This window comes from Luteibacter sp. 621 (assembly GCF_050435445.1).
In the GTDB taxonomy this organism is placed as follows: Bacteria; Pseudomonadota; Gammaproteobacteria; order Xanthomonadales; family Rhodanobacteraceae; genus Luteibacter.
This window is the reverse complement of sequence record NZ_JBNDKI010000021.1, coordinates 57,423-102,160: the sequence shown is the minus strand read 5'-3', so window position 1 is coordinate 102,160 and position 44,738 is coordinate 57,423. Positions and strand designations below refer to the sequence as shown.

Below are 44,738 nucleotides of genomic sequence, written 5' to 3'. Positions count from 1 at the left end.
CACCGCCCGCCCCCCCCCCCCCCCCCCGCCCGCCCCCCCCCCCCCGCCCGCCCGCCCCCCCCCCCCCCCCCCCCCCCCCCCCCCCCCCCCGCTCCTACAAAAAGAAGGGCGGCCAACGGCCGCCCTTTTTTGTTACGCCGCCTGGCGGCTACCTTCCACGCGGCGGTTCAACTCCTGCCAATCCACGATCAACTCGCAGCCGCGCTTGGAGGCATTCCGGCCCCACTCGCGTAGCAGCTCCAGCGATGCCTGGTCCACGTGCAGCAGCTGGTCCATCGACACCTGCAGGCGCGTGTTCGGCGGGACGCCTTCCAGCGTCCGGGCCATGGTCGGCACTTTCAGGAACGTGGCGGAACCTTCCAGGTGCAGCGTGGCGTGGCCCGGCTCGTCGTGGTGCTTCACGTCCATCTTCAGCTTGGACGACAGCAGCGCCAGGCGGAACAGCGAGAGGCCGAAACCAACGATCACACCGGTGAGCAGATCGGTGGCGACGATCGCCACGGTCGTGGCGACGTACACCGCAGCCGTGCCCTTGCCGTATGCCGCGAGCTCCTTGATCTGCTTCGGGTTCACCATCTTCACGCCAGTGAACACCAGGATGCCCGCCAGGCACGAGACCGGGGTCATGCGCATCAGCCACGGCAGCAGCATCACAAAGCCCAGCAGCCAGGCGCCGTGCATGATCGCAGCCATGCGCGTGGCCGAACCGGCCTGCACATTGGCGGCGCTGCGCACGATCACGCCAGTCATCGGCAGCGCGCCAAGGAAGCCGCAAATCATGTTGCCGACGCCCTGCGCCGTAAGCTCGCGGTCGTACTTGGTGCGCGCACCGTCGTGCATGCGATCGACCGCCGCCGCGGAGAGCAAGGTTTCCGCACTGGCGATGAAGGCGAAGGTCACAGCGGCCACCAGCAGGCTGCTATCGAACAGACCGAACAGGCTGCCCATGCTCGGCAGGCTTACCGCCGAGAACAGATTCGCCGGCACGTCCACGCGCTTCACATCAAGCGCTCCCAGCTGGGCAGTCAGGGTCATGGCGATCACGGCCAGCAACGCGCCGGGCACGAAGCGCAGCTTCGCCGGGCGCAGCTTCTCCCAGCCCAACATGATGCCGATGGTGCCGAGGCCGATCAGCAGTGCCGTCATGCCCTGCCCTTCACCCGCACCGGTGACGGCTTCAAACGCCGCACCCGGCAACGCCGCGAAGTTCTCCAGGCCACGGGCCATGGGGATGGCATCCATCAGCACGTGCGACTGCGATGCCACGATGAGGATGCCGATACCGGACAACATACCGGCCACGACGGCCGGCGAGGTCATGCGGAACCATACGCCCACCTTGCACAGGCCGGCCACCACCTGGATCAGGCCGGCAAGGAGCACGACGGGGCCAAGAGCGGCCACGCCGTGCTCGCGCACCAGTTCAAAGACCAGGACCGCGAGGCCCGCCGCCGGGCCGCTGACCTGCAGCGGCGATCCGGCAATGGCGCCTACAACGATACCGCCCACGATGCCTGTGATGAGGCCGGCGCTGGGCGGCATGCCCGATGCGATGGCGATACCCATGCACAACGGCAGAGCGACAAGAAAAACGACCACCGAACCAAGGAGGTCGCGGCCAAACAGGCCCTGGGAGAAATACGTGCGCATATGAAGCTTCCTTTAAGCGGCGGACGCCACCGCCACCGGCACGGAGAACCGTGCGTGCGGCGTGGCATCGCGGACATCGGCCGGATCCGTCGCGAGCGGACGGAACTGGCCTTCCAGCGGATCGAAGGCGGTGATCTCCGTCTTCGCGATGTCGTAGATCCAGCCGTGGATACGCAGGCTGCCGTTCGCCATGGCGGCCGCCACGGCAGGCAGCGTGCGCAGGTGCTCCAGCTGGCCCACGACGTTTTCTTCAGTGAGGTACCGCAGGCCTTCTTCGCCCTGGATGGTGGGGCGGTTCTCGGCGACGACATAGCGCGCGACATCGGCGTGCTTCAGCCACTGCTCTACCGACGGCTTGCCCTTGAGCGCCGCCGGGTTCTGCAGCGCCTTCATGGCGCCGCAATCGGAGTGGCCGCAGATAACGATGTGCTGCACCTTCAACGCGGTGACCGCGTACTCGATGGCGGCGACGACGCCGCTCACATGCTGCGCGTACGGCGGCACGATATTGCCCACGTTGCGGTAGACGAACAGATCGCCCGGCTGCGCATTGAAAATCAGCTCCGGCATCACGCGCGAATCCGCGCAGGTGATGAACATGGTGTGCGGGGTCTGGCTGGAGGCCAGGCGCGCGAAGGTCTCGCGCTGCTCGCTGGTCATTTCGCGACGGAACTGTTCAAAGCCCTGGATGAGACGGTCCATGGTGTTTCTCTCTCTTTTGCTGAGGGATGGGGGCGCAGGCGCAGAAGCCCGCTGGCGTGCCGCCAAACGGCGCGCCGGTATATTCGATGAGGAGGTGATGCAGCTTCTGTAGGAGCGCACTTGCGCGCGATCACCGGCCGCGAAAGAGCCTGGGGATCAACGACGTCCGGCGAAGAAATATCGCGCGCGAGCGCGCTCCTACAGGGGGTGCGTCATGCGCACCGGGGAGTTACGCGATAGGAGGGCGCAGCTCGAAACTGTGGTGGTGCGCGTGGGGATCCGGCGTCAGGGCCGGCGGGCGCGCAGCGATGGAGCGCGCGAGGGGTAGCGCATGCTCGGGTGGTACGTCGAAGGTGTCGTCGAGGCTAACGGTGTTGTCCTCGAGCGACGGAGTCGGGTCGATGTCGTCGCCGGCAGCGGTGTCGTCCAGGGCCAGCGATGCGTGGACGGCGTGCTCCATCCCGGTATCACATGGGGTGGCCTGCACCGACACACATGCGACGAACAACGCAAACAGCACGAAGGACGTGCAGGCTGCGCGGCGCATGAGGTTGGTGAGGAAGTTGCCCATGTGGGCGAACCTAGCCAGCGGTTATGACAGTTGCAAGTGGCGCGGCGCAGCAGATTCAGGGTTCAGCCGATCAAATGGCGAAAACCAAGACATGGCGCACACTTACAGCCGGTGAACCACGAATCATCCCGGCATTTCGTTCAGCATTTGGCCGTCTGTACGCCGCAGCGCGGAGTGAGATGATTCGGAGCAAGATCCAAAAAAAACGGCGGGCCAGGGGCCCGCCGTTGGTTCATCCTTGAGTAGAACTCCGTTCCGATAGCGCTTAGAAGCTCAGCATGCCCCAGACGCCCACTTCGTTCGTCTTGTAGCCATAGGGGGCGATGCTCGGGCCGTCCAGCTTGTTGTGCTTGTAGACGAGCGCCAGCTTCAGGTTCTTCAGGATGTCGTAGGAGACACCGGCGTTGTAGTACTTGTCCTTGATCTTTTCCTGGATGTCCGACAGGTTCGTGTACTTGTAGTCCACGTTGTCGTAACGAGCGAACACCGCCCACTGGTCAACGAACTTCCAGTCAGCCCACAGCGAGTAGCCGTCGGCCTTGTCCTTCTTGGTGTTGTTCGCCGCACCCGGGCCCGTCGTGCCGCCGACATACTTCAGGATGTCGTCCCAGTTCTCGGTGTGGAAGTATTCCACGCCCGCGCCCCAGGTCTTGTCACGCCACGCGACGAGCGCGTCGCCGCGGGTCGCGGTGCGGGTATCGGCGCCGTTCTCGACGTCGTTGCCGCGCTTGCCGGTGTAGCCACCGACGGCGATGACCATCTGCTCGATCGGCGAGTAGCCGAAGCGGCCTTCCGTATCCACCGACTTCGAGCGGCTCAGGTTGCGGTAGCCGCGGCCGTTGACGACCGACAGCTGGTAGTTGACGGAGTTGTCACCCGTCGTCGCGCCGAGGGCGTGGATACCCCAGTCGGACGAGTTGCCGAACGCGCCCACGCCGCCAGCCGTTGCGGTGCCGCCCGAGCGGCCGCCTTCAAACGAACGGTCGGTGATGGTGTTCTCGACGTAGCGGTAGCCGTACCACTTCTCGACGAACGGGATCCAGGGCATGTCGGCCGCACCGAAGCGCACCGTGAAGAGCGGATCGAACTTGCCCTGCACGTAAGCCTTCTTGACGAACAGGCTGGTGGACGACAGCGACGACTGGTAGCTGAAGTCGGTGGTCAGGTTGGCGGACCACACGTCATCGAACTTGTGATCGACGGTCAGGTAGAAGCGCTTGACGTCGAAGCCGGTGCCGTTGGTGGAACCGTGGCCGTCCTTCTTGGTGCTCGGACCGGTCACGCCCTTCTCGGTGTGATCCTGGTTGGTCACGTCGAAGAACATCGTGCCGCCGATCTTGGTGTTGTCGACCAGCTTGTTCAGCGCGTCGAGCTTCTTGGCCAGTTCGTCAGCCGGCTTGGCCGAGGCGACCTGCACATCGTTGACAGCCTTGGCGGTCTCGACCTGCGCATCAGCCTGGGCTTCCTGCTTGGCCTGCAGGTCGGCGACCTGGGCCTGGAGCGCGGCCAGCTGAGCCTGGAGCTGCTGAAGGGTGGCGGCGTCGACCGTGACGCGAGCCGGCTGCTGCTGCTTGGTGGCAGCCATGGCCGAGAGGCTCGTCACGCCCAGACCGGCAGCGATAGCCACCGTGAGCAACTTGGAACGCATGGGATTTCTCCGCTAGGTATGGAAAGTGTGTGTGGACCCCTGTGCCCCCGGCTGAGTAATTTCTGTCCGAAACTTCTCAAGCGGGGCCAACGGCGCGAAGGATGGGCCCCGGGTTTTACGGTTCGATGGTTTTTTTGTTACAAGATGACGACATCAGCACATTGGCTTAACGTCTGGTGCCGGGTTGGCCGGGGGCTGGTATCCTTCACGGCATGGATACGACGAGTAACAGCACCGCTCTGGCCATGGCCGGACGGTTCCGGGGGTTCCTGCCCGTTATCGTGGATGTGGAAACGGGCGGCTTTGATGCCGAACGGGACGCCCTGCTGGAAATCGCCGTGGTCGCGATCCGCATGGAGCCATCCGGGTTCCTGGTGCCGGAACCGGCCGTCTCGGCCAATGTCGAGCCGTTCCCCGGCGCCAATATCGACCCGCGCTCGCTGGAAGTGACCGGCATCGACCCGGATCACCCGTTCCGCGGCGCCCTGCCTGAGCGCCAGGCGCTGGATCACGTATTCAATGCGGTGCGCGACGCGGTAAAGGCCGCGGAGTGCCAGCGGGCCGTGCTGGTGGGCCATAACGCCGCCTTCGACCTGGCCTTCCTTAATGCGGCCGTTCGCCGCGTGGGCCACAAGCGCAACCCGTTCCACCCCTTCAGCTGCTTCGATACCGCCACCCTGGGCGGCCTTGCCTATGGGCAGACCGTGCTTAGCAAAGCTGTCATCGCCGCCGGCCTATCCTTCGATACGCGCGAGGCTCATTCGGCGGTTTACGACGCGGAACGTACGGCCGAGCTGTTTTGCGAAATCGTGAACCGCTGGCGTCGCCTGGAGCTCGCGGAGGCCGATCGCGTGACCTCCGTCGCAGTTTGAGCCATTTCGTAAGCTTTTGAATATGACAGCAAATTGTCTGCTGTCATACCTTTGAAACATTCGACACATTTCATTGCAACACGGCAGGGCTGGAATACGGCCCCGGGCGGGCCTCGCCCGACACTCATTCAACCGAGGAATCCTCCGTGTTCACACGCAAACTTCGCATCGCCGCCATGGTGGCCGCTTCGCTGTTCGGCATCGGCGCCGCCCAGGCGACCGACATCACCGGCGCTGGCTCGAGCTTCGTCTATCCCGTCCTCTCCAAGTGGTCGGCGAGCTACAGCGAAACGACCGGTAACAAGATCAATTACCAGTCCGTCGGTTCGGGTGCGGGTATCGCCCAGATCAAGGAAGGCACCATCGACTTCGGCGCGTCCGACGCCCCGATGAGCGGTGAAGACCTCACCAAGTTCGGCCTCGGCCAGTTCCCCAGCGTCGTCGGCGGCATCGTGCCGGTGGTGAACCTGCAGGGCGTCCAGGCTGGCCAGCTCAAGCTGACCGGCGCCGTCCTCGCTGACATCTACCTGGGCAAGATCGCTCGCTGGAGCGATCCGGCCATCGCCGCCCTGAACCCGGGCCTGAAGATTCCCGACAACAAGATCACCGTCGTGCACCGTTCGGACGGTTCGGGCACCTCGTTCAACTTCACCAACTACCTCTCGAAGGTGAGCCCGGAGTGGGCTTCGAAGGTGAAGTTCGGCACGGCCGTCGAGTGGCCGGCCGGCGTGGGTGGCAAGGGTAACGAAGGCGTGTCGCAGTACGTGCGCCAGATCCCGGGCTCGATCGGCTACGTGGAATACGCCTACGCGAAGAAGAACAGCATCTCGTTCGCGCAGCTGCAGAATGCCTCGGGCAAGTGGGTCCAGCCGAACGCTGAAACCTTCGGCGCCGCCGCTGCCACGGCCGACTGGGCCTCGGCCAAGGACTTCAACGTGATCATGACCAACGCCCCGGGCGACCAGGCATGGCCGATCACCGCGACGACCTGGATCATCATGTACAAGAAGTCGAAGAACGCAGCGCACACCAAGGTGGCGTTCGATTTCTTCAAGTACTCGCTCGAGAAGGGCCAGACGGCCGCCGCGTCGCTCGACTATGTCGCGCTGCCGACCACGCTGGTGCAGAAGATCGAAGCCTACTGGGCATCGGACTTCGGCAACAAGTAATAGGCCGCTGCCATCCGGCTGACATGTAAGCCGGTCACGGTAACGTCCAACCGGGGTCGCCGCCTCTATACGGGGCGGCGGCCCTCAAGTTTGCACAGGCCCCAGGAAACCGCATTCACATGCACGCCACCGTCAGCAACGACGTTCCGAGCGCCGAGCGCACCGCCGAAGCGGGGCGCAACGCCAAGGACACGCGCGACGACCGCATCTTCGGATGGGTCCTCAAGGCCTGCGCCCTGCTCGTCCTGCTCGCCCTCGTAGGCGCCGCCGGCTCCACGCTGTGGCTGGGCTGGGACGCGTTCCATACCTTCGGCTTCGGCTTCCTCACCAGCGCCACGTGGGACCCGAGCAACGACCAGTACGGTGCCCTCGTACCCATCATGGGTACCATCGGTACCGCGTTCATCGCACTGCTGTTCGCCGTGCCGGTGAGCTTCGGCATCGCCCTCTTTCTCACCGAGATCGCGCCGCAATGGCTGCGCGGCCCGGTCAGCTCCGCCATCGAACTGCTCGCCGGCATCCCGTCGATCATCTACGGCATGTGGGGCCTCTTCATCTTCGCCCCGTTCGTGGCCGAGCACGTCAAGCCCTGGCTGATGAACAACTTCAGCGCCGATCCGCCGGATGGCAAAGTGTCGTGGCTGGTGCAGCACGTACCGTGGATCGCGAAGTTCTTCTCCAGCGAGTACCCCTTCTTCGGCGCGGGCGTCTTCACCGCCGGCCTCGTGCTCGCGGTGATGATCATCCCGTTCATCTCCTCGGTGATGCGCGAAGTGTTCCAGACCGTTCCCACCCGCCTGAAGGAATCCGCTTACGCGCTGGGCTCCAGCACGTGGGAAGTGGTGTGGGACATCGTGGTGCCCTATACCCGCACGGCCGTCATCGGTGGCATCTTCCTCGGCCTGGGCCGCGCCCTGGGCGAGACCATGGCCGTCGCCTTCGTGCTGGGCAACACGTTCAAGTTCTCCTGGTCGTTCCTGGAAACGGGCAGCTCCATCGCCTCGACCATCGCCAACCAGTTCGGTGAAGCCCAGGGCCTGCAGCGCTCGGCGCTTATGGCCATCGCCTTCCTGCTCTTCGTGGTCACCTTCATCGTGCTGCTGATCGCCCGCCTCATGCTGCGCCGCCTGAAGACGAAGGAGGGCAAGTAATGTCCACGTCCCTCTACACCAAGCGCCGCGTCAAGAACATCGTGGCGATGACGCTGAGCATGCTGGCCACGGCCGTCGGCCTGCTGTTTCTCGCCTGGATCCTGTGGGAAACCCTGAGCCAGGGCATCTCCGGGCTCAAGCCGCAGCTGTTCACCAAGATCACCGCGTACCGCGAAGAAGGCGGCCTGGCCAACGCCATGGTCGGCAGTCTCATCCTCAACGTGCTGGGCATCCTGATCGCCACCCCGATCGGTGTAGCCGCCGGTACGTGGCTGGCCGAATACTCGCTGCGCTCCAAGCTCGGCCCCACCATCCGCTTCCTCAACGACATCCTGCTGTCGGCGCCGTCTATCGTGCTGGGCCTGTTCGTCTACACGATCGTGGTGCTGCCCTCGAAGTACATCACCGATGGTGAAGTGACCTTCTCGGGCCTGGCCGGCGGTATCGCGCTTGCCCTGATCGCCCTGCCCGTCATCGTCCGCACCACCGACGAAATGCTGCGCCTGGTGCCTGGCACGCTGCGCGAGGCTGCCCTTTCGCTGGGCGTACCGCAGTGGAAGCTGACCATGCAGATCCTGGTGCGCTCGGCGCGCTCGGGTATCGTCACCGGCATCCTGCTGGCCCTGGCCCGCATCAGCGGCGAAACCGCCCCGCTGCTGTTCACGGCCTTCGGCAACAACTTCATGACCTTCAACCCGCTCGACAAGATGCCGAGCCTGCCGCAGGTGATCTACGAATACACCAAGGATCCCAGCCCGGATATCAACGTCCTGGCCTGGGCCGGTGCCTTCGTCCTGACCATGTTCGTGCTGGCGCTCAGCCTCATCGCCCGCTTCGCCTTCCGCTCCAAGGTGTCCCATGACTAACATGAACCAAGTCGCTTCCCAGCCGGGCTTCGGTACGTCCCCGCACCACGGCGGCATGGACCTGGGCCAGGTTCCGCCGAAGATGACCGTGCGCGACCTGAACTTCTATTACGGCGAGTTCCACGCGCTGAAGAAGATCGAACTGGACGTGCCCGAGAAGAAGGTCACCGCCATCATCGGCCCGTCGGGCTGCGGCAAGTCCACCCTGCTGCGCATCTTCAACCGCATCTACGCGATTTACCCGGGCATGCGTGCCGAGGGCCAGATCGTGCTGGATGGCGAGAACATCCTGGACCCGAAGTACTCCATGAACCGCCTGCGCAGCAAGGTCGGCATGGTGTTCCAGAAGCCGGTCCCGTTCCCGATGACCATCTTCGAAAACGTGGCCTACGGCATCCGCCACCACGAGAAGCTCAACCGCTCGACCATGGAAGAGCGCGTGGAGCAGGCCCTGCGCGGTGCCGCGCTGTGGGATGAGGTGAAGGACAAGCTCAAGCAGAGCGCGCTGGGCCTCTCCGGCGGCCAGCAGCAGCGCCTGTGTATCGCCCGCGGTATCGCGCTCAAGCCCGAAGTGCTCCTGCTCGATGAACCGACCTCGGCACTCGACCCGATCGCCACGAGCCGCATTGAGCAGCTGGTGGAAGAGCTGAAGAAAGACTTTACGATCGTTATCGTTACCCACAACATGCAGCAGGCTGCGCGTTGTTCCGATATGACCGCCTTCATGTACATGGGCGAGCTGATCGAGTTCGACCGGACCGAAAAGATCTTCACGAAGCCGGACAAGAAGCAGACCGAAGACTACATTACCGGCCGTTTCGGCTAAGCCCACCCATTCGAGGCATGCGATGAACACCCCGCACCAGCACATCATCAAGAGCTACGACGACGAGCTGAAGCGCCTGACCGGCGAAATCGTGAAGATGGGCGAGCTTGCCGTGGCGCAGCTCGAAGCCGCCATCGACGTGGTCCAGCGCCGTGACGAGCGCGCTGCCCAGCGCGTGGTCGATAACGACGACGCGATCGACGGCCTGGAACATGACATCAGCCAGGACGTGGTTCGCCTGCTCGCCCTGCGCGCGCCCATCGCGGGCGACCTGCGCAACGTGTTCGCCGCCCTGCGTATCGCGGCGGACATCGAACGCATCGGCGACTACGCCGCCAACGTAGCCAAGCGCTCCATCCCGCTCAGCCGCGTAGCGCCGATCACTGCCGCCGGTGGCCTGGCCAACCTGGCCGAGCTCGCTGCCGAGCAGCTGCGCAATGTGCTCAAGGCCTACCACGACCAGGACGCCGAGGCGGCCTATGAAGTGTGGAAGTCGGATGCCGAGCTCGACGAAGCCTACACCGTCGTGTTCCGCGCCCTGCTCACCTACATGATGGAAGACCCGCGCAACATCACGCCCTGCACGCACCTGCTGTTCATGGCCAAGAACATCGAGCGCATCGGTGATCACGCGACGAACATCGCGGAAAACGTGTGGTTCGTGGTGCATGGCGAACCGCTGGTCGCACCCCGCACCAAACGCGATGACACCGCCAGCCCGGATTTCACCGCCAAGCAGCCGTAAGAGCTACGGCCGGCCTGTAGGAGCGCGCTTGCGCGCGAGCCCTCACCGGCGGCCATGACGAATGAGGCCGTGCACAACATCGAGCCTGATGTTATGCATGGCCTCGTTCGTTTTCAGGTGAGTCTGAGGATTCGCGCGCAAGCGCGCTCCTACAGGTGGTGTGGGACGCTGGAAAAGACGATCAGGCCGTGAGCTTCAGGCCCAGGATGCCGGCCACGATCAGGCCTACGCACAGCAGCCTTACGGGCTGCGCCGATTCGCCGAACAGCACGATGCCGAGCGTCACGGCACCCACGGCGCCAATACCTGTCCACACCGCGTAGGCGGTACCCAGCGGCAATTTCTTCGCGGCGAACGCGAGCAGCACGATGCTTACCGTCATCGCGCTCACCGTGAGCACGCTCGGCACCAGCTTCGTGAAGCCCTCGGTGTATTTCAGGCCAACGGCCCAGGCGATCTCGAAAAGACCGGCCAGTAGAAGCATCGTCCAGTACATGATCTGGCTCCGCCAAGGCGGGGTCGTCCCCGCGGAGTCGTGAGCGCCACCGGGTCGTCCCGGCGCGGGAACCCGCATTGCGCGAGTTCGCAGGCTATTTTACCAAGCCAAGCTGACCGGGGTGTAACCCCGCATAAGCCCATATCTGTAGGAGCGGGGGGGGGGGGGGGGGGGGGGGGGGGGGGGGGGGGGGGCGGGGGGGCGCCGCGCCCGCCCCCCCCCCCCCCCCCCCCCCCCCCCCCCCCCCGCTCCTACACGAGACGACCACGCGCATAGCCCAAGGTTATGCGCGTGGCAACGACCCGCGCTTACGGCAGGATCTGCGCGGCCTTGCGCGTGCGTACGCCGCGCACGATGCCGTACACGCTGATCAAAAACCAGGCCATCTCCTGCAGGAACGCGGAGAGGTTGAAGGTGCCGAAGATCAGCGACAGCAGGATGCCGAACGCGCCAATCAGGTTCATCACCTGGTACGGGTAGCCCTGCCCCGAGAGCTTGTGTGCCTGGAGCAGGAAGAATGCGATCAGCACCAGTGCGACGCCCACCAGCCCGCACCAGTCATGCCAAAGCAAGCTACTCATTTCACACCTCGCTGGCGCAGGGCTTCGAACAACACGATGCCGGTGGCCACGGAGACGTTGAGGCTCTCCATGCTGCCGGGCATCGGGATCTTTGCCACGAAATCGCAGGTTTCACGGGTGAGATGGCGCATGCCATCGCCCTCGCTACCCAGCACGAGCGCGACCGGCCCCTTGAAGTCCACCTGGTAGATCGACTGGTCCGTCTCACCGGCCAGGCCGGTGATCCACACGCCGGCATCCTTCAGCGTACGCAGGGCACGCGCGAGATTGGTCACAGCCACCAGCGGCACCAGATCGGCACCGCCCGCCGATGCACGGCGCACCGTGGGCGTAAGGCCCACGGCGCGGTCCTTGGGTACGACCACGGCCGTGACCTTCGCCGCCGCGGCGCTGCGCAGGCAGGCGCCGAGGTTGTGCGGATCGGTCACGCCATCGAGGACGAGCACGAGCGCATCGTGGCCCGCGGCCTCCACCAGCCCTTCCAGGTCGTTCTCGCCCAGCATGGGCGGTGTTTCATAACGCGCAACGACGCCCTGGTGGCGGGCTTCGCCACTCATCTTCTCGAGCTGATCCTTGCCCATGGTGCGCACCTGGATACCGCGCTTGCGCGCGATAGCCAGGATTTCGTTGATGCGCGCGTTCTTCGAGTTCTGCTCGACCAGCAATTCACGGACACGCTCCGGGTCGTTCGCGAGGGCGCCCTCGACCGGATTGATGCCAACGATCCACGTCTCTGTCATGGCTTACGACTTGCTCCTGGGGTTACGCGGCGCGGCTTTCTTGGCCGTCGCCTTCTTGGTGGATGCCTGGCGGACCGGTGCCGGCTTCGCAGGGGCCTGCTTGGCCTGCGCCTGCTTCGCAGGGGTCTGGCGGGCGGTGGCCTGCTTCGCGGCAGCGGGTTTCGCCGTCGCTTGCTTGCCGCCCGACGGCCTGCTCGCCTCCTGCTGGGCGTGGGCCTGCTTGCCAGGTGCCACCTTCGCGGCCGCCTTCTTGGTAACTGCCTTCGTTACCGGCTGCGCGGGTGCCGCCGACCTGGACGCCACCTTCCGCTCAGCAGGTTTCCGCGAAGGCTCCGGCCGGGCCGCAGCCTTCGTCGCGGGCGCTTTGCCAGGCGCAGCCTTCCTGCCCGCCGGTACCGCTGGCAACGCGGGGAGCGCGGGGAGCGCATGATCCGCGACCGGGACCGACGGAGCAACGTCGGCCTTCTTCTTGCCCCGGCCAGTGAGCTTATCGGCCACTTTTTTCACGGCACGGCCAAGGGCCTTGCCCACCTGGGCCACGGTACCCACCGGCATGATCGGCGGCGGCGCCACCGGCGGCGGCACAACAGCCTTGGGCAGCGACTGCAGGCGGGCCTTCAGGCGGAAATCGATCTTGCGGTCTTCCATGCTCGCGCGCAGCACCTGCACGCTTACATAGTCGCCCAGGCGGTAGGCCGCACCCGTGCGTTCGCCGGACAACAGGTGGCGGACCGGATCGAACTTGTAATAGTCGTTCGGCAGCTGCGACACGTGCACCAGGCCCGAGACGCGCGAGGCAGCCAGCTCCACGAACAAGCCGAACGAGGTGACGCCAGTGATGGTGCCCGCGAACTCTTCGCCCACGTGCTTTTCCATCCAGGCGCACTTGAAGCGCTCATCCACATCGCGCTCGGCTTCTTCCGCACGACGCTCGCGCTGCGAGCAATGCACGGCCATCTTTTCCATCTGGCCTTCGGTGTACTCGTAGTCCGCCGGCTTGCCCTTCGTCAGGGCGTAGCGGATGGCACGGTGGACCAGCAGATCCGGATAACGACGGATGGGCGAGGTGAAGTGGGCGTACGCGTCCAGGGCCAGGCCGAAGTGGCCGTCATTGGAAGGCAGGTATACCGCCATGCTCTGTGCACGCAGCAGGACCGACTGGATCAGCTCGGCTTCCGGGCGATCGTGCACTTTCTTCAGCAGCGCGGAGAAATCCGCCGGCGTCACTTCATCATTCGGCGGCAGGCGCAGCTTGAACTCGCGCAGGAACTGCAGCAGGTCTTCGTACTTCTCGACCGGCGGCGGCGCATGCACGCGGTAAAGCGCCGGGATCTTGCGCTTGGAGAGGAACTTGGCCGCCTGCACGTTGGCGGCGATCATGCACTCTTCGATCAGCTTGTGCGCGTCGTTGCGATCGGTAGCGCCCATGGCCACCACATCGCCGGACGGGGTCAGGCGGAACTTCACTTCCGGCGTCTCGAAATCGATGGCGCCGCGACGCTTGCGCGCCTTGGCCATGGCCTTGTACAGCTTGTGCAGGTTTTCCACCTGCGGCAGCACATCGGCGATTTCCTCGCGCACATCGGCATTGCGCTCACCCACGGCCTGCCACACCTTGGTGTAGGTAAGGCGGGCATGCGAGTACATCACCGCTTCGTAGAACTTCGCGTGCTGCACCTCGCCGTCTGCGTCCACTTCCATATCGCAGACCATGCACAGGCGATCCACCCGCGGGTTCAGCGAGCAGATGCCGTTGGAGAGGGTCTCAGGCAGCATCGGCACGACAAAGCCAGGGAAGTAGGTCGACGTGCTGCGCTCGTAGGCTTCGGCATCCAGCGGCGTACCGACGGGCACATAGTGCGAGACATCGGCGATCGCCACGATCAGGCGGAAGCCACCGTTCTTCAGCGGCTCGGCATATACGGCGTCATCGAAGTCGCGGGCATCCTCGCCATCGATGGTGACCAGCGGCAGGTTGCGGATATCGACCTTGCCCTTGCGCTCGGCGGCGGTGACCTTGGGCTCCACTTCCTCGGCCTGCCGAACGACCTGTGCCGGCCATTCGTGCGGCAGGTCGTGGCTGGCGATGGCCATCTCGACCACCAGCGAAGGCTGCAGGCGCTCGCCAAGGACGGCGCGGACGGTACCCAGCGGGCCACGGTGCGGGGTCGGTGGCTCGGTGATCTCCACGACCACGATCTCGCCCGAGCGGGCACCGGCTTCACGGCCGGCGGGGATCATGATGTTCTGGTGCAGGCGGCGGTCATCCGGCTCGACCAGGGTGACGCCGTTTTCGACCACCACCCGGCCCACGAGGCGCGGCGAACGGCGCTCGAGCACTTCCACGATAGCGCCCTGGCGGCGGCCACGGCGGTCGATTCCGACCACGCTGGCCAGCACCCGATCGCCGTGCAGCACGCTGCGCATCTGCGAGGGCGACAGGTAAAGGTCATCGCCGCCCTCATCCGGGCGGAGGAAGCCATAACCCTCGGCATTGGCGATGACACGACCGGGGATCAGGCTGAGTTTCTGGGCCGGGGCGTAGGCGTTACGGCGGTTACGCAGCAGCTGGCCATCGCGGACCATCGCGCCAAGGCGCTTGTCCAGGGCGTTGATCTGCTCATCGGTGAACAGACGCAGGCCACGGGCGATGTCCTCGGCGGACATGATTTCGCCGCGCTCCTCCATCATGGCCAGGATGGCCTCGCGGCTGGGAATGGGGTTTTCATAGCGCTGCGCTTCGCGCGCGGCGTGCGGATCGGCTACCGCGGGAGCCGGCATGCGGTCACGGTATTTGGCCAGCGCCTTGCCGGGGCGGCTGGCTTTCGGCTTACGGGGCCCTTTGGGGGCACCGGAACCTTTGGATTTTTTCGTCACGTAGGGACCTTGGAAGGGGGAAGTGAAATATTCGAACTTCCGTTTTGAAAAATCGTTGACAAGTGTACTCGACCTGCCTAATCTACGCGGCTCACGGGGCAGCAACTGCTGCGACCGGGACACCTGCCCAGGTGGCGGAATTGGTAGACGCACTAGTTTCAGGTACTAGCGGGTAAAACCGTGGAGGTTCGAGTCCTCTCTTGGGCACCAATTATAAGACAAAGCCTCGCAGCGATGCGGGGCTTTGTTTTTTTCAGGGTTCGATAGCGAAATGACCAGCGATCCGAGTCCCTCCTCCGCCGAACTCTCGCCGGAAGCCGCCGCCCTGCTCGCCCAGGCCATCGAAGCACGTGCCGCGATGGACCGCGCCGCTCGCGACACCACGACGGCCGCCGATGAACTGCGCCGATACGCGAAGTTCTCCAAACCCGGCCAACCCTCCGCGCACATCGTGCAACTTCGGCAACGCCAGGCCACCGCACGCATCGATTCCGCTCGAGCCAAACAAGCGTTCCTGAAAGCCTCCCAGGCCTTCGTCCACGCCGCCGGCCTCACCGTGCCACCCCGCACCACCCTCGACGCTTTCATGCAGCCCTGGCTGGCGAAGCCCCTGTAGGAGCGCGCTTGCGCGCGATGCGCTTTGCGCGCCACCGCACCCGGCGTACCATCCGCGAAAACCCAACGCGAGGTAGTACGGATGACCGCCCGCTTCTCCCGCCGCCTGGCCGCCATTCGCGCCGGCGCGTTCTTCGGAATCATTATTGCGTTCTGTCTCGTGGTGCTTTTGCCGATGGGACTGAATACCGTGTTGGGTATGCATCTGGCGAAGGCATGGGGGCTGGGTCAGCTGGCGGCACCACTTTGTATGGCGGGCGCCGTCCCTGGTGCCTTCATTTTTGCGGCACCCAGGCAAAAACCAACGCACTGAGGCAGGGCCGCAAGGATGAATGCTGTTCTCAGGAAAAAAGCGGCCCGGCCATCACTCGCATCTGCCGTCGTCCTTACGTTTACCGTCTTGTCCACGATGTGGCTCGTCACGTGGGCTATGGCGATCCATGCCTATCATCTTTTCGAGTTGCGGAATTACGGGGCTATTACGATTGCGCCTGCGCGCGCGAGCCACCACGGCTTCCGCAGGAGGGTCCTCATGGCCGATTATGTCTTCACTGACCCCGCCTCCGGTTCGTCCGTGGCAGGCAAGGGCATCATTGAGATGCGCGAATCGTCGGATCTCACTGTTGGAAATTCGAGGACCGTAGACGTCGCGTTCCTACGCGCTCGTCCAGAGGTAAATGCTCCCAACAGCTACATCCTGGACAATCCAACCAATGATGATGCGCTGCCCATGGTGTTCGCCATTTGGGCGGCAGCCCTTTCGGTGGGCATGGCACGAAACTTACGGCAGGCGATCCGGGCGCGACGTGACGCGCTGGTAAGTGGCTAGGGAGCCACGCCCGATACCGATAATCGCTTCACCAGCACCTGTGCAACGAGCCCTGTGTTGCGAATCATGATGGGAAACTGCCTTGATCGCACCGCGCGGTGACAAGGGTAACGCCTACATTCGGATTGGCTCCAATCCACGATGCCATCCATGCGTACGAGAATTCATCTCCCTTGAGCGCGGCGCATAGCACCATTTTCAAGATAGACAACACCGTTTCGGGCGTCACTACCGGCAAATTCAGCGACGAAGGCACGACCAATGTCATCCTGCTCAATCACGCCAAACCGTCCGGGCACCAAGCGGCCCAACCACGCTACATAACCCGGTGTATGCGAATTACCCGCAATGATTCCCGGCTGGAAGATGGCCAGCCGCTTGAAGCCGACCGCCTCGACGGTGGCCTCCTTCAGCCCCATCACCCGTACATACCGAAAGCGACTCTTGGGCGTGCTGCCCACGGCTGAGAGCAATGCGAAGCGCTCTACCCCGCCTGCGTGACACCCCCGTGCGAAGGCGCCCACCACACCGACCTCAAGGGCCTTCAGCTCGTCTTCGGTCCATTTCATGCTGCCAGCACCAACGCCGACGCATGAGGCACCATAGACAGGCTCACCCTTCGCAACCAGCTCACCCGCGATTCGAGCGATCTCCGCCTCAAAGCCAGAGGAAGCGGTATCAAGAACGATCTCGCGGACGCGCGTATCAGCGACCGGCGTGGCTTGCCGTCGATTGATCATGACCACTTCCACGCAAACGGCAGTCGCTATCAGGGCGCGCACGACCGCGGCGCCAACCTGCCCTGTCCCGCCGATGATCACTACGCGAAACGCCATGGGAACCTCCCGCATTGGGATTAGCCTGAGTCTTGGACGAGTCTAGTCACTTCCGCCAGCGGCGAGTGACCTTTCGCCAGGCCAGCCACCAGAGCCATGCGAGGGGGAACGCGATGATGAGGTGGGCCTCCCGCCGATGCAGGAGGCCCTGATGCCATTGATTCAGTTACCGATGACTGGCAACCACACCGCACTCGGCTGGCTATCCGACCTCAGCACCGAAATCGTCGCCGCCCGGTAGTCGCCCGGCTTCGCATGGAAGATATTCGGTACGTACGTCTGCGGGTTCCGGTCGTACAGCGGGAACAGCGTGGATTGCACCTGCACCATGATCCGGTGGCCCGGCTGGAAAACGTGGTTCACGTTGGGCAGGTCGAACTTGTAGGTTTGCGGGGTGCTGGCGGGGATCGCGCTCGGGTGCTCGAAGCTCTCGCGGTAGCGGCCGCGGAAGATGTCCATGGCAATCGCCATCTGGTAACCGCCCATCGTCGGGTCGCTCGGCACCGACGAGGGATAGACATCGATGAGCTTGACGACGAAATCCCCATCCGTGCCCGTGGTCATGGCCTTAAGGTCGGCCACGGGGATGCCCTGCACGCGTACCGGGTCGGTAAGCACAGGCGTCTGGTAGGTCAGCACGTCGCTGCGGCCATCGACGAAGCGCTGGTCGTGGACGAGCCATGTGCTCCACGGGAGATAGCCGGCATAGGTCGAGCCATAGCCAAAGAAGGGATCGAGTACGGGGCGCGGCAGGAACGGGACGGGCTTGGCCGGGTCGCTGACGTAGGTGTCGGCCGCCTGGGCCTCTGCGGGCCTGGTGAAGGATAGACCGGCCTGTTTGGCCAGGTAGAGCGGCTTAAGGCTCGTACCGCAACCCTGCGCACACGCCGTCGGCCAGTCGTTGAACGCGTCCCAGTGGTCATCACCCGTGTTGTAGATGTTCACCTTTGCCAGCTTGGCCGGCTTGCCGTCGCGCAGGTACTGCTCGAAGAACGGCATGACCATCTGCCGGTTGTACTGACGGGCCGTATCGCCCTCCCATTTGAACGCGCCGACTGCATAGCCCTTGCCGTTGACCTGGCTGTGCGACCAAGGCCCCATGACCAGCCAGTTGTTTTCCGCGTGACCCGCGGCCTTCAGGGCAAGCCACGCGTGGTTCGCACCCCACATGTCTTCCTGATCGAAGAGGCCTTGCTCCCAGATAGTCGGCACGCTGGAAGGCTTGGCCGCCAGGCGCCGGGCCAGGTCCTGCTCCTGCCAGAAAGCGTCGTAGGCTGGGTGAGCCATTTCCCGGGCGATAAAGGGCAGCTTGTCCAGCCCACGGCTGCGGATGTAATCGCCCGCAGAGCCCGCGTTCAAGTACTCCTCGTACTTGTCATAGATATCCGTCGGCGTAACAGCGCCCTCGCCCTTCTGCACCGTCTGCATGTGCACGTAGCCGAGCATCATTTGGCGGAACGCGCCGTAATGAAACCAGTCATCGCCCATGTAGGTATCGACCATCGGGCTCTCGGGCACCGCGGCCTTAAGCGCGGGATGCGGATCGAGCAGCGCCATCACGACCGTAAGGCCCTCGTACGAGGATCCGATCATGCCCACGCGGCCATTCGACTCGGGCACGTGTTTCACGAGCCAGTCGATCGTATCCCAGCCATCGGTCGTCTCATCGGTCTTGGTCGGATTCAACGGCCCGCGGGGCGGGTACATCATGACGTACTTGCCTTCCGAGCCATACTTGCCGCGGACGTCCTGGTACACGCGGATGTACTTCGCCTCGACGAAGGCGGCATCGGGCGGCGGCAGTGCCGTTGCCAGCGAGGTGGCCTTCGGATTGCCGGCGCGCTCGGCAGCGTTATAGGGGGTTCGGGTAAGGACGATGGGTGCATCGTGCGCACCCTTGGGAATCATGATGACGGTGTACAGCTTCGTCCCGTCGCGCATGGGAATCATCGCCTCCTTGCGGATGAAATCCTGCCCACCCGGAATGACGTCCTCGAATTTCTCGGGGATATCGTTCTTGCTGTATAGCGATGCATCCTGCGCATGGGCCTGCGGCGTGGCGGCCAGCATGGCCAGGCCAAGGGAAGCTGCGAGCACGCTGCGCTTTGCCGAATTTGGCATGGTCTTTCCTTTCATCGTTGGTATCCCCCGAGTCGCACCGATCTTAAACACGCCCTGTTCGCCACGAGCAGCAAATAGTTCTAATGCGTGCCATAAGCTTCTCTAACATCATCATGCAGGCATTGCATGCTGCGGTGCTTGTCGTAGCATGCCGTCATGACGCTCCGCCTGGACATCGCCCTGCTCCGCAACTTCGTCGCCATTGCCGACGCGGCAGCCATGAGCCGTGCAGCGGACCAGGTCGGACGCACGCAGGCGGCGTTGAGCCAGCAGATCAAGAAACTCGAGGAGGCGATTGGCCAACCGCTCATGAACCGCACGGGCCGGGGCATTGCCCTTACCGTGCACGGTGAGCGCCTACTGGTGCACGCACACAAGATTCTCCGCGCGCACGATGAGGCAGTCGCCGAACTCAGCGGCGCCAGCCTATCGGGACGCATTCGCTTTGGGTGCCCCGATGATTACGCGCGCATCTTCCTGCCTGAGTTACTGGAGACGTTTGCGCGACAGCATCCACAGGTCTTCATCGAGGTGGTTTGCGCATCCACGCCGCGACTGTTGGAGCAGCTGAAGGAACAGGCGCTGGATATCGCCATCGTCTCCTTGCCCGATAGCCCCGAACGCGACCAGTTCCTGAGATGCGAACCGTTCGTCTGGGTCGCGGCCCGGGGCAGCGATGCGTGGCTGCGCGATCCGTTGCAGCTGGCGCTGTCCGATCCCGATGCGCTCGACCATCTTGCAGCGACATCAACGCTAGAGAAAGCCGGCCGCCGATTCCGAATCGCGTACGCGAGTGGCAGCGTCGCCGGGCTGACCGCGGTAGTTCGCTCAGGACAGGCGATCACCGTCATGACGTTGACCGGCGTGCCGCCTGATCTACAGGTGCTACCGCCCGCGAGTGGCCTGCCGATGCTTCCTTCGGTCGGGATTTCGGTGCAGACGGCACGACGAAATCCGTCGCGACTGCTTCACCTGTTCGAAGCCCACGTAAAAGCCGTCCTCCCCACGCTCTGAGACGCAGCCACACGCCATGGACCTGCATACCTGCCTCCTGTTTGCCGGCGCCAGCGTAGTGCTTTTCCTCGTACCCGGGCCCGACATGCTGTTCTTGTTCGGCCGTACCCTGGCTTACGGCCGCCGCGCAGGGATCTGGGCTGCCGTGGGTATCAATCTTGGGTCGTACGTGCATCTTTGCGCCGCGGTCACGGGCCTTTCGGCTCTGATCCTTACCTCGGCCACAGCATTCGCTGTAGTGAAGTACGCCGGGGCTGCCTACCTGCTCTATCTCGGCTGGCAGGCATGGCGATCGAAGAGCGCGTTAGCTATCTCCGCCGGCCGTCCCGCGGCAAGCGCTGCCCAGCACGTCTGGCAGGGCTTTCTCAATGACGTGCTTAATCCCAAAGTCGCCCTGTTTTATATCGCACTACTGCCACAATTCATCAGCACAACTGACCCACAGTCCATCCGGCACCTTTTTCTGCTCGGGATGATCGCCAGCGGAATAGGCCTCGCGATGAGCCTGTCCTACGTCTTTCTCGCCGCTTGCCTGATCCGGGCACTACAACGGCGGCCCGCCCTGGGGCGATGGATCAATCGCGCGGTCGGAACACTGTTCATCGGCCTTGGCATTCGCCTGGCGTCGGAGCGGATTTAACGACGCTTACAAAGCTTCAGCCCGTGCCTACGGACCGACGCGGCATTCACCGAAGGCACGCCTGATCGGCATCCCCGAAAATCACGTCCAATCCCTTCTTACCCAGGCTGAATACGACAGGAGACGCTGGATGAAACCTCACGCGGTAAAGGAAGTTGCCCTTGCGGCCTGGCACGATCCCCACCCCGTCGTCGTGCCACCTATCTTCAACGAAGCGGAATACGACATTGCACTGGATCTGATCGACGGCCTTATCAGTCGGGGTGCAGCGAACGATCTCCACACCGAAAATGCAGCGCTCAGCCGGATCCTTCTCGCCATGCATGCCTACGAAAAGGTTCACCACCCCTGGCCTGACCACGGCCAACATCTTGGCTAGCGAGATTCATCGACGCCGCTTAGGGGCCACGCGCGCCGACGACGATTAAACCGCGCGCGCCGACGCCAGGAGATAAGCCCGGCACATCACAGGCAGCTCGGCGCGGAGCATGGCAATAGCCTCGGGCGAGGCATCGGTCTCAAGAACAGCTCGAACGGTTCCCGTCAGCATGGTACGCAGCGCAACCGTCGTCGTGCCGACATCCACAAAGACGGCATCGCGCGCACTGGCCAATAGCCCGGCGATGATGGCTTCGCAGCGCGCGACAATGTCATCGATAAGGCGGGAGGTTTCAAGCTCGGCCGCTACCACGTAAAGCGCCCGCGAACCGGGCATCCGCCGCATCTTGGCCTCGAGGTAAGCGCGGCTGAGGCCATCCGCCATATCGGCCAGCTTCGCGCCATGGAACCGCTGTGAAGCCTCGTCCATCGCCAGCACCACGTCCTCAAGATAATCCTCGAGTACCGCATACAGCAGCGCCTGCTTGTGCGGGAAGTACTGATACATCGTGCCAACGGAGACCCCCGCCCGTGCAGCCACCCGTGTCGTCGTTAACCCGGCATAGCCGTCGGCCAGCAAAACCTGAATCGTTGCTTCGAAAATCGCCTCCACGGTGGCCGCTGAGCGCGCCTGTCGTGGTGTTTTTCGGGGCTTTAAGGCATCGGACGGGGCTACGGGCATATGCGAATGTAAATCCGTGGCTAGGGTTCCCAGTTCAAGGGATGGGGCTACCCATCACGTATTCAACAAGGAACCTGAGCATGAGCGATCCAAAACGCATCACCCTCATTACCGGCGCCAACAAGGGCATCGGCTTTGAAGTCGCCCGCCAGCTGGGCAAGGCCGGGCACCGCGTTCTCCTCGGCGCACGCGACGCGGGCCGTGGGCAGGCGGCGGCCGACACCCTGCGTGGCGAAGGCCTGGATGTGCAATTCGTCCAGGTCGACCTGGGCGACACGGCCTCCCTGGCCAGGGCCGCCGCGGCGATCGAGGCCAGCGAAGGCCATATCGATGTCCTCATCAACAATGCCGGTGTGGCCCTGGAAGGCGATGGGAACGTCAGCACGGCCAACCTCGATGCCGTGCGCCGCACCTTCGATACCAACTACTTCGGCGCTATCGCCGCCACCCAGGCCCTGCTGCCGCTGGTGAAGAAATCCAGCGAAGGCCGCATCCTGAACGTCTCGAGCCGCCTGGGCTCCATCACCTACAACGCCGATCCCAACTGGGAATACGCAGCGGTGAAAATGATCGGCTACAACGCCTCGAAGGCGGCGCTGAACATGTCCAGCGTGATCCTGGCCGATGAGCTGAAGGACACGGGCATCAAGGTCCACGTGGTATGCCCGGGGTACACGGCCACGGATCTCAACGGCAACAGCGGCCCGCAGACGGTCGAGGAAGGCGCTGAGGAGATTGTCCGGCTGGCGACACAGGCCAATGCCGCGCCGAGTGGGTCGTTTACGGGGCGGGAGGGGCCAGCGCCCTGGTAACCCCGGTTTCCGGCCGGGCGGGCCGGAGGGGGTTAACGCGCTCGTGAAGGCTGTATAATCCCCTCCCTACCGTACGGTGGGAGAAGCGGATGGACCCGCTGCCGAAGGCGCAACGCCCGTAATCGCTCAGGCTTCCATACCACCGCGCGGAAAAACACTCTGGAGAGACCGGTTAGATCCGGCGCCGAAGGTGCAAGGGGTTCAGGCCCCCAAACTCTCAGGCAAAAGGACAGAGGGGCGCCCCACGTGCCGGCACGGCACGTATTTACGGACGCCCCTACGCCATGAGCCAGACCCACTCCCCCTCGCTGCGCGACCTCGAGAATCACGGCGCGTTCATCGAACGCCACATCGGCCCGAATGATGCCGAGATTGCCGAGATGCTGACCGTGGTCGGCCACGGCACCCTCGATGCGCTGACCGATGCCATCGTCCCCGGCTCGATCAAGTCGCCCGCCCCGCTCGCGCTGCCCAAGGCCGTGACCGAGGAAGAGGCGCTGGCCAAGATCCGCGCGGTAGCCGACAAGAACCAGGTGTTCCGCAGCTTCATCGGCCAGGGCTACTACGGCACGCTCACGCCGAACGTCATCCTGCGCAACGTGCTTGAGAACCCGGCGTGGTACACGGCTTACACCCCGTACCAGGCGGAGATCTCGCAGGGCCGCATGGAAGCCCTGATCAACTTCCAGACCATGGTCACCGACCTGACCGGTATGGATATCTCCAACGCATCGCTGCTCGATGAGGCCACCGCGGCCGCCGAGGCGATGACGCTGGCCAAGCGTTCGGCCAAGTCCAAGTCGAAGGTGTTCTTCGTATCGAAGGACGTTCACCCGCAGACCATTGAAGTGCTGCGTACCCGCGCCGATGGCGTGGATATCGAAGTGCACGTGGGTGACGACGCCGATGCCGGCACCGTCGACAGCTTCGGTGTGCTGCTGCAGTACCCGAACACCTTTGGCCGCATCAACGATTACAAGGCGCTCGCCGATGCGACGCACGCCCGCGGCGCCATCGTCTGCGTGGCGACCGACCTGCTCGCGCTCACCGTTATCGCCTCGCCGGGCAGCTGGGGCGCCGATATCGTCGTCGGCAACACGCAGCGCTTTGGCGTGCCGTTCGGCTTTGGTGGCCCGCACGCCGCTTACCTGGCCTGCCGCGACGCCTACAAGCGCTCCATGCCGGGCCGCCTGATCGGTGTCTCGGTGGATACCGAAGGTAAGCCGGCCTACCGCCTGACCTTGCAGACCCGCGAGCAGCACATCCGCCGCGAGAAGGCCACCTCGAACATCTGTACCGCGCAGGTGCTGCTCGCCGTCATGGCCAGCATGTACGCCGTGTACCACGGTCCGGAAGGCCTGGTGCGTATTGCGCGCCGCGTGCATCGCATGGCCACCATCCTCACCGTCGCGCTGCGTCGCGCCGGCGTGGCGGTGGGCAACGACTTCTTCGATACGCTGCACATCACCGGCGTCGATGCGAAGGCGTTGCACGCCAAGGCGGCGGCTGCCAGCATCAACCTGCGTGCCATCGACGCCAGCAGCGTCGGCATCAGCCTCGATGAAACCACCACCCGCGCGGACCTCACGGCGCTCGCCGGCGTGTTCGGTGCCACCGTCGATATCGACGCGATCGATGCCGAAGTGCACGATGCCCTGCCGAAGGCCCTGCTGCGCAACACCGAGTTCCTGCAGCACCCGGTGTTCAACACGCACCACAGCGAGCACGAACTGCTGCGCTACCTGCGTGGCCTGGCCGACAAGGACCTGGCGCTGGACCGCACGATGATCCCGCTGGGCTCGTGCACCATGAAGCTCAACGCCACTGCCGAAATGATCCCGGTGACGTGGCCGGAGTTCGCCAACATCCATCCGCTTGCGCCGGCCAACCAGGCCCAGGGCTACAAGCAGCTCATCGACGAACTGGAAGCCATGCTGGTGGAATGCACCGGCTACGACTCCGTCAGCCTGCAGCCGAATTCGGGTGCCCAGGGTGAATACGCCGGCCTGCTCGCCATCCGCGCGTACCATCGCTCGCGCAACGAAGGCCACCGCGATATCTGCCTCATCCCGGAATCGGCCCACGGCACGAACCCGGCTTCCGCGCAGATGTGCGGCATGCAGGTCGTCGTCACCCGTTGCGATGCCAATGGCAACGTCGATGTCGAACACATCCGCGAGATGGCCGAGAAGTACTCGGATCGCCTTGCCGCCATCATGATCACCTACCCCTCCACGCACGGCGTGTTTGAGGAAGACGTGGTCGCCATCTGCGATATCGTGCACAAGCACGGTGGCCAGGTGTATACCGATGGCGCCAACATGAACGCCCTCGTCGGCGTGGCGAAGCCGGGCAAGTGGGGTTCGGACGTCTCGCACCTCAACCTGCACAAGACCTTCTGCATCCCGCACGGCGGCGGCGGCCCGGGCGTTGGCCCGTGCGCAGTCAAGTCGCACCTGGCGCCGTTCCTGCCGCGCGCGTTCGGTGGCGAGGGTGAGGTGGGCATGGTCAGCGCTGCCACGTTCGGCTCGGCCTCTATCCTGCCGATCTCGTGGATGTACATCACGCTGATGGGTACCGAAGGCCTGCGCAAGGCGACCCAGGTAGCCCTGCTCAACGCGAACTACATCGCCAAGCGCCTCGCTCCGCACTACAAGACCCTGTACACCGGCCGTAACGGCCTGGTGGCCCACGAGTGCATCCTCGACCTGCGCCCGCTGAAGGACGCTACCGGCATCGGTGCCGAGGACGTGGCCAAGCGCCTCATCGACTTTGGCTTCCACGCCCCGACGCTGTCGTTCCCGGTGGCCGGCACGCTCATGGTCGAGCCGACCGAGAGCGAATCGCAGCACGAGCTGGATCGCTTCATCGACGCCATGATCCAGATCCGCGACGAAATCCGTGCCGTGGAAGATGGCCGCCTGGACCGCGAGGACAACCCGCTGCGCAACGCCCCGCACACCGCGACGATGGTGACGGGCAGCGAGTGGGCCCACGCCTACCCGCGTGAACTTGCGGCCTTCCCGCTGCCTTCGCTGAAACTGAGCAAGTACTGGCCGCCGGTTTCCCGCGTGGACAACGTGTACGGCGACAAGAACGTGATGTGCGCCTGCATCCCGGTGGATGCGTACAAGGAAGACGTGGAGGCGTAAGCCACCCCGGCGGCCACCCCTCTGGTGGCCGCCCCGCCCTTGTAGGAGCGCGCTTGCGCGCGATCGGGTCTGCCGCAAGCACCCATCGCGCAAGCGCGCTCCTACAAATGGCGTCGTGTCCGTGCAAAGTAACGCGGCAACCATGCAAAACCCGGCGGGTCCATACCGCCGCGCATTTCCATCACACGGGTTTGTCATAAACTGCATCACCTAAGCCCGCCCGGTCCCTGTGGCGGCACTCTTCCAAGGTGAGCACATGACCCAGGAAACCCCACGCGACGACAGCCTGCTTGGCTTGCTCAAGGGCGTCGAAGACTTCAGCGCCAACGTCTTCCCCGAGACCCAGGAGCTGTTTAGCGAACTGGCCGAGGGCCAGAGCCCGCATACCCTTTTCATCACCTGCGCGGATTCCCGCGTGGTGCCGGAAATGATCACCCAGACCCAGCCGGGCGACCTGTTCGTCTGCCGCAACATCGGCAATATCGTGCCGGGTTACGGCGAGATGCTCGGTGGCGTCTCCGCCGTGGTCGAGTTCGCGGTCGCGGTACTGCACGTGCGCCACGTGGTGATCTGCGGCCACAGCGATTGCGGTGCCATGAAGGGCCTGCTCAATCCGGAATCCACCAAGACCCTGCCCACGGTCGAAGCCTGGCTGCGCAACGCGGCCGCCGCCAAGAGCGCGGTGTTCGCCCGCAAGGTCGAAGGCCCGGAGCTGCTCAAGGCCGTGACGCAGGAAAACGTTCGCCTCCAGCTCGCCCATCTGCGCACCCACCCGGCTGTCACCGCCGCGCTGGCCAACAAGGCCATCACGCTGCAGGGATGGGTGTACGACATCGGCGACGGGACCGTCTCGGTGCTGGACCAGGCCCACGATGCTTTCATCCCCCTGGCTGAAGCGATCAAGCGCGAGCACCGCGGGTGATCCTTCCGGGGCGCGCGCACGTCGGCCACATCCTGCGTTACGTCGGCAGGCCGCTCGCGCTGCTGTTCGCGTGGGATGTGGCGGTCACCGCGTTCTGGTACCTGGCCCACCCACGCTGGACAGCGGAATTTCCCGCCCTGCCGATCACCCTGCTCGGCTCCGCCATCGCCGTCTACCTGAGCTTCCGCAACACCACCGCCTATGCGCGGTGGTGGGAAGCGCGCACCCTCTGGGGCGCCATGGTGAACGCTTCGCGCACCCTTGCGCGCGAAGCGCTCACGCTGCTTCCGGAGCGCGCGCAGGCTATCCCGGTGGTACACCGGCAGATCGCCTACGTGCATGCCATGCGCCTGCACCTGCGCAGGCAGGTGCCGTGGGACGAACTGGCCGGCCGCCTCCCGGCGGATGAACTCGAGCGCCTGAAAAAAGTCGCCAACGTTCCGAACGCCATCCATAGCCGCACGGCGGAACTGATGGCAGCCGTGAAGCCCGATCCAGTACTTTGGCCCGCACTCTCGCGCACCCTGTCGGATATCTCCAATGCCCAGGGCGGCATGGAGCGGATCAAGAACACCCCGCTGCCGCAGCAATACGCCACCTACCCCGCCATCTTCACCCACGGCTTCTGCCTGCTGTTGCCGGTGAGCCTGGTCGAGACACTGGGGCTGTGGACGCCGCTCGGCTCCACGGTGGCCGGCTTCCTGTTCCTGGCGCTGCTGCAGATCGGCAACGACATGCAGAACCCGTTCGAGAACCTGGACGACGATGTGCCGATGAGCACGCTCACCCGCGCTATCGAGATCGATCTGCGGGACATGCTGGGCGAGCCGCACGAGCTGAAGCCCGTGCAGCCGGACGACGGCATCCTGCTGTAACCGCCCCCGCAGCCGATGCTGCACTGCACGCATGACCCTTGGCACGCGACACCACGGGCAATTCGCATTTCAATCGAGATAAATCCCGTTTTCGTGGAGGTTCCCCCTTGCGCGCGTTCCCGCCGATCGCCCTTGCCGCCGCCCTTATTCCTGCCCTGGCCGGCGCCACCTCCACGCCTGCGGATCTCGTCAATCCGCTGATCGGCACGACCAACGGGGGCAACGTGTTCCCCGGCGCCGTGGTGCCGTTCGGCATGTTCCAGTTCACCCCGGAAGCCTCGCCGTTGCCCGGCAAGAAGGCGCCGATCGCCGCGCCCGGCGGTTACGAGTACCGTGCCGATGCCATCCGCGGCTTCGCCTTCACCAACGTCGAAGGCTGGGGTTGCGCAGGCGGTTCTGGCGATGTGCCGGTGATGCCGATCACCGAAGAGGTCACGACCTCACCGAGCACCGATTTCCGCCACGCCTACGCATCGAAGTTCACCCACGCTAACGAAACGGCGAAGGCCGGGCACTATCAGGTGAAGCTGGATAGCGGCGTCACCGCCGACCTCACCGCTGCGCTGCACAGCGGCGCCGGCCGCTTTACCTTCCCCGCCGGCAAGCCGGTGAACGTGCTCGTGCGCGCCTCGGATTCCGAAGTGGGCTCCGAAAACGCCACCGTGGCGATCGACAAGGCGAACCACCGCATCAGCGGCTCGGTGACCAGCGGCAACTTCTGCGGTTACATCGACAAGGCCGACCGCCACAGCTACTACACCGTTCACTACGTGATCGAGTTCGACCAGCCGTTCGCCACGAACGGCACGTGGAAGGACACGACGGTGACCAAGGGTGGTACGACGAGCGAAGGCGGCTCCGGGTACGGCGAAAAGGGTTTTCCGATGGAAGGCCTTGGCTCGGGCGCATGGGTTGGCTTTGCACCGGGCACGAAGGAAGTGAACGTTCGCGTCGGTATCTCGTACACCAGCGCGGCAAATGCGCAGGCCAACCTGGATGCCGAAGTCCCAAAGGGCACGCCGTTCGAAACCGTTCGCGACAACGCGGTGGCCGCATGGAACAAGCAGCTCTCCCGTATCGACATCGAAGGCGGAACGCCCGACCAGCGCACGGTGTTCTATACCGCGCTCTACCACGCCTCCATGACGCCCAACGTTTTCAGCGATGCCAACGGCGAATACATGGGCTTCGACCAGAAGGTGCATAAGGTCACCGGCACGCAAAAGGCGCAGTACGCCAATTTCTCCGGCTGGGATGTGTATCGTTCGCAGCTGCCCATGGTGACCTGGCTCGACCCGAAGCTTGGCAGCGATATCGCGCAGAGCCTGTACAACCAGGCCCAGCAGAACAATGGCGTGTGGGACCGCTGGACGCACAACAACGGCGCCACGCACGTGATGAACGGCGATCCCGCCGCACCTTCCATCGCTGGTATCTACGCCTTTGGCGGTAAGGACTTCGACGTGAAGGGCGCCTTCGCCTCGCTGGTGCACGCGGCGGACAACCCCACGGCACTCGATACCTCGATGGATGGCTGCCCGGTGGAATGCGTAGGCCAGCGCCCCGGCCTGGACCAGTGGCTGAAGCTGCATTACATCCCGGTCGGCGCACCGTCGTGGGGCCCAGCTGCCGATACGCTCGAGCTGGTGGCCGCCGAGTTCGCGCTCAGCGCGTTGTCCGATCGCCTCGGCGACAAGACCACGTCCGCCCGCTTCCTCGACCGCGCGCAGTACTGGCGCAACCTGTTCGATCCGAAGGCGGCGCCCGAGGGTGGCTATATCCGCAACCGCAACGCCGATGGCAGCTGGGCGCTGGTGAAGGATGACGACGACAAGGAGGCCCATGCCTTCGTGCCCTCCACGGGCGATGGCTTCGTGGAAGGCAGCGCCGCGCAGTATGTTTGGATGGTGCCGTTCAACGTGCACGGGCTGTTCGAAGCCATGGGTGGCATGGCCAAGGCGACCAAGCGCCTGGACAACTACTTCTACCAGCCTGATGGCACCTTCGCCGTCACCAAGTCCGGCCCGCTGCATGCCGAACTGGATAACGAGCCTTCGATCGGCGGCCCGTGGCTGTACAACTACGCTGGCCAGCCGTGGAAAACGCAGGAGCTCGTGCGCCGCGTGCTCGATACGATCTGGCTGAATGCGCCCAACGGCATCCCCGGCAACGATGACCTGGGTGAAATGTCGTCCTGGTACGTGTTTGCCTCACTCGGCATCTATCCAAACATCCCGGGCCGCGCAGAGTTCATCGTCGGCAGCCCGATTTTCACCAAGGCCACCATCCACCGCGAAGGCGGTGATGTGACGATCCTTGCGCCGAATGCCGGTGCGGGTAAACCGTACGTCCAGGCATTGAAGGTGGATGGCAAGGCGATCGATCGCTCGTGGTTGCCGGAATCGTTCGCGACCAAGGGCGGCACGCTGGAATTCGACCTGGGCGACAAGCCGAACAAGGCCTGGGCGGCAAAGGCAAAGGATGCCCCGCCGTCGTTCGATACCAAGAAATAAACCGCTGGTGTAGGAGCGCGCTTGCGCGCGATGGGTGCTTGCGACAAGGCCCCATCGCGCGCAAGCGCGTTCCTACAGCGTCAGATGCGTTCGGTGCGCAGGCGCAGCGCGTTACCCACCACAGACACCGAGCTCAGGCTCATCGCCAGGGCCGCCACCATCGGCGATAGGGTGATACCAAGCAGCGGATACAGCGCACCTGCTGCCAGTGGTACACCCACGGCGTTGTAGATAAACGCGAAGAACAGGTTTTGCCGGATGTTCTTCACCGTGGCGGCCGACAACGCGCGTGCCCGTGCAATGCCGGCAAGATCGCCCTTCAGCAGGGTGACCGACGCGCTCTCGATGGCGATGTCGCTACCGTTGCCCATGCCGATACCGATATCCGCCTTCGCCAGCGCGGGCGCGTCGTTCACGCCATCCCCCGCCATGGCGACCTTGCGCCCCTCGGCTTTCAGTTGCGCCACGATGTTCGCCTTGTCCTGCGGCGAGGCGCCCGCATGCACGTCGTCGATGGGCAGCGTGGAGGCCACGGCCCTGGCGGTCACCGCGTTGTCGCCCGTGAGCATCACCAGCTGGACACCTGCCTCGTGCAACGCATCCAGCGCGGGCTTCGTCGATGCCTTTATCTTGTCTGCGAGCGACAACACCGCGGCCAGCCGGCCATCGATCGCCACATACATCGCCGTGGCACCCTTCGCCCGCCACTTCTCGGCCGTATCCCTGCCGGCGGCGGCATCGATGCGCTCGTCTTCCATCAAGCGCCCATTGCCTACTGCGACGTCGTGCCCATCCACGCGCCCGGCAACACCACGCCCGACCATCACCCGAAAGCCGGATACCTTCGGGATCGCGATGCCCTCGCCTTCCGCTGCCGCCACAATCGCGGCGGCGAGCGGATGTTCACTGGGCCGCTCCACGGCCGCGGCATACGCGAGCACCTCGGCGCGCTCACGGCTGAAGGTGCGCACATCCGCCAGGGCGGGCTTGCCCTCGGTGAGCGTGCCGGTCTTGTCGAACACCAGGGTATCGATATCACGCAGCGTCTCGATCGCCGCCGCATCGCGGAACAACACGCCAGCCTGCGCGCCGCGGCCGCTGGCCACCATGATCGACATGGGTGTGGCCAGGCCCAGCGCACACGGGCACGCGATGATCAGCACCGAGACAGCGGCGACCAGCGCATGCGCCAGTACTGGCTGCGGTCCGAACAGCCACCACCCAGCGAAAGCGAGCACGGCGACCAACACCACCGCGGGCACGAACCAGGCGGCCACCTTGTCGGCGATACGCTGGGAGGGCGCACGCGAACGCTGCGCCTCGGCCACCATCATCACGATGCGCGACAGCACGGTATCGGCACCGACGTGGTCGACGCGCATGGTCAGTGCGCCGTGCTGGTTCTGGGTACCGCCAGTGAGCTTGTCGTGCGCACGCTTAGCCACAGGGTTGGCTTCGCCCGTGAGCATCGCTTCATCGACATGGCTCTCGCCATCGAGCACCGTGCCATCGGCCGGCACCTTTTCACCCGGGCGTACGCGCAGGTGGTCGCCCACGTGCAGATGCTCGAGCGGCACGTCGGCTTCCTGCCCGTCCGCACCGATGCGGCGCGCGGTTTTCGGGACCAGGCCAAGCAGGCCGCGCAGCGCAGCGCCCGTGCGGCGGCGTGCGCGTAGCTCGAGGAAGTCGCCGAGGGTAACCAAGGTGACGATGACTGCGGCCGATTCGAAATACACATCGACGTGACCATGCATGTCATGCATGGATAGCGGGAAGACATCAGGAACCAGCAGCGCGATGACGCTGTATACCCACGCCACGCCCGTGCCCAATGCGATCAGGGTGTACATGTTCGGCGACCAGGGCTTCAGCGAACGCCAGCCACGCGCGAAGAATGGCGCCCCGCCCCACAGCACAACTGCCGTCGCCAGCAACGCCTCGCCCCAACGGGCGACCGCATCCCACGGCGAGGGCCACATCCAGCCGAACAGATGCGGCCCCATGGCGACCACGAACACTGGAAGGGTCAGGGCCAGCAGCAGCCCGAAGCGGCGCGCCATCGACTGTACTTCGCCATCGTCATCATCCAGCGACGGCATGGCCGGTTCCAGCGCCATGCCGCACTTGGGGCACGAGCCAGGGCCCTCCTGACGGATTTCCGGATGCATCGGGCAGGTGTAGATCGTGCCCGCCGGCATCGGCGCCTCGGGCTCCTTCGGGCCAAGGTACTTCGCCGGGTCGGCCATGAACTTCGTGCGGCAGCCAGCGCCGCAGAAGTGATACTCATGCCCCTCGTGGGTGTGGTGGTGCGGTGTCTTCGCCGGATCCACCGTCATGCCGCAGACAGGGTCGATCACCGTCGCCGCCTCGGGAGCAGCGCCGTGGGAGCAGCATGAATGGCTCATGCGGCGGGCTCCGCCAAGGCCTTAAGGATCGGGCAATCCTCCGGGGAGCCGTGGCCCGGACAGGCATCCACAAGTTCGGCCAGGCCATCGCGCACCCGCTGCAGCTCGACGATGCGATCGTCGATCGCCTTCAGCCGGGCCGCGGCGCGCTCACGCACGCCCTCCACCCCGCCGTGGCGGTCCGCGGAGAGGGCCAGCAGTTCACGAATCTCATCCAGGGTGAAACCCAGGTCCTTGGCCCGGCGGATAAACCGCAGCCGGGAAACCGCCGAGGCGTCGTACTCACGGTACCCCGAGGGCCGGCGCCGCGGCTCGGGCAGCAGGCCTTCCCGCTCATAGAACCGGATCGTATCGATGGCCACCCCCGCGCTCTGCGCGATGCGGCCGATGGTGAGGGAGGGTTGGGTAGTCATGGCTTAAGTCTAGAGCCTTGAGTTAGCTCTAGAGTCAAGCGTTAGTAGACGGGTACTTGATGGCAGGAGGTACAGCCCTGAGTTCCCAGGGCTGTACCGGTCACTACTTAGTTCAAAAGCGTATCTTCGTAGGCCCCAGTTTGGCTGGTGTGCTCAACCCAGCGGTCACCACCGCCAATGCCAAGTTCCGCCGCCAGCGCGCCACCATCGCCGATCGCGACCAACTGTCGCAGCCCCGCCGAAGCGTTCGCTGCATCCAGTACCCGGATCAGGACGTCGGGCGACGCCCGACGCAAGGACGCGTCACGACCAATGGACTCAAGCAGATCAACCGTATCAAGCATGCGTGTCTCCTTTTTACATCACGTTGAAAAATGTCAGGCCGAATACTCAGGTTCGCGACCAGATCCATGGATGGCATCCAGTGCGTCGAGCCTCTCTCGCATAACGACATTGGGGCGTAGCGCCTCAAGCGGGGGCAGCACGAGCGTTTCGTGCCCAGTAAACGTACCGCTCGCAAAGTCGCCTAGCGCTAGACGCTGAATATGCGGCCCCTCGACCGGCAGCGTGGGCGCACGGTAAATAATAACCTCGTGATCGGACGGATAGTCCTGGCAAAGACGCTCGGTCAACAGTTCCTTATATGCAACCGGCGTCAGGAATCGGCCCAACGAACGATCACCAACGACGCCGAGTTGCCAGAGAATGACGTGGCCCATCGTATCGATGTTGCGCTCGAAAAAGAGCAGCTGGCTAGCCTCGAGGTGTTGGCAACCAGACCGGGCGGGATCGATACCAAGATCGGCGTAGAGGCAGTCTTCCGCGGAAATGCCAGGCTCCATATAAGCATCGAACCCCTCCGCACGCGCCACCTCGATCACCTTGTGCGGCGACCAGGCGAAGATGCCCGGGTGCCCATAGAAGACGGCGCACACGCGCTTGCCGGCACGCACCTCGGCCATCATCACCTCGACCCATTCGCGGTATGTCCTCATCCGCGATTTGCCGGGCTTGTAATAAGGTTGAAGGCTGGTGACGTTCGGGTTCAGTCGTTGCAGCCAAAGCTCCACGACGTGATCAGAAAGGGCTGCGAACACGATATCAGCCGTTTCGATGTAATTTCGCGAAATGGGCGTGAGATGCGATCCCAGGGTAATACCCATGCCAACGCAAGTAATGCTGCCTCGCGCAGCGTCATTCGGTAGAGAAGTCTGTGTGGTCATTTGCACATGTTAGACAGAAGAATATTACCGCCAAAGCGGGCCCATCATCTCAACATCAAAAGCAGCCCACATCACGCCCCACCGCGCACGAGGGTGGGCATCGCAGCGGGAAAGGGAACCACGCCTTCACCATCGATTACCACACGGTCGCGCCCCATATGTTTCGCATGATACAGCGCGGCATCCGCAGCACGGCAAAGATCTTGCAACACATAGACCGATGCGTCGGTGCAGGCGACGCCGATACTGGCCGTAATGGAAATCACCACGTCGTTCATCACAAGGGGCGTAGCGGCGAGTGCCTCGCGAATACGCTCGGCAACGACAGCTCCCTGGAGCCGCGGTGTGTCCGTAAGCAGCATCCCGAACTCCTCGCCCCCCAAGCGGCCGAGAAGGTCATCGTTGCGGAGCTGGCCCTTGCAAACGCTGACAGCGTGCTTTAACACCGCGTCGCCGACGGCATGCCCATGGGTATCGTTCACCTGCTTGAAATAGTCCAGGTCGAGAAACACAAGGCATCCGTCACCCGACCTCTTCTCAAGAATCCGGAAGGCACGCTCGGCCTCGGCCATGAAGTGTTGATGGTGAAAGATCCCAGTGAGGCCGTCGCATGACGACAGCCACTTGAAGCGAAGCTGCGAACGTTTGATACGGACCATCCAAAGGACGATCGATACGAGAAGGAGCGACAAGCCTACAGTGTAGACGCGACTGGTTTCCACGGCCTTTGCATCGAGGGCTTGCTGTAGCCTAAGAATCCGGTTCTCCTTGCTCAGCCCCTCGGTCTCGAGCTTCTCGGCCCTGAAATGCTGGCTAGCTGCCTCATAGGCAGCATTCCTGACCTTTGCGTCACGCAGATATCCTTGATCCTGTATGACGTATTGTTCGTAATAGCCCAGTGCCCCCGCGTAGTCACCTTGCTGCTTCGCGACCGAGTAAAGGATTCTGTATGCGAAGCGGAGTGCTTCGTTGATGTCACCGGGGTGATTCAATGCAACCGTATGAAGTGCCGCAGTTCGGGCCTCGGCGATATCGCCTTTTTGCTCGTAGATGCGCGCTCGCTGACTCGAAAGATCGATCAGGTGCGGGAAATATTGACTCGCCTCAATGTCGGGCGCGATCGCACGCACGCTTGCGATCGCCTGATCAAGTTCGTGCGCTTCAATAAGCCGGTCAACGCGGATAAGCCGGATCGCGTTAGCGAAGATCAATTGTCGATCCGACGTGCAGATATCGATCGTTTTCTGCAATTCGACGCTTTGCGCCGTAAGCTGACGGGCGCCTTCGAGTGATACGACTTTCTGCGCAAGAGCCTGGCAAGTCGACGTACCGGGCGGCGTAGCCTTTAGCATCATGTCCGCGTATTGCAGCCCCAGTTCTGGCTGCCCGGCGAACGTAAGCATCTGCGACAAGTTAGCCAGTAGCGAGAACCGAGCCGTTGGGTCGGCCACGGTATCTAGGGAATCCGCCGCGCGCGGGGCCATGGCGTAAGCTTCTGCGTACTTGCCCTGCCCCGTAAGGTTATTCATCAGCATGGCCGTGGCGCGCGCGCCCAGCGCGTCGTCATCGTCACCCCCTGCGAGAACCTCGCGGAACGCGGCTTCGGCCTCGGAGTACCGCCCTTCGTAATTCGCCTCCCAGCCTTGCAGATAGCGCAGGTAGCGCTGATCGGCCTTGTTCAGCCCGGCCGCGTCACGCTGCGCCTCAACCAGCAAGCCGACGAAGCGCGCGTGATCGGTCGTGCGTATTCCATCGATCTGCGCCAGCCTCGTGCTCGCAGACGATATAGCGGCTGCGTGGCTAATAGCCGCCATTGCCCACATGGCCAATCCCAAAAGGATTGGCCAATGAAGGAAGGCACGAGGGCGATAAGGGGCCATGCCCGACGTTCGTCAGCCTGGCGGCGTCTCGCCCGGCTTTCCGGGCTGCTCGACGGGCTGATCGTCCTTGTCATCGCCATCGCGGTCCGGATGATGATGGTGGTGGTGGTCGTCACCGTCACCCTCATGGCCGCCCGTCTGGGTCATGTGCTCAACGTGCATCTGTACAAGGCCCAGTTCTTCGGTAATCGCCGTGGTGTCACCGTCGATCGCCAGCGCATGTAGCGCAGGCGATGCGCCCGCCTCGTCAAGCGCACGCTTCAGTGCCTCGGGCGTCGCGCGACGCAGTGAGGCGTCTCGGCCAATGGCCTCCAGTAGTTCTACGGTATCGCGCATGGTGTCCCCCTGGACGTAAGTTAATTGGTTGCTGCTTGCCCGCCGCTTTAACGGCAGCGCTCACGAAATCTTTAGCCGCTTATGCCGTTGCGACCAGGCTCGCACCGGCTCGACGCATGCCAGAACATGCGAATTTGCCCTGCGGCGCATAATGCAACACAACCCACATTCCCGGCAGCAGAAATCCGTGATACCCGCCGAATTCGCGCATGCCCGTTAGCCAGGACCCGTGTTCGGCCCAGTCGATCTGGCCGACCTGCTAGCCACGGCGTAGGCAGGCACATGGCCGCCAAGGAAGGCGGCATCGCGCCAAGACATTTGAGGCCATACCGCTGACGATGCCCGCATGACTGATGAGCGAGCCATCCGCCGCGCCATCGATGCGCACTGGGCCGCCTCCGCCGCCGGCGACCAGCCCGCGGAGCATGCGATCTACCACGACGATGCCGTGTGCGAGTACCCGCAGTCGGGCGAGGTCATCCGCGGCAGGGCGAACCTGCAAGCCCTGCGCAGCCATCACCCTGGCAAGCCGTCGGGCTTTCAGGTACGCCGCATCACGGGCAGCGGCGCCCTGTGGGTCACAGAATACATGATCAGCTACGAAGGCAAGCTCGCCTTCACGGTGAGCATCATGGAATTCGTGGGCGACAAGGTCGCCCACGAAAGCCAGTACTTCGCCGACCCATTCGACGCCCCCGCGTGGCGGGCGCCGTGGGTCGAGACATCCCGCAGCCTGCGCTGAGGGCTACCCGCCGCCACCCGCCGGGGCAGCCGCCGCTGCCGCCTGCGCGCCTTGCGCGGGGGCGCACTCCAGCCGCTTCACCGGTACGGACATCAGCGTGCCACGCAACGAACGCAGCAACACCCGATCGCATTGCTCGACGATGGGCTGGCCCCGCTCCATGCGTTCCTCGCTGCCTTCCTGGTAGCGCACCGTTCGAAATGGCGCCTCGGTCACGGGAGCCATGGCATCCGCAAACGCAATATCCAACGATTCGGCCAGCAAATGGGCGCTCCGATCCTTCAGTTGCGCACCATCATCCGCCGTCCAGTGGGCAAGCGGATCCGGCTCCACCTGGGCATCGGCAATCACCCGAACGGTGTTGATGTAGCTTGTCCGTTTCGTTTCACCCGGCGCATAGATCGCGATCGTGTTGTCCAGCACGAGCGTGGTCTGGTCCTGGGTGATTGAGTACACCGGGTTGACCAGCACCACCCAGGTATCGGGATGGGGCGCGCCACGTGGTAGCACCGGCAATTGGGTGCCGGTGAGGGCCCAGGGCTTGCTCCGCTCGGCAAGGTCGGCATAGCCAAACGTATTGATCACGCCACTAAAGGGCTCGAGTACCTGATCGGCCTCCTTCTCGATCTTCGTCTTCTGCGCCTCGCGGCTGCCCTTGGCGATCGCCGCGTGGGTGAGCACCGCCACGAGCAACCCGGCGGGGTTGGGCACGGGGTACATCATGTTCATCGGCCCGATGCCCGCCTTGTCGAAGTTCACCACGCCACGAAATGCCACCCATGGCGCAGCGGGCAGTTCCATGGCCCAGTGGAAGGTGGCTGGATCGGGCAGTTTCGCTGGCGGAGCGACCGGCGCGGCGAAGGCCAGGAAGGCCATCGCCGCTGCAGCCCGGGGTCGGGGCGTACGCATACCGGACATCAGCCGCTGAACGGCTTCAGGAAGCTGTCCTTACCCATCTCCAGCGCCTGGAAATAGGCGTTGGTGAGGCCAGGGAACTTCGGCGGCTCGTCCCACTTGCCTTCGGCACTGACGCGGATGTTCACCGGCGCGTACCACTCATACGCGTTGGTCTTGAGGTTCACCTCGTAACCCAGGCCGGTCACGGCGCCCTTGGGATCGCTGGCAGGAATGTAGGACGAGTACATGCGTTCGAAGCCGACCTGGGAAATATCAATCACGACCAGGTGATCGATGTTGTACTGGCGACCCAGCGACGAGAAGTCCTTCTTCGCGATGTCAGGCCCCTTCCCCTGCGCGTTGGGAAGCTTGCCGACGTTGATGTCCTGCTCGATAACGACAACGTCCATGCCCTTCTTGCGCAGCAACTCGGCAACCTGCTGCTTGAGTTTCGGCAGGTCTTCCTGGGGCAACGTATGGGTGTAGCTGGTGAGCGTGGAATTCGCCACAGCGGCGGCAGCCAGGCACAGCAGGCAGCCGGCGCCCGGCAGCGAGGTATCAACCTTGGGCAATGCAGTCATCGCCACGCCCACTTTTTGCGGCTGGGCGGTAACAGCGGGTGCGGTGAAAGCAATGGGGCGCTGCGGCTTACCGGCACAGCCGGTCAGCAGGATAGTGCCGGCGAGGAGCGCGGTGCCAAGAAGCTTGTTCATCTGGTGGTCCCCCTGTAAACGGTTGAACCAGCCGGACCTACCGGGCCCGGCGTGGCGCAGCCGCCGGGACACGCGTGCGCGCATCCCGTCGCGGCGCACTCCCCCCGGGTGCGGCGACCAGCCAGTCGTATTCAATGTCCCCTGTAACGCAACGACCCCGCATGAGCGGGGCCGGTCGTATTTTTCCACGAGCCCTGGCCGGCCGTCTGTAGTCCTTCGCCTACAACGGTCGCGCTATGCCAGTCAGAGTTTCAATTCGGTACTGACATTCTTCTTGGCAAGATCGACCATCGTGCCCTGCGGGCACTGCAGGTTCTGCTCTTCACACCACTTGTCGCGCCACTTCAGCGCCTGGCTGGCCGACGTACCCCAGAAGCTTCTCGGCTCGCCGGTGGAGGTACGGAATAGCACGAGGAACTGGTCAACGCCGTTGTCGCCATCCTTGGGGGTCGCCTCACATTTCGCACCGCTGCGTTTTTCGCACAGCGCGATGGCTGCGGCCTGGGCGGCCGCTACCGAGGGCTGGCCAGAGACAAATGCTCGCTTATCCCACGCCTTCTCGGCCTGGTCGTCTATCGGCCGGGCCATGGAGACGAAGCCTCGCAATGGTGCCTTCGAGACGCTGACCTCAAGTGTTCCGACGGACGGCGGACGGACGTCGAAGGTGTCGACAACGCGGCACGCGTCACCTTTCGGGCAGTTGTTCTGGATGCCTTTGTCCAGGGCATCCAGCGTCGGTGCGTTGAACCAGAAGACACTACCCTTATCGTTAACCATGCGGGCCATGTAGCCGCCGCCGGCGCTCACGCGAACCTGGCATTCAAGATGGCTGGCTTCCTGGCACGCAGCCATCGCGGCATCTTCTGCGGCTTTGATACCGCCCTGCCCCGTGGCGATCCAGGCTGTATCGTCGAGCGGCTCCGGGGCCTTGGTCTTCGGCCGGGCGATAGCGCCCCACGGCCTGCGCGGAAGAGGCGCTCGCGGCCCCTCGACAACGCCGCCGCCCCAGGCGTTCGACAACGTCTCGACCTTGTGGCAACCCGAGGAATATTTCTGGCATTCCTCACGCGCGGCAAACCATGCCTTGAAGAAGTTTTGCCCGCCTTTGGCGAAGATGTTCCCGGCGGCGTCTTCCACCACCACGATGTTGGCGTTGTTCGACCACGAATCCATGACGCCACAGCCATCACTGCCCATCGCCTGCCTGCACGCATCGAGGGCTGCGTTCTCTGCCGCCGGGTTGCTGCCGAACCCGTGGGCGAACCAGTATTTATCTGTGTCCGGATGACTGACGACCGACATGAATACATCGGGCAACGGTGCGGGCGGGGCCGCCGAGTCGGCGTATCCGCCGTTCGCTGGCGCGCAGATCGGCGTCTGGGCGATGCCATTGCTGGCCGGGACGATCCCAACCACCACTTCGCCCGGCCCGGGACCGGCGCACGGGTGTTGCTGGGCGTGGGCGCCGAGGCTGGCAAAAAAGAGAGGTGCGGCACACAGGAGCGCCAGCATCCTGCCAGTACGTAAAGTCATTTCCTTATTCCCCATGGTGACGCCGCCGCGAAGCGGCCGGCCAGAGTCTAGCCGTACGCCAGGTGCCTGTCAGCCGCAAAAACGGCGGCTACGTCACAGTTGCGACCTTCGCCAGGTGGGGGCAAAGGGGTGCCGAACCTCGTTACCAGCGCAGGAACCGCGGCCCGGCGAGCGCGCCCAGCCCACCGGCGATGAGCATGCCCAGCAGGTACCACAGCGACCAGAACGGCGGGGCCATCTCCGGGCAGTGCAGGCAATAGGCGATGGCCGCCATCGCGCCGGCGAGCAGACCCGCCGCCGCGCCGGCCAAGCGCAGACGCACCGGCGCCATGCCACGTACAGCCCAGAACACGGCGACGATCGATGGCAACGAGAGCACTGCAATAAGCGTGGAGCACACCTTCCACGTGTGCCCCAGCATGAGCGCACCGCGTGCATCCGGTGCCACCTCCGCGAGGACCACGCCAGCCAGGCCCCACGCGATGGCGATGGGAAGGGCGAGCGAGACCCACGCGCCGCCACCCACGCGTGCACCCGGCCGCGCCAGTCGCGTGGTCAGGTGGAGCGCGGCGAGTGCCACCGCCACCGGGAACGCAAGGCGCACCCAGAACATCGGCTGGTGGATGACCTGCGCCAGATCGGGGCGCAACCCCAGCAGGCCCGCCATGAGCGCTGACGACGCCAGCAGCCCGGCGATGACACCCACGGCAAAACGCGGGCCTCCCGCCTGGCTGCCCGGGGGCGGCGAGGATTCGCGGGCCAGGAAATCGATGAAGTCGTCGGTCTTCATGCGCCACCCCGGATGCGGGCCGCCAGCGCCTTCAGGCCGCGGTGGATGCCCACCTTCACCGCTGACTCCGACAGGCCGCTGCAGCGAGCGGCTTCGGTGATGGAAAGGCCTTGCAGTTTGACCAGCTCGATAGGCACGCGGTGGCGGTCCGGTAACGTTCCGAGCAATTGTCCCACGTCGCGCCGCGCATCGGCCGGCTCCGCATCGGAGGCGACGAACAGGTCATCGTCGCCGATGGGATCGTGGAGTGCCTCGCGGCGCGCGTGTGCCCGGAAGAAATCCATGAGTTTGTAGCGGGTAATCGCGTGCACCCAGGCTGTCACCGGTTCACCGGCACGGTAGGTGTGCCGCGCGTTATGGATGGCAAGAAGGGTTTCCTGGAGGATGTCCTCGACGTCTTCCAGCGCACGCGGCAAGCGACGCCGCAGGTAGGCGCGGAGATGGCAGGCCAGGGCCTCCAGAAACTGGCGATACGAGGCCGCATCGCCCCCAAGGCCGAGGACGAAGCAATGCCTTAGTTCCAGCTCGATCGCGGACGGCCCCTCGGGCGCGTGCTCGCGTACTGCCTCGCTCGTCATCGCCACCCTTTCGCTTCGGTTCCGTTCGCCGCGTCCCGACGTGGCCCGCAGTGTAATCCACGCCCAGGCAACGCCAGGCGGGCGACTTAAAGGCACGAAGTAAGGTACGGCATCCATGACTTTTAGTTCGCCACAGGTTGGCACCTGGTTACAGGGCGCGTGAAACATTTTTTTTGGCCCATGTGTAACCGGGCCCGGCCACGCCGCGAACTCCTCCATGAAGCCGGCCAACGGGCCCGGCATGACTGGAGCAAACCCATGACCCCTCGTTACGTCGCCTCGTTCGCCTTCTCGGTCGCCGCCCTGGTGGCCGGCGTCGCTCACGCGGATGACCAGAAAGACGCGAAGAAACCCGCCGTGGAGAAGTGCTGGGGCGTGGCCAAGGCCGGCCAGAACGATTGCGCCGCCGGCCCGGGTACCACCTGCGCGGGTACCGCCAAAGCCGATTACCAGAAGAACGCATGGAAGAACGTGCCGGCCGGTACATGCACGGCCATCAAGACGCCGAAGGGTAACGGCTCGCTGACGAAGATCGGCTGACCGGCAGGCTCCATGTCACTGGCTGCCTTCCAGCGCGAATTCCATGCCGAGCTGCGGCGCGAGGTGCCCACCACGCGCCTCGGCCAGCAGCCTGGCATGGCGGTGCACAGGAGCACCATGCTGCGTGCCGCCATCGATGCGCTCGAGGCCAACTTCCCCGCGGTGGCCTGCCTTGTGGGGCAGGCGTGGTTTCGTTCCGCCGCGGCGGCTTTTTTTGCGGAGCACCCCGCATGTGATGCGCGGCTGCTCGCCTATGGCGCGGGCTTCCCTGAGTTCCTTGCCTCGGCACCAGCGGCCGTTGACCTGCCGTACCTCGCGGACGTGGCGCGGCTCGACCGGCTTTGGCTGGAAAGCTACGCCGCCGCCGATGCGCCATCCCTTGGCGTATCGGCCATCCGCGACCTCAACCCGAATGAGCTCGGCGAGCTCGCAGTGGTACCCCACCCCGCAACGAAGTGGCTCTCGTCCGGATTCCCGGTGGTTGCGATATGGGAGGCGAGCCGTGCTGGTGCCCCAGTCGCCGAGGGCATGGCGTGGGTGCCGCAGGCCGCGTTCGTGACACGCCCGGCCATGGACGTCTCTATGGCGCTTGTCGATCTGCCCACGCTTGCCTTCCTCGATGCTTGTGAGGGCGGCACGACGCTCGCGGCCTGCGCCGAGCATGTTCTGCACCTTTATCCCACGGCGCGCACTGATCTGGTCTTCGCCCGCCTCCTCACCACCGGCGCCCTGGCCGCCCTTTGAAGGACCTTCCCATGGAATCTCTCGCCACGACACCCACGGCCACACGCTCACTCCGCGACCGATGGAACGCGCTCGCCACGCAGGCCGAGAAGCTGCTCGGGCACTCGTTCCTTGCCCTGACCTGCCGCGTATCGATCGCCGCGATCTTCTTCCAGTCTGGGCGAACCAAGGTCGATGGGTTCCTGACCATCACCGAAGGCACCTACGAGCTTTTCCGTACCGAATACAAGCTGCCACTGCTTCCACCCGAGATCGCGGCGCACATGTCGGCGTACGTCGAAACGTTCGTACCCATGTTCCTCGTGCTAGGCCTGTGCACACGGCTTTCAGCGACGGTGCTGCTGGGCATGACCACCATCATCGAGGTCTTCGTCTACCCCGACGCGTGGCCGACGCACCTGTCGTGGGCGGCTATCCTCCTTTACCTTATCGCCCGGGGTGGTGGCCGCTGTTCGCTGGACCACGTGCTGCGCATCCGTTGATGCGGGCATCACGAATTTTTTTGCCACACGTGTAACCGGCCAGCCAACGCCGACGAACTTATCCATGCCACTTCGGCAACCTATTACTTCACGGAGACTCGCCATGCAAACCGCCACGCACAGCATTGCCGCCGCTGCCGCCCTCCTCGCCGTCTCTGCCGCTGCCATCGTCGCGCCCGCACAGGCGGCTGATCAGGCTGCCGGCAAGACCGTCCACTGTTATGGCATCAACACCTGCAAGGGCACCTCGGATTGCAAATCGGGCAACCACGAGTGCAAGGGCCAGAACCAGTGCAAGGGCCAGGGCTTCAAGGCCGTCTCGGTATCCGAGTGCAAGGCGCAGGGCGGCAGCACCACCCCGCCGGCCGCCTGATCGCAGCGCCCGGCCGCACCATGCGGCCGGGCCCTTCCCGGAGAGCACCATGGCCACCACCACCACCCTTCCGACCTTCCACGGCTTTGGCCTGGGCCTGCGCGTGCCGCATTACGAGGATGTACTGGCAACGAAGCAGCCGCTGGATTTCGTTGAAGTCATCTCCGAGAACTTCATGGTGGATGGCGGCAGGCCGTTACACATGCTGGAGCAGGTGCGTGCCAGCTACCCTCTCGCGCTGCATGGCGTCTCCATGAATATCGGGGCGGTCGATGGCCTCGATATGGATTACCTAAAGCAACTGCGCCGCCTGGCCGATCGCTTCGATCCGCTATGGGTATCCGATCACGTGTGCTGGACCGCCGTCGACGGCATCCAGGCTCATGACCTGCTGCCGCTGCCGTATAGCGATGAAGCACTGGATGTCGTGAGCCGCAACGTACGCGTTGCCCAGGACGTGCTCGGCAGGCCCCTGGTGCTCGAGAATCCATCTACGTATCTCGAATTCCCGGGCTCCATGACCGAAGCGGCGTTCCTTGCCGCGCTCTGCGCGCGCACGGGTTGCTACCTGCTGCTCGATGTCAACAACATCGTCGTAAGCGCCACCAATCATGGCCGCAGCGTCGACGAGTGGCTCGACCACATCCCGCTGGATCGCGTACGCCAGATCCACCTGGCGGGGCATAGCCAGGGTCGTGACCTGCTGGTCGATACGCACGATGCGCCGGTGCCGACGTCAGTGTGGGACCTTTACCAGCGCTTTATTTCGCGCCTTGGGCCCGTCGCCACCATGATCGAACGCGATG

Annotated in this window: 45 protein-coding genes, 1 tRNA gene and 1 riboswitch (1 of these 47 only partly in view); of the genes, 24 read left to right on the top strand and 22 right to left on the bottom strand. The window is 64.2% G+C overall.

From position 1 onward, the window contains the following. Positions 1–132: 132 nt before the first annotated feature. The 4 genes from ABIE56_RS19050 to ABIE56_RS19035 all read right to left on the bottom strand — a co-directional run bounded on the left by ABIE56_RS19050 (position 133) and on the right by ABIE56_RS19035 (position 4,571). A complete protein-coding gene (locus ABIE56_RS19050) occupies positions 133–1,650 on the bottom strand; it encodes a SulP family inorganic anion transporter (RefSeq protein ID WP_429245379.1) in 1,518 nt (505 codons plus the stop codon). A 12-nt stretch (positions 1,651–1,662) separates the two neighbouring features. Next, positions 1,663–2,352, bottom strand: a complete 690-nt coding sequence (locus tag ABIE56_RS19045) for a carbonic anhydrase (protein WP_429245378.1) — start codon at positions 2,350–2,352, stop codon at positions 1,663–1,665. Positions 2,353–2,581: 229 nt separating this feature from the next. Beyond that, the gene (locus ABIE56_RS19040; RefSeq protein WP_429245377.1) at positions 2,582–2,923 is read right to left on the bottom strand and encodes a hypothetical protein; all 342 of its coding nucleotides are present in this window, start codon (positions 2,921–2,923) and stop codon (positions 2,582–2,584) included. Between the two features lie 265 nt (positions 2,924–3,188). Continuing rightward, on the bottom strand, positions 3,189–4,571 hold the full coding sequence (locus ABIE56_RS19035) for a porin (protein ID WP_429245376.1): 1,383 nt from the start codon (positions 4,569–4,571) through the stop codon (positions 3,189–3,191). Between the two features lie 212 nt (positions 4,572–4,783). Here ABIE56_RS19035 and rnt point away from each other — a divergent pair, with 212 nt between their 5' ends. From rnt to phoU, 6 genes are all read left to right on the top strand, one after another. Further along, positions 4,784–5,443 carry a ribonuclease T gene (gene rnt / locus ABIE56_RS19030; RefSeq protein ID WP_247435288.1) on the top strand — a complete coding sequence of 220 codons (660 nt, stop codon included), beginning with the start codon at positions 4,784–4,786 and terminating at the stop codon, positions 5,441–5,443. Between the two features lie 176 nt (positions 5,444–5,619). Then, complete coding sequence (gene pstS, locus ABIE56_RS19025; protein WP_429245381.1) at positions 5,620–6,612, top strand: phosphate ABC transporter substrate-binding protein PstS; 993 nt, start codon at positions 5,620–5,622, stop codon at positions 6,610–6,612. A gap of 119 nt (positions 6,613–6,731) precedes the next feature. Beyond that, positions 6,732–7,763: a phosphate ABC transporter permease subunit PstC gene (gene pstC, locus ABIE56_RS19020; RefSeq protein WP_429245375.1), complete on the top strand. Its 1,032-nt coding sequence runs from the start codon at positions 6,732–6,734 to the stop codon at positions 7,761–7,763. Continuing rightward, the gene (gene pstA / locus ABIE56_RS19015) at positions 7,763–8,629 is read left to right on the top strand and encodes a phosphate ABC transporter permease PstA (RefSeq protein ID WP_429245374.1); all 867 of its coding nucleotides are present in this window, start codon (positions 7,763–7,765) and stop codon (positions 8,627–8,629) included. Before pstC ends, pstA begins: the two co-directional genes overlap by 1 nt. A 55-nt stretch (positions 8,630–8,684) precedes the next feature. Continuing rightward, positions 8,685–9,455: a phosphate ABC transporter ATP-binding protein PstB gene (pstB, locus tag ABIE56_RS19010; protein WP_429245380.1), complete on the top strand. Its 771-nt coding sequence runs from the start codon at positions 8,685–8,687 to the stop codon at positions 9,453–9,455. A gap of 22 nt (positions 9,456–9,477) precedes the next feature. Next, positions 9,478–10,200, top strand: coding sequence for a phosphate signaling complex protein PhoU (gene phoU / locus ABIE56_RS19005; protein WP_429245373.1), 723 nt, complete (start codon positions 9,478–9,480; stop codon positions 10,198–10,200). 181 nt (positions 10,201–10,381) lie between these two features. Here phoU and sugE read toward each other — a convergent pair whose 3' ends face one another. From sugE to rnr, 4 genes are all read right to left on the bottom strand, one after another. Then, positions 10,382–10,696, bottom strand: a complete 315-nt coding sequence (gene sugE / locus ABIE56_RS19000; protein ID WP_429245372.1) for a quaternary ammonium compound efflux SMR transporter SugE — start codon at positions 10,694–10,696, stop codon at positions 10,382–10,384. Between the two features lie 308 nt (positions 10,697–11,004). Then, complete coding sequence (locus ABIE56_RS18995) at positions 11,005–11,277, bottom strand: CBU_0592 family membrane protein (protein ID WP_429245371.1); 273 nt, start codon at positions 11,275–11,277, stop codon at positions 11,005–11,007. Next, on the bottom strand, positions 11,274–12,017 hold the full coding sequence (gene rlmB / locus ABIE56_RS18990) for a 23S rRNA (guanosine(2251)-2'-O)-methyltransferase RlmB (RefSeq protein ID WP_429245370.1): 744 nt from the start codon (positions 12,015–12,017) through the stop codon (positions 11,274–11,276). Before rlmB ends, ABIE56_RS18995 begins: the two co-directional genes overlap by 4 nt. 3 nt (positions 12,018–12,020) lie before the next feature. Next, positions 12,021–14,894, bottom strand: coding sequence for a ribonuclease R (rnr, locus tag ABIE56_RS18985; protein ID WP_429245369.1), 2,874 nt, complete (start codon positions 14,892–14,894; stop codon positions 12,021–12,023). A gap of 125 nt (positions 14,895–15,019) precedes the next feature. On the opposite strand from rnr, the gene ABIE56_RS18980 reads away from it, so the two are divergent. From ABIE56_RS18980 to ABIE56_RS18965, 4 genes are all read left to right on the top strand, one after another. Beyond that, positions 15,020–15,104, top strand: a tRNA-Leu gene (locus ABIE56_RS18980). A gap of 61 nt (positions 15,105–15,165) precedes the next feature. After that, entirely contained in the window at positions 15,166–15,510 is a 345-nt protein-coding gene (locus tag ABIE56_RS18975; RefSeq protein WP_429245368.1) for a hypothetical protein, read from the top strand. 81 nt (positions 15,511–15,591) lie between these two features. Continuing rightward, positions 15,592–15,822, top strand: coding sequence for a hypothetical protein (locus ABIE56_RS18970; RefSeq protein WP_429245367.1), 231 nt, complete (start codon positions 15,592–15,594; stop codon positions 15,820–15,822). A 219-nt stretch (positions 15,823–16,041) separates the two neighbouring features. Next, complete coding sequence (locus ABIE56_RS18965) at positions 16,042–16,338, top strand: hypothetical protein (RefSeq protein ID WP_429245366.1); 297 nt, start codon at positions 16,042–16,044, stop codon at positions 16,336–16,338. 164 nt (positions 16,339–16,502) lie between these two features. Here ABIE56_RS18965 and ABIE56_RS18960 read toward each other — a convergent pair whose 3' ends face one another. Both ABIE56_RS18960 and ABIE56_RS18955 read right to left on the bottom strand, forming a co-directional pair. Continuing rightward, entirely contained in the window at positions 16,503–17,174 is a 672-nt protein-coding gene (locus ABIE56_RS18960) for a hypothetical protein (protein ID WP_429245365.1), read from the bottom strand. Between the two features lie 162 nt (positions 17,175–17,336). Continuing rightward, entirely contained in the window at positions 17,337–19,295 is a 1,959-nt protein-coding gene (locus ABIE56_RS18955; protein ID WP_429245364.1) for a CocE/NonD family hydrolase, read from the bottom strand. A gap of 156 nt (positions 19,296–19,451) precedes the next feature. On the opposite strand from ABIE56_RS18955, the gene ABIE56_RS18950 reads away from it, so the two are divergent. From ABIE56_RS18950 to ABIE56_RS18940, 3 genes are all read left to right on the top strand, one after another. Then, positions 19,452–20,309, top strand: coding sequence for a LysR substrate-binding domain-containing protein (locus ABIE56_RS18950; protein WP_429245363.1), 858 nt, complete (start codon positions 19,452–19,454; stop codon positions 20,307–20,309). A 16-nt stretch (positions 20,310–20,325) separates the two neighbouring features. Next, a complete protein-coding gene (locus tag ABIE56_RS18945; protein WP_429245362.1) occupies positions 20,326–20,949 on the top strand; it encodes a LysE family translocator in 624 nt (207 codons plus the stop codon). Between the two features lie 130 nt (positions 20,950–21,079). Beyond that, positions 21,080–21,328, top strand: coding sequence for a hypothetical protein (locus ABIE56_RS18940; RefSeq protein WP_429245361.1), 249 nt, complete (start codon positions 21,080–21,082; stop codon positions 21,326–21,328). Positions 21,329–21,373: 45 nt separating this feature from the next. Here ABIE56_RS18940 and ABIE56_RS18935 read toward each other — a convergent pair whose 3' ends face one another. After that, positions 21,374–22,009: a TetR/AcrR family transcriptional regulator gene (locus tag ABIE56_RS18935; protein ID WP_429245360.1), complete on the bottom strand. Its 636-nt coding sequence runs from the start codon at positions 22,007–22,009 to the stop codon at positions 21,374–21,376. Positions 22,010–22,089: 80 nt separating this feature from the next. Between ABIE56_RS18935 and ABIE56_RS18930 the strand changes: the two genes are divergently transcribed. The 5 genes from ABIE56_RS18930 to ABIE56_RS18910 all read left to right on the top strand — a co-directional run bounded on the left by ABIE56_RS18930 (position 22,090) and on the right by ABIE56_RS18910 (position 30,283). Further along, positions 22,090–22,821 (top strand): SDR family oxidoreductase, encoded by a 732-nt coding sequence (locus ABIE56_RS18930; protein ID WP_429245359.1) that lies wholly within the window; start codon positions 22,090–22,092, stop codon positions 22,819–22,821. 149 nt (positions 22,822–22,970) lie between these two features. Then, positions 22,971–23,064, top strand: a riboswitch (glycine riboswitch). A 41-nt stretch (positions 23,065–23,105) separates the two neighbouring features. Continuing rightward, positions 23,106–25,973, top strand: a complete 2,868-nt coding sequence (gene gcvP, locus ABIE56_RS18925; protein WP_429245358.1) for an aminomethyl-transferring glycine dehydrogenase — start codon at positions 23,106–23,108, stop codon at positions 25,971–25,973. 256 nt (positions 25,974–26,229) lie between these two features. Next, a complete protein-coding gene (locus ABIE56_RS18920) occupies positions 26,230–26,895 on the top strand; it encodes a carbonic anhydrase (protein WP_429245357.1) in 666 nt (221 codons plus the stop codon). Beyond that, positions 26,892–27,770 carry a bestrophin family protein gene (locus ABIE56_RS18915; protein ID WP_429245356.1) on the top strand — a complete coding sequence of 293 codons (879 nt, stop codon included), beginning with the start codon at positions 26,892–26,894 and terminating at the stop codon, positions 27,768–27,770. Before ABIE56_RS18920 ends, ABIE56_RS18915 begins: the two co-directional genes overlap by 4 nt. A 107-nt stretch (positions 27,771–27,877) precedes the next feature. Further along, on the top strand, positions 27,878–30,283 hold the full coding sequence (locus ABIE56_RS18910; RefSeq protein WP_429245355.1) for a GH92 family glycosyl hydrolase: 2,406 nt from the start codon (positions 27,878–27,880) through the stop codon (positions 30,281–30,283). 80 nt (positions 30,284–30,363) lie between these two features. Here the strand turns inward: ABIE56_RS18910 and ABIE56_RS18905 are convergent, their stop codons facing one another. The 6 genes from ABIE56_RS18905 to ABIE56_RS18880 all read right to left on the bottom strand — a co-directional run bounded on the left by ABIE56_RS18905 (position 30,364) and on the right by ABIE56_RS18880 (position 36,540). Beyond that, positions 30,364–32,688, bottom strand: coding sequence for a heavy metal translocating P-type ATPase (locus tag ABIE56_RS18905; RefSeq protein ID WP_429245354.1), 2,325 nt, complete (start codon positions 32,686–32,688; stop codon positions 30,364–30,366). Further along, a complete protein-coding gene (locus ABIE56_RS18900; RefSeq protein ID WP_429245353.1) occupies positions 32,685–33,101 on the bottom strand; it encodes a heavy metal-responsive transcriptional regulator in 417 nt (138 codons plus the stop codon). Before ABIE56_RS18900 ends, ABIE56_RS18905 begins: the two co-directional genes overlap by 4 nt. Before the next feature lie 107 nt (positions 33,102–33,208). Continuing rightward, positions 33,209–33,445 carry a hypothetical protein gene (locus ABIE56_RS18895; RefSeq protein WP_429245352.1) on the bottom strand — a complete coding sequence of 79 codons (237 nt, stop codon included), beginning with the start codon at positions 33,443–33,445 and terminating at the stop codon, positions 33,209–33,211. Positions 33,446–33,478: 33 nt separating this feature from the next. Then, on the bottom strand, positions 33,479–34,324 hold the full coding sequence (locus tag ABIE56_RS18890) for an SAM-dependent methyltransferase (RefSeq protein ID WP_429245351.1): 846 nt from the start codon (positions 34,322–34,324) through the stop codon (positions 33,479–33,481). Positions 34,325–34,395: 71 nt separating this feature from the next. Next, the gene (locus ABIE56_RS18885; protein ID WP_429245350.1) at positions 34,396–36,204 is read right to left on the bottom strand and encodes a diguanylate cyclase; all 1,809 of its coding nucleotides are present in this window, start codon (positions 36,202–36,204) and stop codon (positions 34,396–34,398) included. 12 nt (positions 36,205–36,216) lie between these two features. Next, complete coding sequence (locus ABIE56_RS18880; RefSeq protein ID WP_429245349.1) at positions 36,217–36,540, bottom strand: hypothetical protein; 324 nt, start codon at positions 36,538–36,540, stop codon at positions 36,217–36,219. Positions 36,541–36,886: 346 nt separating this feature from the next. Here ABIE56_RS18880 and ABIE56_RS18875 point away from each other — a divergent pair, with 346 nt between their 5' ends. After that, on the top strand, positions 36,887–37,282 hold the full coding sequence (locus ABIE56_RS18875; protein WP_429245348.1) for a hypothetical protein: 396 nt from the start codon (positions 36,887–36,889) through the stop codon (positions 37,280–37,282). Positions 37,283–37,285: 3 nt separating this feature from the next. Here the strand turns inward: ABIE56_RS18875 and ABIE56_RS18870 are convergent, their stop codons facing one another. The 5 genes from ABIE56_RS18870 to ABIE56_RS18850 all read right to left on the bottom strand — a co-directional run bounded on the left by ABIE56_RS18870 (position 37,286) and on the right by ABIE56_RS18850 (position 41,793). After that, the gene (locus ABIE56_RS18870) at positions 37,286–38,191 is read right to left on the bottom strand and encodes a hypothetical protein (protein WP_429245347.1); all 906 of its coding nucleotides are present in this window, start codon (positions 38,189–38,191) and stop codon (positions 37,286–37,288) included. Between the two features lie 8 nt (positions 38,192–38,199). Further along, entirely contained in the window at positions 38,200–38,892 is a 693-nt protein-coding gene (locus tag ABIE56_RS18865) for a hypothetical protein (RefSeq protein WP_429245346.1), read from the bottom strand. Between the two features lie 243 nt (positions 38,893–39,135). Continuing rightward, the gene (locus tag ABIE56_RS18860) at positions 39,136–40,425 is read right to left on the bottom strand and encodes a DUF4189 domain-containing protein (protein WP_429245345.1); all 1,290 of its coding nucleotides are present in this window, start codon (positions 40,423–40,425) and stop codon (positions 39,136–39,138) included. Between the two features lie 142 nt (positions 40,426–40,567). Beyond that, positions 40,568–41,215: a DUF1109 domain-containing protein gene (locus ABIE56_RS18855; protein ID WP_429245344.1), complete on the bottom strand. Its 648-nt coding sequence runs from the start codon at positions 41,213–41,215 to the stop codon at positions 40,568–40,570. Then, the gene (locus ABIE56_RS18850) at positions 41,212–41,793 is read right to left on the bottom strand and encodes a sigma-70 family RNA polymerase sigma factor (protein WP_429245343.1); all 582 of its coding nucleotides are present in this window, start codon (positions 41,791–41,793) and stop codon (positions 41,212–41,214) included. Before ABIE56_RS18850 ends, ABIE56_RS18855 begins: the two co-directional genes overlap by 4 nt. Positions 41,794–42,051: 258 nt before the next feature. Between ABIE56_RS18850 and ABIE56_RS18845 the strand changes: the two genes are divergently transcribed. From ABIE56_RS18845 to bufB, 5 genes are all read left to right on the top strand, one after another. Further along, positions 42,052–42,333, top strand: coding sequence for a BufA1 family periplasmic bufferin-type metallophore (locus ABIE56_RS18845; RefSeq protein ID WP_429245342.1), 282 nt, complete (start codon positions 42,052–42,054; stop codon positions 42,331–42,333). A 12-nt stretch (positions 42,334–42,345) separates the two neighbouring features. Next, the gene (locus ABIE56_RS18840) at positions 42,346–43,077 is read left to right on the top strand and encodes an HvfC/BufC family peptide modification chaperone (protein WP_429245341.1); all 732 of its coding nucleotides are present in this window, start codon (positions 42,346–42,348) and stop codon (positions 43,075–43,077) included. 11 nt (positions 43,078–43,088) lie between these two features. Beyond that, complete coding sequence (locus ABIE56_RS18835; protein WP_429245340.1) at positions 43,089–43,559, top strand: DoxX family protein; 471 nt, start codon at positions 43,089–43,091, stop codon at positions 43,557–43,559. A gap of 103 nt (positions 43,560–43,662) precedes the next feature. Next, a complete protein-coding gene (bufA2, locus tag ABIE56_RS18830; RefSeq protein WP_429245339.1) occupies positions 43,663–43,932 on the top strand; it encodes a BufA2 family periplasmic bufferin-type metallophore in 270 nt (89 codons plus the stop codon). A 49-nt stretch (positions 43,933–43,981) separates the two neighbouring features. Further along, on the top strand, positions 43,982–44,738 hold the 5' portion of the coding sequence (gene bufB / locus ABIE56_RS18825) for an MNIO family bufferin maturase (protein ID WP_429245338.1). 80 nt of this gene lie beyond the right edge of the window; only the first 757 of its 837 coding nucleotides appear in the window; the start codon lies at positions 43,982–43,984; its stop codon lies beyond the right edge, outside the window.

What these genes read in the sequence shown, in the direction of transcription:
- pstB (WP_429245380.1), top strand. Translation starts at nt 8,685, where the DNA reads ATGGACCTGGGCCAGGTTCCGCCGAAGATGACCGTGCGCGACCTGAAC.
- ABIE56_RS18975 (WP_429245368.1), top strand. Translation starts at nt 15,166, where the DNA reads ATGACCAGCGATCCGAGTCCCTCCTCCGCCGAACTCTCGCCGGAAGCC.
- ABIE56_RS18960 (WP_429245365.1), bottom strand. Translation starts at nt 17,174, where the DNA reads ATGGCGTTTCGCGTAGTGATCATCGGCGGGACAGGGCAGGTTGGCGCC.
- ABIE56_RS18860 (WP_429245345.1), bottom strand. Translation starts at nt 40,425, where the DNA reads ATGACTTTACGTACTGGCAGGATGCTGGCGCTCCTGTGTGCCGCACCT.
- ABIE56_RS18970 (WP_429245367.1), top strand. Translation starts at nt 15,592, where the DNA reads ATGACCGCCCGCTTCTCCCGCCGCCTGGCCGCCATTCGCGCCGGCGCG.
- ABIE56_RS18835 (WP_429245340.1), top strand. Translation starts at nt 43,089, where the DNA reads ATGGAATCTCTCGCCACGACACCCACGGCCACACGCTCACTCCGCGAC.
- ABIE56_RS18865 (WP_429245346.1), bottom strand. Translation starts at nt 38,892, where the DNA reads ATGAACAAGCTTCTTGGCACCGCGCTCCTCGCCGGCACTATCCTGCTG.
- ABIE56_RS18995 (WP_429245371.1), bottom strand. Translation starts at nt 11,277, where the DNA reads ATGAGTAGCTTGCTTTGGCATGACTGGTGCGGGCTGGTGGGCGTCGCA.
- ABIE56_RS19045 (WP_429245378.1), bottom strand. Translation starts at nt 2,352, where the DNA reads ATGGACCGTCTCATCCAGGGCTTTGAACAGTTCCGTCGCGAAATGACC.
- ABIE56_RS18850 (WP_429245343.1), bottom strand. Translation starts at nt 41,793, where the DNA reads ATGACGAGCGAGGCAGTACGCGAGCACGCGCCCGAGGGGCCGTCCGCG.
- ABIE56_RS18875 (WP_429245348.1), top strand. Translation starts at nt 36,887, where the DNA reads ATGACTGATGAGCGAGCCATCCGCCGCGCCATCGATGCGCACTGGGCC.
- ABIE56_RS18945 (WP_429245362.1), top strand. Translation starts at nt 20,326, where the DNA reads ATGGACCTGCATACCTGCCTCCTGTTTGCCGGCGCCAGCGTAGTGCTT.
- ABIE56_RS18955 (WP_429245364.1), bottom strand. Translation starts at nt 19,295, where the DNA reads ATGCCAAATTCGGCAAAGCGCAGCGTGCTCGCAGCTTCCCTTGGCCTG.
- bufA2 (WP_429245339.1), top strand. Translation starts at nt 43,663, where the DNA reads ATGCAAACCGCCACGCACAGCATTGCCGCCGCTGCCGCCCTCCTCGCC.
- ABIE56_RS18840 (WP_429245341.1), top strand. Translation starts at nt 42,346, where the DNA reads ATGTCACTGGCTGCCTTCCAGCGCGAATTCCATGCCGAGCTGCGGCGC.
- ABIE56_RS18920 (WP_429245357.1), top strand. Translation starts at nt 26,230, where the DNA reads ATGACCCAGGAAACCCCACGCGACGACAGCCTGCTTGGCTTGCTCAAG.
- pstA (WP_429245374.1), top strand. Translation starts at nt 7,763, where the DNA reads ATGTCCACGTCCCTCTACACCAAGCGCCGCGTCAAGAACATCGTGGCG.
- ABIE56_RS18950 (WP_429245363.1), top strand. Translation starts at nt 19,452, where the DNA reads ATGACGCTCCGCCTGGACATCGCCCTGCTCCGCAACTTCGTCGCCATT.
- rnt (WP_247435288.1), top strand. Translation starts at nt 4,784, where the DNA reads ATGGATACGACGAGTAACAGCACCGCTCTGGCCATGGCCGGACGGTTC.
- ABIE56_RS18880 (WP_429245349.1), bottom strand. Translation starts at nt 36,540, where the DNA reads ATGCGCGATACCGTAGAACTACTGGAGGCCATTGGCCGAGACGCCTCA.
- ABIE56_RS18895 (WP_429245352.1), bottom strand. Translation starts at nt 33,445, where the DNA reads ATGCTTGATACGGTTGATCTGCTTGAGTCCATTGGTCGTGACGCGTCC.
- gcvP (WP_429245358.1), top strand. Translation starts at nt 23,106, where the DNA reads ATGAGCCAGACCCACTCCCCCTCGCTGCGCGACCTCGAGAATCACGGC.
- ABIE56_RS18900 (WP_429245353.1), bottom strand. Translation starts at nt 33,101, where the DNA reads ATGACTACCCAACCCTCCCTCACCATCGGCCGCATCGCGCAGAGCGCG.
- ABIE56_RS18930 (WP_429245359.1), top strand. Translation starts at nt 22,090, where the DNA reads ATGAGCGATCCAAAACGCATCACCCTCATTACCGGCGCCAACAAGGGC.
- ABIE56_RS18870 (WP_429245347.1), bottom strand. Translation starts at nt 38,191, where the DNA reads ATGCGTACGCCCCGACCCCGGGCTGCAGCGGCGATGGCCTTCCTGGCC.
- ABIE56_RS19050 (WP_429245379.1), bottom strand. Translation starts at nt 1,650, where the DNA reads ATGCGCACGTATTTCTCCCAGGGCCTGTTTGGCCGCGACCTCCTTGGT.
- ABIE56_RS18885 (WP_429245350.1), bottom strand. Translation starts at nt 36,204, where the DNA reads ATGGCCCCTTATCGCCCTCGTGCCTTCCTTCATTGGCCAATCCTTTTG.
- ABIE56_RS18890 (WP_429245351.1), bottom strand. Translation starts at nt 34,324, where the DNA reads ATGACCACACAGACTTCTCTACCGAATGACGCTGCGCGAGGCAGCATT.
- rlmB (WP_429245370.1), bottom strand. Translation starts at nt 12,017, where the DNA reads ATGACAGAGACGTGGATCGTTGGCATCAATCCGGTCGAGGGCGCCCTC.
- ABIE56_RS18965 (WP_429245366.1), top strand. Translation starts at nt 16,042, where the DNA reads ATGGCCGATTATGTCTTCACTGACCCCGCCTCCGGTTCGTCCGTGGCA.
- sugE (WP_429245372.1), bottom strand. Translation starts at nt 10,696, where the DNA reads ATGTACTGGACGATGCTTCTACTGGCCGGTCTTTTCGAGATCGCCTGG.
- pstC (WP_429245375.1), top strand. Translation starts at nt 6,732, where the DNA reads ATGCACGCCACCGTCAGCAACGACGTTCCGAGCGCCGAGCGCACCGCC.
- ABIE56_RS18855 (WP_429245344.1), bottom strand. Translation starts at nt 41,215, where the DNA reads ATGAAGACCGACGACTTCATCGATTTCCTGGCCCGCGAATCCTCGCCG.
- ABIE56_RS18845 (WP_429245342.1), top strand. Translation starts at nt 42,052, where the DNA reads ATGACCCCTCGTTACGTCGCCTCGTTCGCCTTCTCGGTCGCCGCCCTG.
- ABIE56_RS18935 (WP_429245360.1), bottom strand. Translation starts at nt 22,009, where the DNA reads ATGCCCGTAGCCCCGTCCGATGCCTTAAAGCCCCGAAAAACACCACGA.
- ABIE56_RS19035 (WP_429245376.1), bottom strand. Translation starts at nt 4,571, where the DNA reads ATGCGTTCCAAGTTGCTCACGGTGGCTATCGCTGCCGGTCTGGGCGTG.
- phoU (WP_429245373.1), top strand. Translation starts at nt 9,478, where the DNA reads ATGAACACCCCGCACCAGCACATCATCAAGAGCTACGACGACGAGCTG.
- ABIE56_RS18905 (WP_429245354.1), bottom strand. Translation starts at nt 32,688, where the DNA reads ATGAGCCATTCATGCTGCTCCCACGGCGCTGCTCCCGAGGCGGCGACG.
- ABIE56_RS19040 (WP_429245377.1), bottom strand. Translation starts at nt 2,923, where the DNA reads ATGGGCAACTTCCTCACCAACCTCATGCGCCGCGCAGCCTGCACGTCC.
- ABIE56_RS18940 (WP_429245361.1), top strand. Translation starts at nt 21,080, where the DNA reads ATGAAACCTCACGCGGTAAAGGAAGTTGCCCTTGCGGCCTGGCACGAT.
- pstS (WP_429245381.1), top strand. Translation starts at nt 5,620, where the DNA reads ATGGTGGCCGCTTCGCTGTTCGGCATCGGCGCCGCCCAGGCGACCGAC.